At 62.0% G+C, this 57,671-nt stretch carries 43 protein-coding genes and 8 tRNA genes (2 of these 51 running past the window's edge); 28 read left to right on the top strand and 23 right to left on the bottom strand.

The features are described 5' to 3' along the window. On the bottom strand, nt 1-2,357 hold the 5' portion of the coding sequence (gene rnr / locus KUW18_RS08040; RefSeq protein WP_206941382.1) for a ribonuclease R. The gene continues 76 nt to the left of window position 1, outside the view; 2,357 of the gene's 2,433 nt are visible here — the first part of the coding sequence; its start codon is at nt 2,355-2,357; the stop codon falls past the left edge of the window. 240 nt (nt 2,358-2,597) lie between these two features. On the opposite strand from rnr, the gene KUW18_RS08035 reads away from it, so the two are divergent. The 3 genes from KUW18_RS08035 to KUW18_RS08025 all read left to right on the top strand — a co-directional run bounded on the left by KUW18_RS08035 (nt 2,598) and on the right by KUW18_RS08025 (nt 3,008). After that, nucleotides 2,598-2,684: transfer RNA gene (locus KUW18_RS08035), tRNA-Leu, on the top strand. A gap of 74 nt (nt 2,685-2,758) precedes the next feature. Continuing rightward, a tRNA-Leu gene (locus tag KUW18_RS08030) sits at nt 2,759-2,845 on the top strand. Nucleotides 2,846-2,921: 76 nt separating this feature from the next. Further along, nucleotides 2,922-3,008, top strand: a tRNA-Leu gene (locus KUW18_RS08025). Nucleotides 3,009-3,131: 123 nt separating this feature from the next. Here KUW18_RS08025 and KUW18_RS08020 read toward each other — a convergent pair. Together KUW18_RS08020 and KUW18_RS08015 are read right to left on the bottom strand one after the other, a co-directional pair. Next, nucleotides 3,132-4,004, bottom strand: a complete 873-nt coding sequence (locus KUW18_RS08020; RefSeq protein ID WP_315899942.1) for a DNA/RNA non-specific endonuclease — start codon at nt 4,002-4,004, stop codon at nt 3,132-3,134. A gap of 69 nt (nt 4,005-4,073) precedes the next feature. Further along, nucleotides 4,074-4,349 (bottom strand): Lrp/AsnC family transcriptional regulator, encoded by a 276-nt coding sequence (locus KUW18_RS08015; protein WP_206941383.1) that lies wholly within the window; start codon nt 4,347-4,349, stop codon nt 4,074-4,076. A 315-nt stretch (nt 4,350-4,664) separates the two neighbouring features. On the opposite strand from KUW18_RS08015, the gene KUW18_RS08010 reads away from it, so the two are divergent. Beyond that, on the top strand, nt 4,665-4,979 hold the full coding sequence (locus KUW18_RS08010; RefSeq protein ID WP_206941385.1) for a high-potential iron-sulfur protein: 315 nt from the start codon (nt 4,665-4,667) through the stop codon (nt 4,977-4,979). A gap of 120 nt (nt 4,980-5,099) precedes the next feature. Here KUW18_RS08010 and KUW18_RS08005 read toward each other — a convergent pair whose 3' ends face one another. The 10 genes from KUW18_RS08005 to KUW18_RS07960 form a co-directional block, all read right to left on the bottom strand. Beyond that, complete coding sequence (locus KUW18_RS08005) at nt 5,100-6,665, bottom strand: SpoVR family protein (protein ID WP_206941386.1); 1,566 nt, start codon at nt 6,663-6,665, stop codon at nt 5,100-5,102. A 181-nt stretch (nt 6,666-6,846) separates the two neighbouring features. Beyond that, nucleotides 6,847-8,145, bottom strand: a complete 1,299-nt coding sequence (locus KUW18_RS08000) for a YeaH/YhbH family protein (RefSeq protein WP_222162705.1) — start codon at nt 8,143-8,145, stop codon at nt 6,847-6,849. Between the two features lie 63 nt (nt 8,146-8,208). Next, nucleotides 8,209-10,131 carry a PrkA family serine protein kinase gene (locus KUW18_RS07995; protein ID WP_206941388.1) on the bottom strand — a complete coding sequence of 641 codons (1,923 nt, stop codon included), beginning with the start codon at nt 10,129-10,131 and terminating at the stop codon, nt 8,209-8,211. A gap of 412 nt (nt 10,132-10,543) precedes the next feature. Continuing rightward, nucleotides 10,544-12,556, bottom strand: coding sequence for an NADPH-dependent 2,4-dienoyl-CoA reductase (locus KUW18_RS07990; RefSeq protein ID WP_222561140.1), 2,013 nt, complete (start codon nt 12,554-12,556; stop codon nt 10,544-10,546). Nucleotides 12,557-12,878: 322 nt separating this feature from the next. Then, a tRNA-Asp gene (locus KUW18_RS07985) sits at nt 12,879-12,955 on the bottom strand. Nucleotides 12,956-12,958: 3 nt separating this feature from the next. Then, nucleotides 12,959-13,035: transfer RNA gene (locus KUW18_RS07980), tRNA-Val, on the bottom strand. Between the two features lie 64 nt (nt 13,036-13,099). Next, nucleotides 13,100-13,176 (bottom strand) — tRNA-Asp (locus KUW18_RS07975). 28 nt (nt 13,177-13,204) lie between these two features. Next, nucleotides 13,205-13,281: transfer RNA gene (locus KUW18_RS07970), tRNA-Asp, on the bottom strand. A gap of 40 nt (nt 13,282-13,321) precedes the next feature. After that, nucleotides 13,322-13,397, bottom strand: a tRNA-Val gene (locus KUW18_RS07965). 218 nt (nt 13,398-13,615) lie between these two features. Further along, nucleotides 13,616-14,326, bottom strand: a complete 711-nt coding sequence (locus tag KUW18_RS07960) for an alpha/beta family hydrolase (protein WP_222561139.1) — start codon at nt 14,324-14,326, stop codon at nt 13,616-13,618. 165 nt (nt 14,327-14,491) lie between these two features. Between KUW18_RS07960 and ccoN the strand changes: the two genes are divergently transcribed. The 10 genes from ccoN (at nt 14,492) to fnr (ending at nt 24,064) form a co-directional block, all read left to right on the top strand. Beyond that, complete coding sequence (ccoN, locus tag KUW18_RS07955) at nt 14,492-15,916, top strand: cytochrome-c oxidase, cbb3-type subunit I (protein WP_222162702.1); 1,425 nt, start codon at nt 14,492-14,494, stop codon at nt 15,914-15,916. A gap of 23 nt (nt 15,917-15,939) precedes the next feature. Further along, complete coding sequence (gene ccoO, locus KUW18_RS07950; RefSeq protein WP_222162701.1) at nt 15,940-16,557, top strand: cytochrome-c oxidase, cbb3-type subunit II; 618 nt, start codon at nt 15,940-15,942, stop codon at nt 16,555-16,557. A gap of 2 nt (nt 16,558-16,559) precedes the next feature. Beyond that, nucleotides 16,560-16,772: a cbb3-type cytochrome oxidase subunit 3 gene (locus tag KUW18_RS07945; RefSeq protein WP_206941393.1), complete on the top strand. Its 213-nt coding sequence runs from the start codon at nt 16,560-16,562 to the stop codon at nt 16,770-16,772. Continuing rightward, nucleotides 16,769-17,701, top strand: coding sequence for a cytochrome-c oxidase, cbb3-type subunit III (ccoP, locus tag KUW18_RS07940; protein WP_222162700.1), 933 nt, complete (start codon nt 16,769-16,771; stop codon nt 17,699-17,701). The genes KUW18_RS07945 and ccoP overlap by 4 nt, the downstream gene beginning before the upstream one ends. 127 nt (nt 17,702-17,828) lie before the next feature. Then, entirely contained in the window at nt 17,829-19,256 is a 1,428-nt protein-coding gene (gene ccoG, locus KUW18_RS07935; protein WP_261317352.1) for a cytochrome c oxidase accessory protein CcoG, read from the top strand. Continuing rightward, the gene (locus KUW18_RS07930) at nt 19,256-19,780 is read left to right on the top strand and encodes a FixH family protein (RefSeq protein ID WP_206941396.1); all 525 of its coding nucleotides are present in this window, start codon (nt 19,256-19,258) and stop codon (nt 19,778-19,780) included. The genes ccoG and KUW18_RS07930 overlap by 1 nt, the downstream gene beginning before the upstream one ends. Further along, nucleotides 19,780-22,233: a heavy metal translocating P-type ATPase gene (locus tag KUW18_RS07925; protein ID WP_206941398.1), complete on the top strand. Its 2,454-nt coding sequence runs from the start codon at nt 19,780-19,782 to the stop codon at nt 22,231-22,233. Before KUW18_RS07930 ends, KUW18_RS07925 begins: the two co-directional genes overlap by 1 nt. Further along, nucleotides 22,230-22,469: a cbb3-type cytochrome oxidase assembly protein CcoS gene (gene ccoS / locus KUW18_RS07920; RefSeq protein WP_206941400.1), complete on the top strand. Its 240-nt coding sequence runs from the start codon at nt 22,230-22,232 to the stop codon at nt 22,467-22,469. The genes KUW18_RS07925 and ccoS overlap by 4 nt, the downstream gene beginning before the upstream one ends. A gap of 9 nt (nt 22,470-22,478) precedes the next feature. After that, nucleotides 22,479-23,165 (top strand): sulfite exporter TauE/SafE family protein, encoded by a 687-nt coding sequence (locus tag KUW18_RS07915; RefSeq protein WP_206941402.1) that lies wholly within the window; start codon nt 22,479-22,481, stop codon nt 23,163-23,165. Between the two features lie 158 nt (nt 23,166-23,323). After that, on the top strand, nt 23,324-24,064 hold the full coding sequence (gene fnr, locus KUW18_RS07910; protein ID WP_222561138.1) for a fumarate/nitrate reduction transcriptional regulator Fnr: 741 nt from the start codon (nt 23,324-23,326) through the stop codon (nt 24,062-24,064). A gap of 278 nt (nt 24,065-24,342) precedes the next feature. Here the strand turns inward: fnr and ttcA are convergent, their stop codons facing one another. From ttcA to KUW18_RS07880, 6 genes are all read right to left on the bottom strand, one after another. Then, on the bottom strand, nt 24,343-25,266 hold the full coding sequence (gene ttcA, locus KUW18_RS07905; RefSeq protein ID WP_224851979.1) for a tRNA 2-thiocytidine(32) synthetase TtcA: 924 nt from the start codon (nt 25,264-25,266) through the stop codon (nt 24,343-24,345). Nucleotides 25,267-25,435: 169 nt separating this feature from the next. Further along, nucleotides 25,436-25,675 (bottom strand): hypothetical protein, encoded by a 240-nt coding sequence (locus KUW18_RS07900; protein ID WP_224851978.1) that lies wholly within the window; start codon nt 25,673-25,675, stop codon nt 25,436-25,438. 88 nt (nt 25,676-25,763) lie between these two features. Then, nucleotides 25,764-26,387, bottom strand: a complete 624-nt coding sequence (locus KUW18_RS07895) for a 3'-5' exonuclease (protein ID WP_206941407.1) — start codon at nt 26,385-26,387, stop codon at nt 25,764-25,766. Between the two features lie 65 nt (nt 26,388-26,452). Further along, nucleotides 26,453-28,267, bottom strand: a complete 1,815-nt coding sequence (locus tag KUW18_RS07890) for a DUF294 nucleotidyltransferase-like domain-containing protein (RefSeq protein WP_206941408.1) — start codon at nt 28,265-28,267, stop codon at nt 26,453-26,455. An 86-nt stretch (nt 28,268-28,353) separates the two neighbouring features. After that, nucleotides 28,354-30,147 (bottom strand): sodium:solute symporter family protein, encoded by a 1,794-nt coding sequence (locus KUW18_RS07885; protein WP_206941409.1) that lies wholly within the window; start codon nt 30,145-30,147, stop codon nt 28,354-28,356. 38 nt (nt 30,148-30,185) lie between these two features. Then, a complete protein-coding gene (locus KUW18_RS07880) occupies nt 30,186-30,443 on the bottom strand; it encodes a DUF4212 domain-containing protein (RefSeq protein WP_206941410.1) in 258 nt (85 codons plus the stop codon). 382 nt (nt 30,444-30,825) lie between these two features. Here KUW18_RS07880 and KUW18_RS07875 point away from each other — a divergent pair, with 382 nt between their 5' ends. Then, nucleotides 30,826-34,770 carry a NahK/ErcS family hybrid sensor histidine kinase/response regulator gene (locus tag KUW18_RS07875; protein WP_206941411.1) on the top strand — a complete coding sequence of 1,315 codons (3,945 nt, stop codon included), beginning with the start codon at nt 30,826-30,828 and terminating at the stop codon, nt 34,768-34,770. Nucleotides 34,771-34,926: 156 nt separating this feature from the next. Here KUW18_RS07875 and KUW18_RS07870 read toward each other — a convergent pair whose 3' ends face one another. Further along, complete coding sequence (locus tag KUW18_RS07870) at nt 34,927-36,408, bottom strand: protein adenylyltransferase SelO (protein WP_206941412.1); 1,482 nt, start codon at nt 36,406-36,408, stop codon at nt 34,927-34,929. A gap of 147 nt (nt 36,409-36,555) precedes the next feature. Continuing rightward, the gene (locus tag KUW18_RS07865) at nt 36,556-37,230 is read right to left on the bottom strand and encodes a GntR family transcriptional regulator (protein WP_206941413.1); all 675 of its coding nucleotides are present in this window, start codon (nt 37,228-37,230) and stop codon (nt 36,556-36,558) included. A 208-nt stretch (nt 37,231-37,438) separates the two neighbouring features. Between KUW18_RS07865 and dctP the strand changes: the two genes are divergently transcribed. From dctP to KUW18_RS07805, 12 genes are all read left to right on the top strand, one after another. Then, nucleotides 37,439-38,536, top strand: coding sequence for a TRAP transporter substrate-binding protein DctP (gene dctP, locus KUW18_RS07860; RefSeq protein ID WP_206941414.1), 1,098 nt, complete (start codon nt 37,439-37,441; stop codon nt 38,534-38,536). Nucleotides 38,537-38,603: 67 nt separating this feature from the next. Further along, a complete protein-coding gene (locus tag KUW18_RS07855; protein WP_206941415.1) occupies nt 38,604-39,155 on the top strand; it encodes a TRAP transporter small permease in 552 nt (183 codons plus the stop codon). Next, nucleotides 39,155-40,504: a TRAP transporter large permease gene (locus KUW18_RS07850; RefSeq protein ID WP_206941417.1), complete on the top strand. Its 1,350-nt coding sequence runs from the start codon at nt 39,155-39,157 to the stop codon at nt 40,502-40,504. Before KUW18_RS07855 ends, KUW18_RS07850 begins: the two co-directional genes overlap by 1 nt. A 28-nt stretch (nt 40,505-40,532) precedes the next feature. Continuing rightward, nucleotides 40,533-41,888, top strand: coding sequence for a malonyl-CoA decarboxylase (locus tag KUW18_RS07845; RefSeq protein ID WP_206941418.1), 1,356 nt, complete (start codon nt 40,533-40,535; stop codon nt 41,886-41,888). After that, nucleotides 41,885-43,417 (top strand): malonate--CoA ligase, encoded by a 1,533-nt coding sequence (locus KUW18_RS07840; protein ID WP_206941419.1) that lies wholly within the window; start codon nt 41,885-41,887, stop codon nt 43,415-43,417. Before KUW18_RS07845 ends, KUW18_RS07840 begins: the two co-directional genes overlap by 4 nt. A gap of 131 nt (nt 43,418-43,548) precedes the next feature. After that, complete coding sequence (locus KUW18_RS07835) at nt 43,549-44,574, top strand: AraC family transcriptional regulator (RefSeq protein WP_206941420.1); 1,026 nt, start codon at nt 43,549-43,551, stop codon at nt 44,572-44,574. An 83-nt stretch (nt 44,575-44,657) separates the two neighbouring features. Beyond that, entirely contained in the window at nt 44,658-46,481 is a 1,824-nt protein-coding gene (locus tag KUW18_RS07830) for a GMC oxidoreductase (protein WP_242520756.1), read from the top strand. Next, complete coding sequence (locus tag KUW18_RS07825; RefSeq protein WP_206941421.1) at nt 46,478-47,917, top strand: coniferyl aldehyde dehydrogenase; 1,440 nt, start codon at nt 46,478-46,480, stop codon at nt 47,915-47,917. The genes KUW18_RS07830 and KUW18_RS07825 overlap by 4 nt, the downstream gene beginning before the upstream one ends. Before the next feature lie 72 nt (nt 47,918-47,989). Next, nucleotides 47,990-49,945, top strand: a complete 1,956-nt coding sequence (locus tag KUW18_RS07820; RefSeq protein WP_206941422.1) for an acyl-CoA synthetase — start codon at nt 47,990-47,992, stop codon at nt 49,943-49,945. A gap of 59 nt (nt 49,946-50,004) precedes the next feature. Beyond that, entirely contained in the window at nt 50,005-51,894 is a 1,890-nt protein-coding gene (locus tag KUW18_RS07815; RefSeq protein ID WP_206941423.1) for a DUF1302 domain-containing protein, read from the top strand. Nucleotides 51,895-51,961: 67 nt separating this feature from the next. Beyond that, nucleotides 51,962-53,986 carry an alkyl/aryl-sulfatase gene (locus KUW18_RS07810; RefSeq protein ID WP_242520757.1) on the top strand — a complete coding sequence of 675 codons (2,025 nt, stop codon included), beginning with the start codon at nt 51,962-51,964 and terminating at the stop codon, nt 53,984-53,986. Between the two features lie 87 nt (nt 53,987-54,073). Then, nucleotides 54,074-54,937, top strand: a complete 864-nt coding sequence (locus tag KUW18_RS07805) for an SDR family NAD(P)-dependent oxidoreductase (RefSeq protein ID WP_206941425.1) — start codon at nt 54,074-54,076, stop codon at nt 54,935-54,937. Between the two features lie 26 nt (nt 54,938-54,963). Here the strand turns inward: KUW18_RS07805 and KUW18_RS07800 are convergent, their stop codons facing one another. Further along, nucleotides 54,964-56,271: a DUF2252 domain-containing protein gene (locus KUW18_RS07800; RefSeq protein ID WP_206941427.1), complete on the bottom strand. Its 1,308-nt coding sequence runs from the start codon at nt 56,269-56,271 to the stop codon at nt 54,964-54,966. A 448-nt stretch (nt 56,272-56,719) separates the two neighbouring features. Between KUW18_RS07800 and KUW18_RS07795 the strand changes: the two genes are divergently transcribed. Beyond that, nucleotides 56,720-57,268, top strand: a complete 549-nt coding sequence (locus KUW18_RS07795; RefSeq protein WP_206941429.1) for a methylated-DNA--[protein]-cysteine S-methyltransferase — start codon at nt 56,720-56,722, stop codon at nt 57,266-57,268. A 72-nt stretch (nt 57,269-57,340) separates the two neighbouring features. Here the strand turns inward: KUW18_RS07795 and KUW18_RS07790 are convergent, their stop codons facing one another. Next, on the bottom strand, nt 57,341-57,671 hold the 3' portion of the coding sequence (locus tag KUW18_RS07790; RefSeq protein ID WP_206941431.1) for a DUF427 domain-containing protein. Its footprint extends 23 nt past the window's final position; the window shows 331 of its 354 coding nt (coding positions 24-354); its start codon lies beyond the right edge, outside the window; the stop codon is at nt 57,341-57,343.

The following is a 57,671-nucleotide window of genomic DNA, read 5'->3' as shown; positions in this document are numbered from 1 at the left end:
TCGGCCTCGGACGAGGCGCCATCCTTGCCACGCTTGCCGGCCTTGGCTTGACCGGTCTCGCTGGCCTTGCTCGCAGGCTCGCCACGACGCTTGCGCGGCGCACGCCGAGGACGTGGCTTGTCATCGGCCATCTCGAAATCGATCTTGCGCTCATCCAGGTCGACCCGCGCCACCTGAACGGTCACCCCGTCGCCGAGACGGTAGCTGGTTCCCGTGCGCTCGCCCTTGAGGCGATGCTTTTCCGGCTCGTAGTGGTAATAGTCGGAAGGTAATGAGGTGACGTGCACCAACCCCTCGACGTAGACATCATCCAGCCGCACAAAGATACCGAACTGAGTGACGGAGGCGATGGTTCCGTCGTAGACCTCACCGAGCTTGTCGGACATGAACTCACACTTGAGCCAGTCCTCCACGTCGCGAGTGGCGTCATCGGCCCGACGCTCTGTCATCGAGCAATGTTCCCCCAGCTCCAGCATCTGCTCGAAGGTGTAGGGGCACCACTTGGTCGGCGGCTCCACCGGCGCACCCTCGGCCCGCAACACGGTATTGGTCTGGCGCGGACCGCGGATGACCGAGCGAATGGCGCGATGCACCAGCAGGTCGGGGTAGCGGCGAATCGGCGAAGTAAAGTGGGCATAGGCCGGATATGCCAGGCCAAAGTGCCCTTCGTTGTGCGGTGAGTAGACCGCCTGGCTCATGGAGCGCAACATCACTGTCTGAATGATGTCCGCATCGTCACGGCCCTTGATGGCCTCGGCCAGGTCGCGATAGTCCTGAGGCGTGGGCTCATCACCGCCACCTAGCGACATGCCGATCTCGTTCAGGAACAGCCTCAGCTTGTCCAGGCGTTCCGGCGATGGCCGCTCGTGAATCCGGTAAAGCGCTGGCAGGTCGTGCTTGTCCAGGAAGCGCGCGGTGGCCACGTTGGCGGCCAGCATGCATTCCTCGATGATCTTGTGAGCATCGTTGCGCGAGCGCGGCACAATCTTCTCGATCTTGCGTTCGTCGTTGAAGACGATCGCGGTCTCGGTGGTCTCGAAGTCGATGGCGCCCCGCTCGGTGCGCGCTTCTCGCAACAGCTGATACAGGCTGTACAGGTTCTTCAGCGACGGTACCAGCGCCTTGTACTGCTGTCGCAGCGCATCGCCCTCTTCTCCGTCATCCTGGAGAATGGCTGCCACCTTGTTGTAGGTCAGCCTGGCGTGCGAGCGGAAAACGGCCTCATAGAATCGATAGCGACTGATCGCGCCGGTCTTGGAAATGTTCAGCTCGCAGACCAGCGCCAGTCGATCCACGTCAGGGTTCAGCGAGCAGAGCCCATTGGACAGCAGCTCTGGCAGCATCGGCACCACCTGCCCCGGGAAGTACACCGAGTTGCCCCGAGCAATGGCCTCCTGGTCCAGCGGGCTGCCGGGACGCACGTAGTGCGAGACATCGGCAATCGCCACCAGCAGCTTCCAGCTTCCGGAACGCGTCTTGTAGGCACAGACAGCGTCGTCGAAGTCCTTGGCGCTTTCATCGTCGATGGTCACCAGCGGCTTGTCGCGCAGGTCGATGCGATGAAGCTTGTCGTCCTCCGCTACCTCAGCGGACATGCTGGCGATCTGATCGATGACATCCGGCGGAAACTCAGAGGGGATCTCGTAGCTTCGCAGCGCAATATCAATTTCCATCCCGGGGTCCATGCGCTCACCCAGCACCTCGATCACTTCCCCGACAGGCTGGACCCGGGTCTCCGGCTGCTTGACGATACGCGCCGAGATGACCTGCCCGTCCTGCGCTCCAGCGCAAGCACTGTGGGGAATGATGACTTCCTGGGTAATGCGGTTGTTCTCGGGAATCAGCACGCCGAACTCAGGCGTGTTCTCCCGATAGACGCCAACGATCGTCTGGGTGTTGCGCGCGATGACTTCCACCACCGTCGCCTCGTCGCGACCACGACGGTCACGCCCGCTGACCCGCACCAGCACATGGTCACCGTGAAACACTCGGCGCATCTGCCGAGGAGGCATGACCAGGTCAGGCTTCTTGCCATCATCGCGGACCAGAAATCCAAAGCCGTCGCGATGACCCAGCACCTTACCCTTGATCAGGTCCAGCTTATCGATCAGCGCATAGGCGCCCCGACGATTGCGCAATACCTGGCCGTCTCGCTCCATGGCGGAGAGGCGCCGGCGTACCGCTTCTCGAAGGTCTTCATCATCCAGGCCAAGCTGATCGCTCATCGCCTCGTGGGTCGTCGGCGTACCGATTTCCTCGAGTCGATTCAACAGATATTCACGGGAGGGAGCAGGCTTGTCGTACTTATGGGCTTCGCGGCTGGCGTGTTCGTCGGCGTCGAGCGTCCAATGGTTCATGCGGAAGGCATCCTTGACAGGGGCGAGGACGGCAGGAGTGCGCCGCCACCCGGGCGCGAGCGTGCGGTCTTTTCGAAATTGTCTCTTAACATGCGCGCAGTATAGCGCCAGCAGCGCCGTCACCCAACCATAAGCGCCTCCGGATACAGAGCTTGCGCCATCAGTACGACGTTTTTTTCTCCCAGCAGCGACGCAAAAGGCTTGCAATATGCCAAAGTTTCGGTAACATACGCGCCACTTGCCCAGATGGCGGAATTGGTAGACGCGCTAGCTTCAGGTGCTAGTGTCCTTACGGACGTGGAGGTTCAAGTCCTCTTCTGGGCACCAAGATCCTTCGGGATCACGACGATGGAGATCGTCACGCTCTTTGATACATCGTTATCGGCAAAGCGCACGTGTTCGCCCAGGTGGCGGAATTGGTAGACGCGCTAGCTTCAGGTGCTAGTGTCCTTACGGACGTGGAGGTTCAAGTCCTCTCCTGGGCACCAACGATACATGCTGCGGCATGCATCGATGAACACAGGCCGAGCAGATAACGTAGATCACGAGCACACAACATGACATGCCCAGGTGGCGGAATTGGTAGACGCGCTAGCTTCAGGTGCTAGTGTCCTTACGGACGTGGAGGTTCAAGTCCTCTCCTGGGCACCAATGTCATGCAGCAACAGGATCAGACAGATCCAACAAGAATCCGCGCCCCGTCGCGGTTTTTTTGTGCCTGCCGTTCCAGCATCCAGCGTGTTAGCACCCGGTCTTTAGTCCCTAGCCCGTCGCTCAATCGAAACGCGACGGCAACTCAGCCACCTGAGACAGCGCCCAGTCGCCCACCCCCGCACGAGCCTCCCAGGCCGCCTCTTCCTGCGGGCCCAGCCGCGGAAAGAAATTCAGGCCCGTGATCGCTTCCACCTCGTCGATGCTGACAAGATAGCGAGACAGCGATTCATCTCCACGCACGTTCTGGGGCATCACAAAAGCGACTGCCAGAGGAGTCTCTCCGGGCACCACCACCACCTTGTAGAAGCCGATTGGCACCTCCACAAAGCTGACGCGATCCAGCAGTCGATCCAGGGAGAGATCGCTGACTCTGGTTTCTGCATAGACAGGCCCGGTGATGACCTGCAGGCGACCGAAGCGCGGCAGAAAATGGTCCATCACGACTTCTTCCAGGCGCTGCCATAGCTGACGGTTGAGGGCAGGCTTCTGCGGCATCATGTTGCTCATCAGGAAGCTGTCATGCTGAGCCTGCTCCCCCCAGACCTTGGCCATGGCATAGTTGGGAGCCAGGTGCCCACGGTCATATCCACTGCCAGCGTAGCTGGTCGTGCTGACGGGCCACAGCGTTCGCCAATCCTGTTTGAAGCCGGGGCGAGGCCCCACCCGGTGATCCGCCGACTGCCGCAGTTCATAGCTCGCCCACAGCGCACCAACGCGCAGATCAGACCATCCCAGCAGGTACCCTTCATTACGCAGCACACGGGTGAACGCCAGCGTGGACGGTTCCGCCCACTCGGTCACCCCCATCCAGCTCATGCGGTCGCGATAGCCCTGCTCGGTGGAGTACCACAGGACAACCCCCAGCACGGCGATGGCCAGCGAGGCCAGGAAATGCCGCGGCCGAGGTATCAGACGATCAAGCGAGAGATCCACACACTTCCTTGTTGGCAATGGTCAGGACGAACAATGGTCAGGACGAACAATGATCAGCAGGGCCTGCCCTTACCAACCCAACGAAAACATGGTTTCCAGATCGTGGCGCGAGTGCACCTGAAGCGCATTGAGCGTTTCCGTGTCGGCAATGCCTTCTACTGCATTCAGGCGTCCAGTGACCAGCTCCGCCAGACTCTCGAAATCCCGTGTACGGGCAATGGCCACCAGATCATAGCGACCGCAGGTCGAATAGACCTCGCTGATCCCTTCCACCTCGGCCAGACGCTCGGCCACCGCCTTGACCTGCCCTTTCTCGGCATTGATCAGAATCACAGCATTCTGCATGATCACGCTCCTTTCCCATCGCTCCACGCCAACGACTCAGGACGCGGATGTTAAACATGGTGGTTTGGCAACGCAGTATATCAGCGCCTCCTCACCACCTGCACCGCCGACTGCGCGGACCGCTTTTTTCGCGGCGGATTGCCGCACTCACAACGAGACGATTCGCCAAGGCTCAACGGCTTAGCTAATCTTGCAAGGCAGCGCCATCAAGAGCGCAGGAGCAGGCTGCCAAGGCATCCTGACTCACCAAGACCGGCCCATCGCGGGCCTGACCATGACCGTATGACGCTCATCTTCCGACAATGAGGAGTCCCCATGACCAAGCACAGCCGTCGTGCCTTCCTGCGCACCAGTCTGCTGGGCATCGCCGCTCTGCCGCTGGGTGCTGGTGTCCTGTCTCGCACTGCGCTGGCGCAGAGCCTGCCTCGCCTGAGTACCGACAATGCCCAGGCCAAGGCTCTGGGATACGTCGAAAAGGCCAGCGATGCCAGCGGCAATGCCGCCTACGAAGACGGAGAGCTCTGCTCGAACTGCATGTTCTTCAATGCCGAAACCGAGGGCTGCCAGCTATTCCCGCAGAATAGCGTCGCCCCAGGCGGATGGTGCCAATCCTGGACGGCCAAGCCATAAGGCTGCGTGCCGAGGTCCGGTACTAAGCAAGAAGAAAGAAGGCAGGAGGAAAGCAGGCAAGAAAACACGCCGCCGCAAAGCATCACTTTGCGGCGGCGTGTCGGTTATCTGCTGTCGGCGTCAGGCGGATTCTTCGCTGTCCGGCAGCGGCCACTGGTAACGTCGCACCACTTCATCACCATCGAAGGACTCCAGCTTGACCGGAAAGCCCCATAGCTGGTGAAGGTGTCGGATCACAGGGTAGACGCTACGCGCCAACGGACGCCGCTGATCCTGCACGTGCCTGAGTGTCAGCGAACGATCTCCTCGAATATCGGCCTCGAACACCTGAATATTCGGCTCCCTGAGCGACAGGGCGTACTGCGCGGACAGCGCCTCACGGACCCGCCGGTAGCCCCGCTCGTCATGAATCGCTGCCACCTCGAGCATGTCCTCCTGATCATCATCGACCACCTGGAACAGCTTGAGCTGACGAATCACCTTGGGTGATAGAAACTGCTGAATGAAGGACTCGTCCTTGAAGTTGCGCATGGCGAAATTCAGCGTTTCGCGCCAGTCGCTTCCCGCAATGTCCGGAAACCACTCCCGGTCCTCGTCATCCGGAGACTCGCAGAGGCGCTTGAGGTCGGTGAAGATGGCGAAGCCCAGCGCATAGGGGTTGATCCCGTTGTAGTAAGGGCTGTCAAAGGCGGGCTGACTGACGACGGCGGTATGGGACTGCAGAAACTCCAGAATCAGGCCTTCGTCCACGGCCCCTTCATCGAACAGCCGATTCATCAGCGTGTAGTGCCAAAACGTCGCCCACCCTTCATTCATGACCTGGGTCTGCCGCTGAGGATAGAAGTACTGGGCCAGCTTACGCACGATTCGCACGACCTCCCGCTGCCAGGGCGCCAGCAAGGGTGCATTCTTCTCGATGAAGTACAGCAGATTTTCCTGTGGCTCGGGGGGATAACGCCCGCCGCCGTGCAGCCCCAGCGGGTCATCGTCGGAAGACACAGGCGGCACCTCGATGCCGGCGTCACCCATGGGGATTGTCCGCCACAGGGTATTGACCTGAGCCTGGAGATAGTCTTCACGCTCTTTCTGCCGACGAGCCTCCTCTTCCGGCGATACCGGAGACGGCCGCTTGTAGCGATCCACCCCATAGTTCTGCAGCGCGTGACAGGCGTCGAGCAACTGCTCGACGGCCTGCACACCGTGACGCTCCTCGCACTGACTGATGTACTTGCGGGCAAACACCAGGTAGTCGACGATCGAAGAGGCATCGGTCCAGGTCCGAAACAGATAATTGCCCTTGAAGAAGGAATTATGGCCGTAGCAGGCATGCGCCATGACCAGTACCTGCATCATCAGGGTGTTCTCTTCCATCAGATAGGCGATGCAGGGGTCGGAGTTGATCACCAGCTCATAGGCCAGCCCCATCTGCCCACGACGATAGGCCTGCTCGACGGCCAGGAACTGCTTGCCGAACGACCAGTGATGGTAGCCCACAGGCATGCCCACGCTGGCGTAGGCGTCCATCATCTGCTCCGTGGTGATGATCTCGATCTGATTGGGGTAGGTGTCCAGTCGATACTCGTCCGCAAGCCGAGCGATCTCGGCCTCGAACTCGGTCAGGTCGTCGAAGCTCCAGTCCGAGCCGGTCGCAATGGGCTTGGCGTGACGTTTGGTCAAGGCGGTCATGGCAATTCCTCTTCGTCCAAGGCGCTGCTCGTCCAACATGCTTCGCTTGCAAGGGAGTCCGCTTGCAAGACACGGCTGTGGCTAGGGGTTTACCTGGCGAGGTGCTTCAACACACGGCACGCCCTTCACCGTGCTCCCCTTTGCCAGTCCCGCTGCCGCCGTAGGGCAGACCTGCGCCTGCCTACCCCCTTGCCGCACTGTCCGCACGGCGCTTGAACAAGGCCCGGAACACCGGATAGATGTCCCCGGGTTCAACAATCTGACGCATGGCAAAGCGGTCGGGATAGGCGGCCTCGACCCGCTCGTATTCTTCCCATAGTGCCTGGTGAGCGTGAGGCGTGATTTCCACATAGGTGAAGTACTGCAGGCGCCCCATCAGCGATTTGGTCAGCAGCTCCCGACAGTTGACCGAGTCATCGTCCCAGTTATCGCCATCCGATGCCTGGGCCACGTACAGGTTCCACTGGCCGGGGGGATAGCGCTTGTCGATGATCTCGTCGACCAGGGTGAGCGCACTGGAAACGATGGTGCCGCCCGTCTCCCGTGAGTAGAAGAATTCCTCCTCATCGACTTCCTTGGCGGCAGTGTGGTGACGCACAAAGACCAGCTCGACCCGCTCGTAGCTGCGCTCGAGAAACAGGTAGAGCAGCAGGAAAAAGCGCTTGGCGATATCCTTGTGGGCCTGGGTCATCGAGCCCGATACATCCATGACGCAGAACATCACGGCCTTGCTGGACGGCTGAGGCTGGTTGATCAGATGGTTGTAGCGAAGATCATAGGTATCGATGAAGGGAACCGCCTCCAGACGCCGCTCTAGGCGCTCGATCTCGGCCTTCAACTCCTGGATGCGAGCGGGATTCTTGAGCACGGGATCCTTGCGCTCCTCGACTTCCAGCGCTTCCTGAGCTTCCCGCAGCGCGCGACGAATCGGTGCACGCATGGCAATTCGACGGGCCTGAGCTTCTCGCATCGAACGCACAATGTTGATCCGAGCCGGCACGCCATCTCTCGAGACCCCGGCGCGCACGGGGCGCACTTCTTCCACATCCACCAGCGGCTTGCGCTCCAGATGGGGCAACTCGAGGCCATCGAAGACAAACTCGAGGAACTCCTCCCGGGTCAGGGTGAAGGCGAACTCATCCATGCCCTCCCCCTGGTTGGAGGCGCCACCCTCTCCACTGCCATCGCCACCACCGCCCCCGCCGTCTGGGCGACGCAGGCGATCACCTTCCTGAAACTCGCGATTACCGGGTGCGACAATCGAACGTCGCCCACCGCTGCCGTGCTGGAACACTGGCTCGGAGATATCGCGACTGGGGATGGAAACCTTTTCGCCTCGCTCCATATCGGTGATGGAGCGACGGTTGACGGCCTCCTCGACGGAGCGCTTGATATGGGTGCGATAGCGGTCAAGAAAGCGCTGGCGATTGACCGCGCTCTTGTTCTTGGCGTTCGCTCGTCGATCGATGAAGTAGGTCATGGGACCTCCTGGGCGCAGTCGACAAGGGTGTCCGGCGCCGGGCCTGGCCCGGCGCCTTCACGGCTACTGCGACTTGCGCACTCTCAGGTACCACTCCGACAGCAGGCGCACCTGCTTCTCGGTGTAGCCTCGATCCTTCATCCGTGCCACGAAATCCTCGTGCTTCTTGATATCCGCAGAGGACGCCTTGGCATTGAAGGAAATAACGGGCAGCAACTCCTCGGTGTTGGCAAACATCTTGTGCTCGATGACACCACGCAGCTTCTCGTAGGACTGCCACCCCGGGTTCATGCCGTTGTTCTGGGCACGCGCCCGCAGCACGAAGTTGACCACCTCGTGACGGAAGTCCTTGGGATTGGAGATGCCCGCCGGCTTCTCGATCTTTTCCAGCTCATCGTTAAGCGACTGGCGGTCGAACAGCTCGCCGGTCTCGGGATCCCTGTACTCCTGGTCCTGAATCCAGAAATCCGCATAGGTGACATAGCGATCAAAGATGTTCTGACCATACTCGGAGTAGGACTCCAGGTAGGCGGTCTGAATTTCCTTGCCAATGAAGTCCACATAGCGCGGCGCCAGGTACTCCTTGATATAGCGCAGATAGCGCTCGAAGGTCTCCTTGGGCAGCTGCTCCTGCTCAAGGCGCTGCTCGAGCACGTACAACAGGTGCACCGGGTTGGCCGCCACCTCGTGATTGTCGAAGTTGAAGACCTTGGACAGGATCTTGAAGGCAAAGCGCGTGGACAGACCATCCATGCCTTCATCGACGCCGGCGCTGTCGCGATATTCCTGAATCGACTTGGCCTTGGGATCGGTGTCCTTGAGGTTTTCACCGTCATAGACCCGCATCTTCGAGTAGACGCTGGAGTTTTCCGGCTCCTTGAGACGCGACAGCACCGAGAACTGGGCGAGCATGCGCAAGGTATCCGGTGCACAGGGCGCCTCATTGAGCGACGAATGCTCCAGCAGCTTCTTGTAGATGTTGATTTCCTCGGACACCCGCAGGCAATAGGGCACCTTGACGATATAGACGCGGTCGAGGAACGCCTCATTGTTGCGGTTGTTGCGGAACGCCTGCCACTCACTCTCGTTGGAGTGCGCCAGCACGATGCCATCGAAGGGAATCGCGCCCATGCCCTCGGTGGGGTTGTAGTTCCCTTCCTGGGTCGCCGTCAGTAGGGGGTGCAGCACCTTGATGGGCGCCTTGAACATCTCGACGAATTCCATCAAGCCCTGATTGGCCCGGCACAATCCTCCGGAAAAGCTGTAGGCGTCAGGATCATCCTGGGAATACATCTCCAGCTGGCGGATATCGACCTTGCCCACCAGGGACGAGATATCCTGGTTGTTCTCGTCACCCGGCTCGGTCTTGGCGATGGCGATCTGGTTGAGGCGCGAGGGGTACAGCCTGACCACCCGGAACTGCGAGATATCACCGCCGGACTCCTTCAGCCGCTTGGCGGCCCAGGGCGACATCACGCTGCGCAGGTAGCGAGCGGGGATACCATACTCTTTCTCGAGCAGCTCTCCGTCTTCCTCTGGCGAGAACAGCCCGAGCGGAGACTCGTGCACCGGCGACCCCTTGATGGCGTAGAACGGCACACGCTCCATCAGCAGTTTGAGGCGCTCGGCCAGGGATGACTTGCCGCCCCCCACGGGGCCAAGCAGGTAGAGAATCTGCTTTTTCTCCTCCAGCCCTTGGGCGGCGTGACGGAAGTAGGCCACGATCTGCTCGATGGCCTCCTCCATGCCGTGAAACTCACTGAACGCCGGATACCGACGTATCACCTTGTTGGAGAAGATTCGCGCCAGTCTCGGGTCCTTGGCGGTGTCAATCACCTCAGGCTCACCGATGGCCTCCAGCATTCTCTCAGCCGCACTGGCGTAGGCGGAAGGGTCTTGACGGCAGAGTTCCAGATATTCCTGCAGGGACATTTCTTCCTGCTGGACGCGAGCGAAGCGGTTCTGCACGTGGTCGAAGATGCTCATCGATGCCTCCTGTGATGCCCGGGACTCGCTCTTGGCTCTCAGGCCTTTCCCGTCAGCCAGCGCCAGTCACGAGTGGGTACTCTCAGCGTAGAACAGCATTAGCCAAAAACGATGTGCAGGTCTTCAACGCTGAGCGTCCTTACCTATAAGAACTCTTGCCAGCAGAAGCGTTTCGTTGTCCAGACGAAATTCGGCGTAAGAGGGACCATGAACATGATAAGCGAGGTATTCACTAGCCGTGAAAGCGACGCCCGCCGCTTGATCACGGGGCTCGTCACTGTCTACCGCGCCATCTTGCCGCAGCCACCAAAATTGCACACAACGGCACACTTCTTAAGTAATTTTCATCACGCTTGCCTGGGGCGCGAGCCAGATCCTGATGGGCTGGCCCGACGCCACCAGAATGACGGCTCTAGAAGGACGCCGCCAACCTCACCCCCTGGTCAATGGCACGCTTGGCGTCGAGTTCGGCCGCCTCATCGGCACCGCCGATGATGGAGACAGCGACACCCGCCGCCTCGAGGGGCGCCACGAGTTCGCGCACCGATTCTTGACCGGCACACACCACGACCGTATCCACCTCCAACACACGCGGCTCGCCCTCGACGCTCAGGTGCAGCCCTTGATCATCGATATGCCGATACTCGCAGCCAGCCATCGCGGTCACACCTCGATGACGAAGGGATGCCCGGTGCACCCAACCTGAGGTGGTGCCCAACCCCTTGCCCGGCTTGGACGTCTTGCGCTGAAGCAAGTAGACCTGTCGTGGCGACTGCGGCCGGCGGGCCGGCTTCAGCCCCCCTGGCGTGCTGACCTCAAGATCCACCCCCCACTCGTCGCACCAATCCTGCAACGGGTCATCACCAGGAGCCGTATGGGTCAGCAACTCCGCCACATCGAAACCGATACCGCCAGCGCCGATGATGGCCACCCGGCGCCCGACACGCTGAGGAGCATCGATGGCCTCGGCGTAACTCATCACACTAGGATGATCACTGCCGGGCAACGCCAACGGTCTGGGTCTGACGCCGCTGGCCAGCACCACACGATCGAAGGCCAGGAGATCGTTGACACCCGCCTCGCAGGAGAGCCTGACGTCGACTTCCAGCTTGTCCAGCATCACCTGGAAGTAACGCAGCGTTTCGTCAAACTCTTCCTTGCCGGGAATGCGGCGCGCAAAATTGAACTGCCCACCCAGGATTGGCTGACGTTCGAACAGGGTAACCCTGTGCCCACGCTGCGCGGCACTGACTGCCGTGGCGAGCCCTGCAGGACCACCACCCACCACCGCCACGGACACTGGCTGGTCAGCGGGTTCAAGCGTCAGCTCCGTTTCATGACAGGCGCGGGGATTGACCAGACAGGACGTCAGCTTGCCCTGGAACGTATGGTCGAGACAGGCCTGGTTACAGGCGATACAGGTATTGATCTCGGCAGCACGCCCCTCCCTCGCCTTGCTCACCCATGCCGAATCCGCCAGCAGCGGACGCGCCATGGACACCATGTCAGCATGTCCGTCGCGCAGCACCCGCTCGGCCACATCCGGCATGTTGATGCGATTGGTGGTGATCAACGGGATCGAGACGGCGTCTTTCATGCGTCGCGACACCTCGGTGAAAGCGGCTCGCGGGACGCTGGTCACGATGGTCGGGACTCGCGCTTCATGCCAACCGATGCCGGTGTTGATCACGTTGGCACCGGCCGCCTCAACCGCCTGGCCCAGCGCAATGACCTCGTCGTAGGTACTTCCGTCCTCCACAAGGTCGATCATCGACAGTCGGTAGATCAACAGGAAACGCTCTCCCACCGCCGCACGGACGCGGCGCAGAATCTCCAGCGGGAAGCGACAGCGATTGTCGAAGCTGCCCCCCCAGCGATCCTCGCGCACATTGGTTCGGCGGCAAATGAACTGATTGATCAGGTAGCCCTCGGAGCCCATGATCTCGACGCCGTCATAGCCTGCCTGCTGCGCCAGACGCGCGCAGCGCACGTAGTCCTCGATCTGCTGCTCGACCTCATCGTCACTGAGCGCTCGCGGCTGGAAGGGGTTGATGGGAGCCTGCAGCGCCGAAGGGGCTACCAACTCCGGTGAATACGCGTAGCGCCCCGCATGCAGAATCTGCATGCAGATGCGGCCCCCCTGTGCATGTACCGCCTCGACAACACCGCGGTGATCATCGAGCTGCTCAACCGAGGTCAACTGCGACGCCCCCTGAAAAACGGCGCCCTCCGCATTCGGTGCAATGCCACCAGTCACGATCAGCGCCACGCCTTCGCGAGCACGTTCGGCGTAAAAGGCGGCCAGACGGGAAAACCCCTGCGGCGCCTCTTCCAGATTGGTATGCATGGAGCCCATCAACACGCGATTGGGCAATTCCAGGTGCCCCAGTCTCAGTGGGGCCAGCAGGTGGGGATAGGCGGTCACGGCGCGGTCCTTGGCAGCCTTGGCTGCAATCTTGTTGTCGTGAGGTCCGGAACTGGCACTGCATCAGGGCAGCCAGTCTACGGCTATTTTCAAACAACTGTATGATAGCGAGTCAATCCTCGCCACCCCAGAAAGGCAAAAAGCAGCGACACGATGCGAACCCCGCCAGCGCCATGGGCTAGCCCATAGCGTCAGTGTGGTGTAAACGCCTTGAGGGGACCCATAACGAGAAAAGCCCCGCTGCAGAAGCAGCGGGGCTTTTCGGAATAACTGCCGGCAACGTGACCGGACTTTTTTCCAGCGTGTGCTGGGTCGAGCGAAATGGCGGACCGGACGGGACTCGAACCCGCGACCTCCGGCGTGACAGGCCGGCATTCTAACCAACTGAACTACCGGTCCGCGTGGTGGGTGATACCGGATTCGAACCAGTGACCCCCAGCATGTGAGGCTGGTGCTCTAACCAACTGAGCTAATCACCCACATCATTTCACACGGTGCGATGCCTCAAGTTTCCTGGAGCTCATCGACTTTGGCGTGTCATCGTGGCGGACCGGACGGGACTCGAACCCGCGACCTCCGGCGTGACAGGCCGGCATTCTAACCAACTGAACTACCGGTCCACATTGATGACGATTCGAGAAGTGACGTTGGCGGACCGGACGGGACTCGAACCCGCGACCTCCGGCGTGACAGGCCGGCATTCTAACCAACTGAACTACCGGTCCAACGTCTACAACTCTACGTGTCCAGCCATCACCAAGGTGATGGTGGGTGGTACAGGGTTCGAACCTGTGACCCCCAGCTTGTAAGGCTGGTGCTCTCCCAACTGAGCTAACCACCCCTGGTCACGTGGCGCTGCATTCTACAGAACATCGGGGGGATGTCAACGCGGTCAAACCATCTTTCTCGTTTTTTTTGTCGCCTATTTTGCCCGTGCATTCATCGACTTGGGCGGAAACGCAGGCGGCACAAGGGCTCACGAGATTCAGCGGCCCTCCGCAACGAGCCAAAACAGCCGTAAAAAAAATGGCGAGACCCATCCCCCTGACCGTAGCGGCCTCAATTCACCTGCATCAACGTTGCTGCGCATTTTGCCGCGCGCTGCATCAGTTCGTCTCGTGTCACGCCGCTGGCACGCCGGGTCAGCCAGTCGTGATCACCGTCCTCCAGCCATTCGACGGTGGCCACCTCGGGCAAATCATAGCCTTGCACTTGCTCGAGGGTGCCAAACGGATCTCGGGTGCCCTGCAGCACCAGCGTTGGACACTTGAGGCGAGGCCAGTGCGCCAGGCGAAGTCGTTCGGGCTTGCCCTGGGGGTGAAAGGGATAACCCGCTACCACCACTCCAGGTGCCGTCTCCTCGGCCGCCAGCAGGGTCGCCACACGCCCACCCATGGACTTGCCCCCCAGCCATAGGCGGCCAGGCACGCTATGCGACAAAACGTCACGCCAGGTGCGCAGCTCATCGACCAGAACATCGACCTTGGGCGGCGGGCGCCGGCGCCCAAGCGCCTTCATCTGGCGCATGTAGGCGAACTCCACTGACAAGGTCGCCACTCCGGCGTCGGCCAGCGCCTTGCGCCAGGCGACCAGAAAGGGTGAATCGTGCCCAGCGCCTGCACCATGCGTCAAAAGAAGTAGGTCGTCACTGGCAGGGCCCGCCAGGATGCAGGGTCCAATGCCCTCCCATTGCCCGTGATGTTCTCCGTGAAACGGGCTTTGCCGGCGCAATTCCTGACCAAAAATGTCGGATAAAAGATTTTCAGACATGGACAAATTTCCAAAGTTCACTGCCACCAGTGGCTAAGTGCCAGCCCTAGCCGTGCTGGTCTAGAATTCTGAATGGTTGTTGATCTGCATCATTCTGAGACTGCCGCTGGGTAGGCACTATGGCCGGGGGATCGTCCCCTTTACGCGATCGATGGGAACCTGATCATGAGCACAGCATTTGAACATCCGACCTACAACTACAAGGTGGTCCGGCAGTTCTCGATCATGACGGTGGTATGGGGCATCGTGGGCATGGCCCTCGGTGTCATACTTGCTGCCCAACTGGTCTGGCCGGAACTCAACCTTGGCTTGCCCTGGACAAGCTTTGGTCGGCTTCGCCCCCTGCACACCAACGCAGTCATCTTTGCCTTCGGCGGATCCGCGCTGTTCGCGACCTCCTATTATGTGGTCCAACGCACGTGTCAGGTAAGGCTGATCAGCGACAAGCTGGCTGCCTTTACGTTCTGGGGCTACCAGGCCGTCATCCTCTGCGCCGTCGCCACCCTGCCCCTGGGCCTCACCGAGGTCAAGGAATACGCCGAGCTGGAATGGCCCATCGACATTCTGCTCGCCGTCGTCTGGGTATCCTATGCCATCGTGTTCCTCGGCACGGTCAAGATTCGCAAGACCTCGCACATCTACGTGGCCAACTGGTTCTTCGCCGCCTTCATCCTGACGGTGGCGGTGCTGCACATCGTCAACAGCGCGGCCATTCCCGTCACCGCCACCTACTCCATCTCCCTCTACTCCGGGGCCATCGATGCCATGGTGCAGTGGTGGTATGGACACAACGCGGTGGGCTTCTTCCTGACCGCCGGCTTCCTGGGAATGATGTATTACTTCGTGCCCAAGCAAGCCGAGCGCCCGGTCTATTCCTACCGTCTGTCCATCGTCCATTTCTGGGCATTGATCATGGTGTACATGTGGGCCGGCCCGCACCACCTGCACTACACCGCGCTGCCTAACTGGGCCCAATCCCTGGGCATGGTCATGTCCATCATCCTGCTGGCCCCCTCCTGGGGCGGCATGATCAACGGCATGATGACCCTGTCGGGCGCCTGGCATAAGTTGCGTACCGATCCGACGCTGCGCTTTCTGGTGGTCGCCCTGTCCTTCTACGGCATGTCGACCTTCGAAGGGCCGATGATGGCGGTGAAGACCGTCAATGCCCTGTCTCACTACACCGACTGGACCATTGGCCACGTCCACGCGGGAGCGCTGGGCTGGGTGGCAATGATCACCATCGGCTCGATGTATCACCTGATCCCCCGCCTGTTCGGTCAGAACGAGATGTACTCGGTCAAGCTGGTGGCAGTGCACTTCTGGCTGGCCACCATCGGCACCGTGCTGTACATCGCCGCCATGTGGGTCAACGGCATCCTGCAGGGCCTGATGTGGCGCGCCATCAATGCCGACGGCACGCTGATGTACACCTTCGTCGAGACCGTGGAGGCCAGCGGCCCCGGCTACATCGTGCGCCTGATCGGCGGTCTGTTCTGGGTGACCGGCATGCTGATCATGGCCGTCAATGTCGCGATGACCGTCAAGGGTTCCGCCAAGAGCGGTGCTCCCCTGCCACAGACCGCCTGAGTCAATGAAGGACCGAGACTGACATGAGACACGAGATCATAGAAAAGAACGTCGGCCTGATGGCGGTGCTGGTGCTGGTGGTGATCAGCTTTGGCGGCCTGGCCGAGATCGTGCCGCTGTTCTTCCAGAAGCAGACGACCGAGCCGGTGGATGGCCTCAAGCCACTGACAGCGCTGCAACTCGAGGGCCGTGACATCTATCGCCGGGAAGGCTGCGTCGGCTGCCACTCGCAGATGATTCGTCCCTTCCGGGCGGAAACCGAACGCTACGGCCACTACAGCGTGGCAGGCGAATCCGTCTACGAGCACAACTTCATGTGGGGCTCCAAGCGAACCGGTCCGGATCTTGCCCGCGTCGGCGGTCGCTACAGCGACGACTGGCACCGCGCGCACCTGTACAACCCGCGTGACGTGGTGCCTGAGTCGATCATGCCGGCGTATCCCTGGCTGTTCGAGAACACCCTGGATGGCGAACACACCCCAGCCAAGATGCGCACCCTCCAGACCCTGGGCGTGCCCTATACCGACGAACAGATCGCCAGCGCGACCAGCGATGTTCGCGGCGAACGGGAGATCACCGCGCTGGTGGCCTACCTGCAGCAGCTTGGCACCGTACTGCCCAACTCGGCAAAGAGCCCGTAACCATGGATATCGGAACCTTTCGCGGCATTCTCACCGGCATTCTGCTGGTCGCCTTTCTGGGCCTGGTGGCCTGGGCGTATTCCAGCCGTCGCAAGCGCGAGTTCGAACAGGCAGCCAACCTGCCGTTCGCGGATGACGACGAGCAACCGAACCGTGACCGCATGGCCGAGCAACAGGCCGATTCCCGAAAGGACAGGGGAGAAAAGAACACATGAATACACTCTGGGGTGATGCCCTCTCAGGCTTCTGGAGCGCCTGGATCATCGTCATCACGCTCGGCACGATTGGCTTCGCCTTCTGGCTGCTATGGGCCAATCGCAAGACCGACAAGCGCCCTGATGCAGACGGTACTGTCGAGACCACCGGCCATACCGCCGACGGCATTGCGGAATACGATAACCCGCTGCCACGTTGGTGGTTCCAGCTCTACGTTGCCACCGTGATCTTTTCACTTGGCTACCTGGTGCTGTATCCGGGCCTGGGCAATTTCGCCGGCGTGCTGGGCTGGAGTCAGGAAGGCCAGTGGGAGGAAGAAGTGGCCCAGGCCGAACAGCGCTTCACACCGATCTTCGAGAAGTATCAGGAAATCCCGGTGCCGGAGTTGATCAAGGATGCCGAGGCCATGCAGATTGCCGAGCGTATCTTTCTCAACAACTGCGCGATCTGCCACGGCTCGAATGCCAAGGGCGGCTACGGATTCCCCAACCTGACTGACACGGACTGGCTGTACGGGGGCGAGCCCGAGCACATTGTCGCCACCATCGAGAACGGGCGGAACGGACTGATGCCCTCGTGGCAGCAACTCGGCGCCGACAACATCGAGAACCTGACTCAGCATGTGCTGTCGCTGTCCGGCCAGGCCGAAGATGCTGAGCGCGCTGACAAGGGGGGCGCGGTGTTCGGATCGGTGTGTGCGGCGTGTCACTCGCCTGACGGTACTGGCAACCAGGCGCTGGGAGCCCCCAACCTGACCGACGAGACCTGGTTGTACCAGGCACCGGGACAGAGCCTGGCCGACTCGATTCGCCAGACGCTGCGTAACGGCCGCAATGGCCATATGCCTGCCCAGGCCGCCTACATCGGCGAGGAGCGCGTGCATCTGGTGGCGGCCTACGTCTACAGCCTGAGCCAGCCTGCGCAGTAATCCACAAGAGGGGGCCACCCCCGTATCCAGTGCGGCCAAGCGCCGCACTGGCCTCTCACCTACCTGACGATCGCTAGACTGACCGTCGTCACAACGACGAATGATCGGTCAGCGATGCGAGCCTGCCATGAGCGACAAGATACCCACCCAAGATGTGACCGACAGCGCGGTATCCCACCACACACCCGAAGCCCCCTCGTCACACAGCATGTACGAGAGCCGCCGTCATATTTACGTACGCGAGATGAAGGGCGTCTTTCAACGGGCCCGGCGTGCTGCCAACTGGGCGCTGATGCTGGGATTTCTGCTGTTGCCTTGGGTGCCATGGGGAGACCGTCCTGCGGTCTGGTTTGACCTGCCGGGTCGCGAATTCCACATCTTTGCGGCGACCTTCTACCCCCAGGAGTTCGTGCTGCTGTCCTGGCTCTTGATCATCTGCGCCTTTGGCCTGTTCTTCATCACGGTGTTTGCCGGCCGGGTATGGTGTGGCTACACCTGCCCCCAGAGCGTCTGGACGTTTCTGTTCATCTGGGTCGAGCATCGTGTCGAGGGGCCACGCAACCGCCGCATCAAGCTGGACAAGCGCGCCCTTGATGCCGATAAGCTCCTGCGCAAGAGCGCCAAGCACGCGATCTGGCTGATCATCGCCGCCGCCACCGGCATCACCTTTGTCGGCTACTTTACGCCCATCAAGGGCCTGGTCGTCGACCTGGCCACCCTGTCAGCCAACGGCTGGTCCTACTTCTGGGTCGGCTTCTTCATTGTCTTCACCTACCTCAACGCTGGCTGGCTACGGGAGCAAGTGTGTCTGTACATGTGTCCTTATGCCCGCTTCCAGTCGGTGATGTTCGATCGCGATACGCTGATCGTCTCCTACGATTATCATCGAGGTGAGCCCCGTGGCCCCCGCAAGCGCAGTGCCGACCCCACCGAGCAGGGACTCGGCCACTGCATTGACTGCGAACTCTGCGTCCAGGTCTGCCCTACCGGCATCGACATTCGCGATGGCTTGCAGTATCAGTGCATCACCTGCGCCGCCTGCATTGATGCCTGCGACAGCGTCATGGACAAGATGGGCTACCCTCGGGGTCTGGTTCGCTACACCACCGAGCATGCCCTTGACGGCAACAAGACCCATTTGCTCAGGCCACGCCTGATCGGCTACCTGGTGGCGTTGCTGGTGATGATCGGGCTGTTTATCTGGACCCTGGCCGACCGCACCCCGCTGGACGTCGACGTCGAGCGCGATCGGGCGCGGCTGTTTCAGACGCTGAGCGATGGGCGTATCGCCAACTCGTACGCCATCACCGTGCGCAATCTCGACAATCAGGCACACCGCTATCTGATCGAAGTCACCGGCATCGAGGGCCTGCAGAGCGATACCGAGTCACTCGAGGTACCCGCCAACGCGTCCCGGCAGCTGGTGATGACGCTGAGCGTAAATCCTGCTTTGATGGAACAGCGTAGCGCCGACATCAGCGTCCGCCTGCACGCTGAAGACGATCCCTCGGTCGCGGTGGAACGCGAAAGTCGATTCATAGGAGTCACCCCCTGATGTCTTCGTCCGATCCCCAGGTGCCGCCCTGGTACAAGCAGTTCTGGCCCTGGTTTCTGATTGCTTTGCTGCTGTCGTCGGTCACCTTCAGCATGGTCTACCTGGCGCTGTCGATCCGCTATTTCGATGGCTCGGTACCGGACGACTATTACAAGGAGGGGCTGGCGATCAATGTTCAGCTGGAAAAGCAGCAGCGCGCCGAAGCCCTTGGGCTGGCAGCCGATCTGCGGATCGATGCCACCACCGGGGACGTGGTCGTCCAGCTGCTCGGCGAAGAGCGCCCCGAGCGCCTGCAGCTGGAGCTGAAGTTTCCCACCGATGGGGATCGCGACCGCCTGCTGACCCTGAGCCATACCCGTAGTGGGCAATATGTTGGCACCCTGGAGCGCAACCTTCGCTACCGCTGGTACCTGCAGCTCCAGCCATGGATCGAGGACGGCAGCGGCGATGATGCTGCATGGCGCTTGACCGGCGAGGCCGAATTCCCGCGAGACGGCACCATTCACCTGACGCCAGGTCTGTGATGCCGGCTACCGATACTCCGCGGTCCTGCTACCACTGCGGCGCCACGGTGGAAGCAGGAGCCCCCTGGTCGATCACCATCGATCAGCAAGCGCACCCCCTGTGCTGTCCCGGATGCGAAGCCGTGGCTCACGCCATTGTCGACGGTGGCCTCGATAGCTACTACCGCTTTCGCACCGCCATGCCTGAGCGTCCCTCGGCCACGCCCGCGGACGCCGAACGCTACCAGGTCTTCGATGACCCCGGCCTGCAAGCCCGATTCGTGCGCCAGCGCGACGGGCATCAGGTCGCCACCCTGGCGGTGGACGGCATCACCTGCGCCGCCTGCGCCTGGTTGATCGAGCATCGCCTGAACGCTCTCGATGGTCTGGCCAGCAGCGCCGTCAATCTGTCGCAACATCGCCTGCAGGTGAGCTGGGACCCGAGCCAGCTGACGCTGTCACGCATTCTTGCCGAGATGGCGGCCATCGGTTACCCCTCGCAACCCTACGAACCCGACCAGGCTCAACTGCGCCTCAAGCACCAGTCGCGCCAGATGGTTCGCCGCTTGATAGTGGCAGCGGTAGGCATGATGCAGGTGCTGATGTTCTCGATCCCCCACTACGTCGACAGCGGGGACCTCAGCGCCGATTTCGACCAGCTGTTTGCCTGGCTATCACTGGCGCTGACGACGCCTGTCGTGCTGTATGCCGCTCAACCGTTCTTCCTGGGCGCCTTGCGGGACGTACGCTCGCGCATACTCGGCATGGATGTTCCCGTCTCCCTGGCCATCGGTGGCGCCTACCTGGCGAGCTGCTGGTCGGTGGTCAGCCAATCGGGAGATCGCTACTTCGATTCGGTCAGCATGTTCACCTTCTTCCTGCTGTTCGGTCGCTACCTGGAATCCCGCGCCCGCGCCCACTACGGGCGCCAGGGCAACGTTCTGGCCAGCGCCTTGCCCAGCGCTGCAGTGCGCGTCGAGGCCAATGGCGACGAACGGGTCATTCCCGCCAGCAAGCTCGAACCGGGTGATCGCGTGCGCGTCAGTCCTGGCTCACTGATTCCGGCTGACGGCGTCCTGACATCAGGCGTGGCACAGATCGACGAGTCGCTGCTGACCGGTGAGTCGCTGCCCTCACTACGACGACAGGGCGATATCGTTCACGCTGGCACGCTGTGCATCGACAGCCCGGTGGAGCTCGACGTCCTGCGTGTCGGGGACGCGACCCGCGCAGCTGGCATCCTTGACCTTACCGACCGAGCCTTTGCCCATCGCCCGCGTATCGCCAAGGTGGCAGAGCAGGTGTCTCACCGCTTTGTCCTGAATCTGCTGATCATCACCACCCTGGTCGCCATGGCCTGGTGGTGGATCGACCCCAGTCGCAGCCTGTGGGTCACTCTGTCGGTACTTGTCGTCACCTGTCCCTGCGCCTTGGCACTGGCCACGCCTACCGCCTTGACCGTCGCCCACGGGCGTCTGCGTCGCGCCGGCGTGCTGGTCGCTCGCGCCGATGCGCTGGAAACCCTGGCCCGCCTCGACCGCATCATCTTTGACAAGACCGGCACCTTGACTCGAGGTCAGCTGCGCCTGGCCGAGCACCGACGCCTCACGGCAGACTGCCTTGCAGACATCGACCCTCGTCAGCTGGCCGCTGCGTTGGAAGTCGGCTCGGAGCACCCGGTCGCCCATGCCTTCCGGCCCTGGCGCGACGCCCGAGTCACGGCCAGCGACATTCGCAACGTCCCCGGTCAGGGCGTGGAAGGTTACGTGGCTGGGCAGTGTTGGCGCCTTGGACGCCCGGACTTTGCCCTGGCCAGCCAGCCCCCCCTCGACATACCAGGCGACGGCCTGTGGCTGCTGCTGGCATGCGAGGGGCAGGCTGTCGCCTGGTTCCAGCTACACGACCAGCCCCGCACAGACGCCGCCATGACCCTTGCGGCTATCCGCGAAGCGGGTATCGAGATCGAGATCCTGTCCGGCGATCGCCCCGGCAACGTTCAGCCCCTGGCCGATCAGCTGGGGGTAGCGCAGTGGCACGGCAACGCCAGTCCCGAGGACAAGCTCACATTGGTCCGCAAGCGTCAGCAAGCGGGAGAGGTCGTTGCCATGGTGGGAGATGGCATCAACGATGTGCCCGTTCTGGCCGGGGCGGATCTCGCCATTGCCGTTGCTGGCGCCAGTGACCTGACACGCACTCGCGCCGACCTGATCTTGCTCGGCGAGCCGCTGGAGCGTATCGTCCAGGCTATCCATAGCGCACGCCAGACGCGCCGCATCATTCGCCAGAACCTCGCCTGGTCAGTGCTCTACAACGTCGTCGCGCTGCCCGCCGCCGCGTTGGGCTTCGTGCCTCCGTGGCTCGCCGCCATCGGCATGTCGATCAGCTCGCTGCTGGTCATAGGCAATGCCCTTCGCCTGAGACGCGCGGCGCCGCCATCACCCTCACGTCTTGCCGTAGCGGCGCATGCTCAATGAACATTCTCTATCTGTTGATACCGCTGTCGCTGATCCTGTTGAGTCTGGCGGTATGGGCGTTTTTCTGGGCGGTCCGCAACGATCAATTCGACGATCTGGAGGGTCCTGCCTATCGCATCCTGTTCGAGGACGAAGACCCGCCGACATCGAACCCATCCAGAAAGCCGGCAAAAGAGACACCGGTCGATGACACAACAGCCGACGAACATGATTCCACGCCACCCCCTGGATCCTGAGCAGAACGCATGAACCCAGTAGGTCTAGACCTGCCGCCCGCGATGGCGGCTTTTGTCTTCGGGCTGCTTGGCGGAGCACATTGCATCGGCATGTGCGGCGGTATAATGAGCGCCCTGACCTTTGCCATTCCCCCGAGCATGCGCCACCCTGTTCGTGTAGGAATTTTACTACTTGGCTACAACTCGGGACGTCTGTTCAGCTACTGCCTGGCAGGCGCTATGGTCGCAAGCCTAGGCTCTGTGGTGGCGCTGGCACCGGGCATGCGGGACCTGCTGCAGGTGGTTGCCAGCCTGATGCTGATCACGATGGCGCTTTACATTGCCAACCTGTGGAAAGGGCTACGCTGGCTGGAGGCATTGGGCCAGCGCCTGTGGAGGTACCTGGAGCCAGCAGGACGTCGCCTGTTGCCAGTGGTCAAGCTACCTCAGGCGGTTGCACTCGGGGCCATCTGGGGCTGGCTGCCCTGTGGCCTGGTGTATTCCATGCTGGCATGGAGCATGGCCATCGCAGACCCTGCCCGTGGAGCACTACTCATGCTCTGCTTTGGCCTGGGGACGCTACCGGCACTGGTGACAACAGGGATTGCTGCGCGTCAGCTGCAGAGTTTGCTGGCACACCCTGCCACACGATTTATGGCAGCGGGCATGATTGTCGGTTTAGCTGTGTGGAATATCCTACAAATTGTAGGAAATTGACGATTATCATATCGCCGCCAGATTATTGAGGCAAAAGAGGTATATGCTCCTTTGGCCTAATATCTGTGTGTAGAATAGCGACAATAGCATGCAGCAAGGGAAAGCCAGTTTCCTACATGCTTTGCTCATCATAAACCCCAGACCCACAGGAGCTGCGAATGAGTCCATCGGCCCAAGATCGACGGCGCCCCATGCTACACGAGACTCGTTGCGAGTCCTGCAGCTTGAGCTCCCTGTGCCTTCCGTTGTCGCTGGAGACCGCTGACCTCGAGCGCTTCGATTCCATTATCCGCCGTCATCCTCCGATCAAGAAGGGCACTCGCCTGGTCGAGCAGGGAGATCGCTTCACGAGCGTCTTCACGGTTCGCTCCGGTAGCCTCAAGCAGATCACCACCGAAGGTAGTGGCGAAGCGCAGCTGACCAACTTCTTCTTGCCCAGTGAACTGGTCGGCCTGGACGGCATCGACGACGGCAGATACCCCGGCAGCGTGGTGGCACTCGAGACCACGACCGTATGTGAGATTCCCTTCGATCGCCTTGACGCCCTGACCCAAACGCTGCCGGAACTACGCGCGCAACTGTTCCGCACCCTCAGCAAGGAGCTGCGCGAGGATCGCCGCATGATGCAGCTGCTGTCGCGCAAGACCGCTGACCAACGACTGGCCTGCTTCTTCCTCGGACTGTCGGACCGTTTCCGCCGCCGCGGCTACTCGCCGTTCAGCTTCCGCCTGTCCATGTCCCGGGCAGATATCGGCAACCACCTGGGACTAGCCGTCGAAACGGTCAGCCGCATTCTGGGGCGCTTTCAACAGCAGGACCTGGTGGCCGTCTCTGGACGGGAGGTCAATATCCTGGACCTCGCCTCACTGTCGAACCTGGCTGACACCGACGCCAGCTGATCCGCGGCGCTGACAGGGCCTGCGGCCGACAGCGACCGATAGACGTCGTGCCACGCCACGAGCCCAGCCCCCCTAGGTAGGGCGACGATATACCGACTCCATCAACAAAAGAGGCCGCATCCCAGGATGCGGCCTCTTGCTATCTTATCGGGACGAGCGTTCAGACATTGAAGAGGGCCACTGCGTGATGTAGCCCTAGCTCGCTTCGCGCTTCAGCAGTGCCTTTTCAGCAAGGCATGTTCAGCAGGGGCTCTTCAGCTGGGCTTGTTCAGGCGAGCTTAGTCGGCGTCAACGATATCAATACGCCGAGCCTGGCGATGCGCCTGCACGGCCTCCAGACCTTCAAAGTCGAACAGCTCCCGGTCCGCCAGCTGCGAGGGTGCCACGTTGGTCACGGCCTTGAACATGCTCTCCAGGCGCCCTGGGTGCTTGGCCTCCCACTCTGCCAGCATTTCCTTCACCACCTGGCGCTGCAGGTTGGGCTGCGAACCGCAGAGGTTGCAGGGAATGATCGGAAAGGCCATGGCATCGCTGTAGGCCTGGATGTCCGCCTCGCGGCAGTACGCCAGCGGCCGGATGACAATGTTCTTGCCATCATCGGACAGCAGCTTGGGCGGCATGGCCTTGAGACTTCCCCCGAAGAACATGTTGAGGAACAGCGTCTCGAGAATATCCTCGCGGTGGTGTCCCAGGGCAATCTTGGTCGCACCGATCTCTTCCGCAAAACCGTACAGCGACCCTCGGCGCAGTCGCGAGCACAGCGCGCAGGTGGTCTTGCCCTCGGGGGTCTTTTCCTTCACCACCGAGTAGGTGTCACGCTCGAGGATGTGGTAGTCCACGCCAATGCTGTCCAGGTAGTCCGGTAGCACGTGCTCGGGAAAGCCGGGCTGCTTTTGGTCGAGGTTGACCGCCACCAGGGAGAAGTTCACCGGCGCATTGCGCTGCAGGCTGCGGAGAATCTCGAGCATGGTGTAGCTGTCCTTGCCGCCGGACAGGCATACCATGACCTTGTCGCCTTCCTGAATCATGCCGTAATCGATGATGGCGTTGCCGGTCTGACGCCGCAGACGCTTCTGCAGCTTGTTGAACTCGCGCTTGGCCTTGGCCTGGGCGCGCTCGTCGTCAGCTGCCGGGGACGCGGCATCACGACGGTCGAGGACACGGGGATCAAACAGGGAGGCGGAAGCGGGCTGAGCAGACATGGGCAGGGCACATCACGGCTGAAAATGAAGACCCGCTAGTCTATCACTCACGTCCGCCACAGGCGAAGAAGTCAGCAACCACTCACCCCTGCGATTACGCTGGTTCACAACCGCATGTCCTGGGCCAAGGTGCTTTTGATTAGCCGCCCTGTGACAAGACGACCTGTGGCTAGACGACTTGTAGTGCCAGCAGATAGCGCGCCACCACACCAAGCAACAGCAGCAAGATGCCGAAGCGTTGCCAGGCGTGCTCACTCACCGTCAGCGTCAGACGCTTCTCCCAGAACTTGACCATCCCCCACAGGTCACGGGTGCGGCGATAGTACTGGCAGTAAGCCACCATCACAGCCAACAGGCCAAGCGATAGCAACGTCGGCTCAAGCAACATCATCAGACCATGAAGGCTCATGCAAAGATCTCCCCATTACGGTGACTGTTACGGCACCTGACACGCCGCTCGTCCCAGGTCACGCGTGGTGACAGCGGCGTGGATGGCATCATCGAGACGACTCGGCCAGCGCGTCGGCGTCCAGCCGCAAATGCATCAGTGCCGTAGTGACGGCATCACCCAATGCGGTATGCCGTCCCATGATCGGCACTCCCAGGCGCTCTGCCAATTGTTCGAAAGTCGGCTGCAGCTCAAGTTCGGGGTGGCTGCGCCGCATCCGCTTGCGGTACTGCTGCGCCACATCGATGGTGGCGTTAGGCAACGAGAAGCCAAACTCCGCCTTGAGATAGCGATCGAGCATGGCCAGGTCAAAGTCGATGCACCACCCCACCAGCGGACGGTTGCCGATGAATTCCAGCAGCGTCTCGAGGGCATCACGCACCGGCATCCCACCCTCAAGATCGACCCCACGCAGGCGGTGAATCTTGATGGAATCACCATCCAGGCTGGCCGGGGGCTCCAGCCGCAGATCAAGCGACTCGCTGGTCAACACGCGCCCATCGTGGATCCGCACTGCCGCAATCGACACCAGTTCGGCGCGACGCGTATCCAGGCCGGTGGTCTCGCAGTCGATGGACACCAACTCATCACCGGTGTAGGGATTGAAAAGCCAGGCAAAATCGCCATCGGCTTGACGACGGCGGTCGGCCGCACGTCTGATCGCTCGCAGCATGGGGTACTCTCCTAAACGAAACCACTGACGCCAGGTCAGTTTTCCCTGAGGCGATGCCTCGACGCTCATGCATACTCCAGGTGATAACGATGGGACAGACTGCCCTTGAACTCCTTCACTAGATGAAGTGCCTCCCGCAACAGGTCACGCTCCAGGGAGTTGAGGGACTGCACCACCACGTTGTCGCTGGCCAGGAGATCATCGCGCTGGCACCTGAGCTGGGCCTTGAGCCTCAGCTCACTGAATAGTGACAGCGCCTCACCGAGGTCTTCCGCCACCTCTGCATCGAGGCGACCGAGCCTAGCCAGAGCGGACAGGCGATCGTGGGTCGAGGTCTCGCGCAGACCAGCATCCAGCGCCATGGTGCGAACCCCATGAACGATCGGGAAGATGCCCCCTTTCTTGATGTCGATGCCGTGTGCGGGCTTCTTGAGCGAGCCGAACAGCGTCAATGGCGTAGAGAACCGCAGTACCGCGCGGGCCAGATGGGTCAGCAACAGCGCGTTGCCCCTGGTCTCCTCGATCAACACATCACGCAGGCGGTCCACCAACGCCATGTCACCTGCCACGCCAGCGACATCCACCAGAATCGCCAGGCTCATCAAGCTATTGCCATCCGGTTCCGCGACCCATCGCCGAATACGCCCGCGCCACTGCTCCAGCGTTCCTGTCCATTGGGGATTGGACACCATGATATTGCCTGGGCAGCGCGGATAGCCCAGGTCCATCAGCACCTCGGTAAAACGACGACTGTCCGCGGCCAGGTCCGGCCACTCGAGGTCGTCCGGGAGAATCAGCGCGTTGTCCTGATCCGTCTTGAGGATCTGTTCGCCCCTGCCCTCACTTCCCAGCACGACAAGACAGACCCGGTCGCGCTGAGGGGCGGGCATCGAAAACTGCCATGCCTTGCCAATAATGCGACCGTTAAGCGCTGACAGCATGCCCATGGCAAAGCGCATGCGAATTCCCTGCGCCATCAGTGCATCGATCAGCTCAGGCGTGCGCTGGCTGGCCTCGTTCAGTTCCGCCAGGCTGTCAGCCTGCTCCACCTGAAGACTGACCACATAGCTGCGACTGGAGAAATAGCTCAGCACATCGGTCAACTCGACCACGCCTTCCAGCGCGCCTTCGTGATAGACCACCACCCTGGCCACCTTGTGGCGGGTCATCTCGATCAGCGCTTCGAACAGGTACTGGTCCCTGGTGACGCTCACCAGTGCCAGGCCAGCGATACCTTCCAGGGCATCGCCCCCTCCCCGCTCCTGCATCACCAGCGCATCGAGCAGGTCGGTCTTGGTCAGCATTCCGGGGCCTTCCGCGGTATCCACCAACAGACTGTCGGCGCCCTTCTCCTTCAGCGTGAGCACCGCCTGACGAATACTGATGGACGGGTCCACCAGCAGGGGTGGCCGCATGCATTCATGCACCTTGGCCAGCATGAAACCGGCCAGCGTCACGCCGCCATCGGAACGCCGCTCCGCCAGCAGCCGCGTCTTGCTGACCAGACGCTGGTGAAAGTAATCGGAGAAGTCCTCGGACTGTTCGCACAGCGAGAGGAACAACGCCCTGGGCATCAGGTAGCACAGGGTTTCCTGTTCGGCGACAAAACGATAGCGGCTCTGGCCGTTGATGACGCTGATCGCGCCAAACAGATCGCCACTGGTGTAGTGGCCGATACGTCCCCCGGTGGAGGACTCGTTCATGTCCAGTTCGGCGACTTCGCCCTTGTGAATCACAAAGACGAACTCGCCGGCCTGTCCAGCCTCGAGAATCACTTCATCCCGCGCGTAGTACGCCAGATCAAGCCCTGCGCGAATACGCTCGCGTCCGGCATCATCCAGCAGCGCAAAGGGAGGTTCTGTGACATTGATGTCGATCATCGTTCGCTCCGTGCTCAACCCCGGCTGTCCCGGGGCTGAGCAGGTTGGCGAAGAGGAGCCCACGGCGCTGGGCCCCTCGTCTCGTTCTAGTGTGCGTGGGCCACACCAGCACCTCTTGGCACCCGCACGTTCTCGACCAGTTCCTGGATGTGTTCCGGCGGAGCAGCAGTTGCCCGCGACACCACGAACGCCACCACAAAGTGCAGGATCATGCCGAGCGTACCGATACCTTCCGGCGAAATACCAAACCACCAGATCGACGGATCCGTGTTGATGAACTTGGTATAGACGATATAGGTAAAGGTGAAGCTGAGACCCAGCACCATGCCGACGATGGCCCCCTCGCGGTTCATGCGCTTGTCGAAGATGCCAAGCAGAATGGCCGGGAAGAAGGACGACGCCGCCAAGCCGAAGGCAAAGGCCACCACCTGGGCCACAAAGCCCGGAGGATTGATGCCAAAGTAGCCGGCCACCACGACTGCCACCGCGGCAGCGCCACGAGCAGCCAGCAGCTCTCCCTTCTCGCTGAGGTTCGGGTTGATCTGCTTCTTGATCAGGTCATGGGACACAGCCGCCGAGATGACCAGCAACAGCCCGGCCGCGGTCGACAGTGCTGCCGCTACACCACCGGCCGCCATCAGCGCGATCACCCAGGCTGGCAAGCCACCGATCTCGGGGTTGGCCAGCACGATGATATCGCGATCGATATACACCTCGTTGGCGCTGTCGGTGGGTGCATTGGTGACCACCCGCTGACCGTAGCTACCCGTGGAGGCTTCTTCCAGGGGACCGCTCTCGAAGGTGGGCTTGCCCTCGAACGGCGCGCCTGGCCCCATCTGCACCCTGCCATCGTCGTTCTTGTCGAGCCAGCCGATCAGGCCAACCGTCTCCCAGCTCTTGAACCAGCCAGGAACCTCCTCGTAGCTTGTCTCGTTCACGGTCTCGATGATGTTGGTGCGAGCGAATACCCCCACCGCCGGTGCAGTGGTATACAGCAAGGCGATGAACACCAGGGCCCAACCGGCGCTGACCCGCGCATCACGAACCCGCGGCACGGTGAAGAACCGCACGATGACGTGAGGCAGACCCGCCGTACCACACATCAGCGCAGCGGTGATGAAGAACACGTTGATCATCGGCTGACTACCGTCGGTATAGGGCGTGATACCGAGATCTGTCAGCAGGCCATCGAGACGATCAAGGATGTATTGACCGCTATCGTTACCTGCTGCATCAACGAAGGTCGCACCGAGGCCGGTCTGGGGCAGCACGTGACCGGTCATCATGATCGACAGAAACACTGCCGGTACGATGAAGGCGGTGATCAGCACGCAATACTGAGCCACCTGGGTATAGGTAATGCCCTTCATTCCCCCCAGTACCGCATAGAAGAAGACGATGACCATGCCGATGACAACGCCGAGGTTCACATCCACTTCGAGGAAGCGCGCGAAAACGATGCCGACACCTCGCATCTGTCCGGCCACGTAGGTGAACGAGACGAAGATGACGCAGATGACCGCTACGGTCCTCGCGATATTCGAGTAGTAACGGTCGCCGATGAAATCTGGCACCGTGAACTTTCCGAACTTGCGCAGGTAGGGAGCCAGCAGCATCGCCAGCATGACGTAGCCACCGGTCCAGCCCATCAGATAGACGGAAGCGTCATAGCCCAGGTAGGCGATCAACCCTGCCATCGAAATGAACGATGCCGCGGACATCCAGTCAGCTGCGGTCGCCATGCCATTGGCTGCGGGGTGAACACCTCCCCCCGCGACATAGAAGTCCTTGGTGGAGCCGGCCCGCGACCAGATCGCGATACCGATGTAGAGAGCGAATGACGCCCCTACAAAGAGATAGGTAAGCAGTTGTACATCCATGGAATCAATTCCCGTTCATTGACGTTATTTTGCGGGTTTCACTGTTCGTGGACGTCGTACTCTTCATCGAGTCGATTCATCTTCCAGGCGTAGAAAATAATCAGCACGATGAAGGTGTAGATGGATCCCTGCTGTGCAAACCAGAAGCCTAACTTGAAGCCAAAGAAGCGGATGTTATTGAGCACATCCACCAGGAGAATGCCGAAGCCATAGGAGACGACAAACCAGACGGCAAGACAGCCAAGAATGGTTCTAATATTTCGTTTCCAGTAGGCCTGTGCGCTCTTGTCTAGCATAAGGCTACCCTCAAGAAGTGGTTTGTTCGCCAAATGCCCTGTCAGGCAGAGCTAAAAGGCTCGAACAAAAGACTAGTCAAAAGGGCTTTTAGAGGAACGATAACTTTAGTCGAAAATCATAAATGCAGTGCACCATGTTATGAAAAATTTCTTTTAATTCAACAAAATAAAAACATTCAACAAATATTAGCCGTTGGTCTATCACTACAAAGGTGCATTCCACCTTAGTCGCGATTCTCTGCCTTATTTTCCGGTAATCGACGTTGGTCGATACCACAGAAATCCATCGAGTCTGTGATATTCGCCTCAAGAGACAGCCTGCGCCCCCTGCCTGGCGGCCTTCCGATACCCTAGAATGGCAGCTGACATCGAGGAGGTGCCCATGTTTGCCGGTTGGCTGTTGATCGTCGTTTCACTTCTCTACATTGCCGTGCTGTTCGCCATTGCCTGGCGCGGCGACCGGCGTGCCCGGCATCAGGGCGCAAGCCAGCGGCGCCCGCTGGTCTACAGCCTGGCTCTGGCGATCTACTGCACGTCGTGGACGTTCCACGGCGCCGTCGGACAGGCCGCCACCTCAGGCTGGTCGTTTGCCAGCATCTTTGTCGGTCCGGTGCTGACCTTGCTGCTGTTCTGGCCTGTCCTGGCCAAGATGGTGCGCGTGGCCAAGCATCAGAACATCACCTCGATTGCCGACTTTATCGCCTCACGCTATGGCAAGACCCAGTCCCTGGCTGCTTTCGCGAGTCTGGTCGCATTGATCGGCACGCTGCCCTATATCGCTCTTCAGCTGAAGGCGGTGTCGACCTCCTTCGCGGTGCTGACCGACGCATCCGATATCACACGAGCCCCGCTGTTCGGAGACACGGCGTTTTATGTGGCGGTGGTCATGGCGATCTTTGCCATCCTCTTCGGCACTCGCCATACCGATGCCACCGAGCATCATGAGGGCCTGATTCATGCGGTGGCCTTCGAGTCACTGGTCAAGCTGGTAGCCTTTCTGGTACTCGGCGCCTATGTGACCTGGGGGATGTTCGACGGCCTGCAGGACCTGCTCACCCGCGCCGATATACACTTGCAACTCCAACGCCAGCTGGCCCAGCAGGACTTCGGCCAGAGTTTCTGGGCCCAGACCTTGCTGGCGATGCTGGCCATTCTATGCCTGCCTCGACAATTCCATGTCACCGTGGTGGAGAACACCCACCGCGACGACGCCGCCCGCGCTCGCTGGCTGTTCCCGCTGTACCTGGTACTGTTCGCGTTCTTTGTACTGCCGCTGGCGGCGGCTGGCCTGACCACCTTTACCGGCACTGACGTCGCGCCCGATACCTACGTCCTGTCGCTGCCGATGGCAGCGGACCAGGGCTGGCTCACACTGCTGACCTTCATCGGTGGATTCTCGGCCGCCACCGGCATGGTGATCGTCGCGGCGGTCGCCGTCTCCATCATGATATCCAACGAAATCGTGATTCCCGCCCTGTTCCGCATGCGCTGGTTTGACACCAAGCCGCGGGACTACGGACGTCTGGTGCTCAGGGCTCGCCGGATCACCATCGCGGTGATCCTGGCGATGGCCTACGGCTTCTATCAGCTGATCGGTGAGTTCACCTCGCTGGCCTCGATCGGCATGCTCTCCTTTGCTGCTGCGGCGCAGTTCGCGCCGGCACTGATCGGGGGACTCTACTGGAAGCGTGGCAACCGTCTTGGCGTCATCGTCGGCATGAATGCCGGCTTCGCCATCTGGGCTTACACGCTGCTGCTGCCCGCCATGATCAACGCCGGCGTGCTCCCGGCTGACTGGCTCAGTGGCGGGCCGCTGGGGATTGCCTGGCTGTCGCCCACCTCGTTGTTCGGGCTGCATGTGGGCGATAACTTCACCCATGGCGTCATGCTGTCGCTGGGAATCAACCTGGTGGCCTACATCTTCGTGTCCCAGGTCACGCCCCAGCGCGTGGTGGAGCGCATTCAGGCCTCGCTGTTCGTGGACAGCGTCGAAACCCGTCAGACCTCGGTCAATCGTCCCTGGACCGGTGCCACCACGGTGGGCGACCTCAAGGTGCTGTGCCAGCGATTCCTCAGCGCCGGCCAGGTTGACCGTGCCTTCAGCGACTACGCCCGTCGCAACGGCAAGGCACTGGAAGACAGCGCACGAGCGTCCATTGACGTGATCCAGTTCACCGAACGTTTTCTGGCATCCGTACTGGGTGCGTCGTCCGCCCGTATCGTGGTCAATTCCGCCCTGCAGGGACGCGGCATCGGTATTTCCGACGTGATATCCATCGTCGATGAAGCGTCCCAGGTGCTGGAATTCAACCGCGCCCTGCTTCAGGCCACCATCGAGAACATCAACCAGGGCATCAGCGTGGTCGATCAGAACCTGCGCCTGGTGGTCTGGAATCAGCGTTACCTGGAACTGTTTCGCTTCCCGGACCATCTGATTCGTGTCGGCGCGCCCATCGACCGCATCTTTCGCTACAACGCCCATAATGGAGAATACGGCCCAGGTGACCCCGAAGAGCATGTCGAGCTATTGCTCGACAACATTCGCGAGGGACAACCACATCGCTACGTGCGCTACCGCCAGGACGGCAGCGTGCTGGAGGTCCAGGGCAATCCCATGCCCGGTGGAGGCTTCGTCTACACCTATCAGGACATCACCCAGCAGAAACGCACGGAAGAGGCGCTGATCCGTTCCGAGAACAACATCCGTATCTACACGGACAACGTGCCGGCATTGATCGCCTACTTCGACCGTGAGTGCCGCTACCTGTTTACCAACCGGGCCTACGAGCAAGCCTTCAGCATCAACCGCAACGAGGTGATCGGCAAGAAGGTCACCGACGTGATCCCGACCGACATGGCAGAGGAGCGCACGCCCTGGTTCAAGCGCACGCTGGCCGGAGAACGGGTCAGTTTCGAGGTCTCGCTGGACATCAGCGGTGAAGGGCTTCGCTACATGCTGGTGACCTACACCCCCCACTTCGGCGACAGTGGCGCCATCCTCGGTTTCTTCGCCCTGTACCAGGACATCACTGAACGCCGCCGAGCCGAGATTGCCCTGAAGGAAACCAACGAGACGTTGGAAGAGCGCGTGCGCTCCCGTACTCTGGCGCTGTCCGAGGCCAACTCGGCACTGCGCCAGGAAAACCGGGTCAGGGCCGAGGCGGAGCAGGCGCTGCGCCAGGCCAAGCAGGTGGCCGAAGATGCCAATGCCTCCAAGACCCGCTTCCTGGCGGCGGCCAGCCACGACCTGCTGCAGCCGCTCAATGCGGCGCGGCTGTTCACCTCGGCCCTGTCCCAGGACATGGGGGCCGAGGACATGAAGCGCACCATCGGCCACATCGACAGCTCGCTGCAGTCTGCCGAGGAGCTCCTCGGCACCCTGCTGGACATCTCGAAGCTGGATGCCGGGGCGCTGACGCCGCGTCGCAGCCACTTCGCCCTGACCGATATCCTGCGGCCCCTGCAGGCCCAGTTTGCGGTAATGGCCGAGGACCGAGGTCTTGACCTGAAGGTGGTGGGCTCACGCCTGTGGGTCGACAGTGACAGCCAGATGCTCAGGCGCATCATCCAGAATTTTCTGTCGAACGCGATTCGCTACACCCAGGAGGGCCGCGTGCTGCTGGGTATCCGGCGACGGGGCGAACGTCTGTTGATCGAGGTGTGGGACAGCGGCCCTGGTATTCCAGAGGCCAAGCAAGCGGAGATCTTTCAGGAGTTCCGCCGGCTGGACCAGGCTTCCCGACACAAGGAAAGCGAAAAGGGACTGGGACTGGGGCTGTCGATTGCCGACCGCATGAGCCGGGTGCTCGATCATCCCATCCGCGTGCGCTCCTGGGTCGGTATCGGCACCGTGTTCTCGGTCAGCGTGCCGCGGGTCGAGGCCAAGGCCGAGGTCGCCGAGTCGGACAGCAAGCCCTCACGCAAGGTCGCCAGCAAGCTCGATGGCAAGCGCATTCTGTGTATCGACAACGAGTCGCTGATTCTCGAGGGCATGAAGGCGATGCTGTCGGGCTGGGGCTGCGAGGTCTTCACCGCCACCTCCATCGGCGGCGCCAAGTCGGTACTGCGACACCTGGATGGCGATCCTGACGCCATCCTGGCCGACTACCATCTGGACAATGAAGTCACTGGACTGATGGCACTGGATGCCCTGAGCGAGCGCCTCGAAGGAGAAGTGCCCGGCATCGTGATTACAGCAGACCGTACCGAAGAGGTGGCAGAGGAGGTCCGTCGCGGTGGCTTCCAGCTGCTGCTTAAGCCAGTGCGGCCCGCGGCCCTGCGGGCGCTGTTGACGCGGACCCTGCAGGCCAGCCAGGCCCCTTCATGAGGTGCAGCAACGTGCAGGCAGCCTTGCCGCCGACATCCTTTACGGCGTTTGCCTGGACGCACAGCCCCCGCCCATGCGGCGCGGGGGCTGGTCTCACGTACAGATATTACCTACAGCGCCCAGGCACAGATCGCAGGGGCGAGTAGCAGCAAAATGTCAGGTACCACAGAAGGTTCTGAGCACGCGCTCGTCTCGCGTCGGGGGTGCCATCAGCCAGGCCTCGCTTGGCGCCTCATGGGGGCGCGTCACGGCGGCCAGCACTGAGCTAAAGACGCTCAGGTCATCGTCGTCCACCGCAGCCCGAATGGCCTTTTCGACCAGGTGGTTGCGAGGGATCACCAGGGGATTGGCTGCGCTCAGCCGCTGCCTCAGCGTTGGCGCGTCCGCACCCTGTTGCTGCAGCCGCTGGCGCCAACGCGGCAGCCAGTCGTCAAGGCGATGACGTCGCTCGAATCCTTCGGCCAGGGTCTCGTCACCATCTTCCAGCGCGGCCGACAGACGGGCGAAGCCAAGGGTAAAGTCGGCATTGCCCTCCTCCATTGCCTTGAGCAGGTCCTCGCCCAGGGCAAGATCATGGTCACCTGACTGGTCGTCTTGGCTATCGAGCCCCAGCTTGGCGCGTAGCACGGCGGTCCAGGCAGCATCATGCTGTTCGGCAAAGTTCTCGATCGACGCCGTGGCCAGCGCAACCGCACGCTCCTGGTCGTCATCGATCAACGGCAGTAGCGTCTCGGCCAGGCGCGCCAGGTTCCACTGGGCGATGGCGGGCTGATTGTCCCAGGCATAACGGCCTCGCTCGTCGATGGAACTGAACACCCGGTGGGGATGAAAGGCGTCCATGAAGGCGCAGGGCCCGTAGTCGATGGTCTCACCGGAGATCGCGCAGTTGTCGGTGTTCATCACTCCATGGATGAAGCCAAGCCCCTTCCATTGGGCGATCAGACTGGCTTGACGCTCCACCACCGCGTCCAGCAGCGCCAGCGCTCTGCCTCCTCCCGTACTCTCGGACAGATGTGGATAGTGACGCTCAATGCAGAAGTCCACCAACAGAGACAGGGCCTCGGTATCCCGCCGCGCGGCAAAATACTGGAAAGTGCCCACGCGGATGTGGCTGGTTGCCACCCGCGTCAGTACCGCACCCGGCTCCACCATCTGGCGCACCACGGAATCGCCGCTGGCCACCGCTGCCAGTGCGCGTGTGGTAGGAACCCCCAGGGCGGCCATGGCCTCGGATACCAGGTATTCCCGTAGAACCGGCCCCAACGGGGCGCGGCCATCGCCTCCACGGGAGAACGGCGTGCGCCCGGCTCCCTTGAGTTGCACCTCCCGCAGCGTGCCATCCCGGTGCGTGAGCTCGCCCAACAACAGGGCGCGGCCGTCTCCGAGTTGAGGCACGAAGTTACCGAACTGATGTCCAGCATAGGCAGTCGCCACAGGGCGGGCCCCCTCCGGCACCAGGTTGCCTCCCAGCACCTCGGCAAGATGGTGATCATCCAAGGCATCCAGGTTCAGCCCCAACGCCTCGGCCAGGGGGCGATTGAACGCCAGCAAGCGTGGTGACGACACCGGCGTCGGTGCCATCTCGGCTCGCATGCGATCCGGCAAGGACGCATAGTGCGCGGAAAAAGCGGGAAACATGACATACCCTCAGGCTAGCAATGACGCTGGGACCACCCTCGACCCCAGACGCGCCGTCGTCAAGCCTAGGACAGACGCTTCGTGGTGGAGAGGATCAGCAAGACAGGCCGCATTGTGCTTGATCATTGGCCAGGCTCACCAGCAGGATCAGCGATCCGCGGTGGCTTCAAGCTTGCGCACGCTGGATACGAAGTCGCTGAAACGCTCGCCCTGAATCAGCACGTGATCGCGCAAGATGCGCTCAGCGGCCTCCGCATCGCCAGCCGTAAGAGCGTCCAGCACAGCGCGATGCTCCTCCAGAGAACTCTGCATTCTGGAGCGCACCTGCAGCTGCAGCCGACGATAGGGTTTCAGCCTCTGCTTGAGCGACTGAGCCTCCTCGGACAGGAAGGCGTTGTGACTGGCCGCATAGATAATGCTGTGAAAGGACTCGTTCTCATAATAGTAGGCGTCGCTGTCGCCGGTCTCGCTGGCTCTTTGGCAGCCCTCGAAGGCGGCCTGCAGCGCCTCAAGTTCCTCCGGGGTCATGCGCCGGGCAGCAAGACGGCCACACATGCCCTCCAGCTCTGCCATCACCTCGAACATCTCGATCAATCGCTCAAGCCCGAGCCGTGCCACAAAGGTGCCCTTCTTGGGATAGACGGTCACCAGACCACTGGCTACCAGCTGCTGGATGGCTTCTCGCACCGGCGTGCGCGATACCTTGTAGGCCTCGCACAGGGCCTCGGGGTCCAGGCGCTCACCCGGCGCGCGTCGACCGTTGATGATGTCGTCCTCTAGAGAGTCTCTCAAGCGCTGAGCGTTGGAGGTCTTGTTGCTCATGTCATCATCCTCGCCGGCAAGCCTAACTCTGCCAGTTCATCGATTCATCGGCCCAACCGCCACCTTGGTCTAAGCCTGCCGCATTGACAGGAATATACCTGAGGGCTATTGATGTATACATCATAGCAAATGAAACATTTTTTACACCCTTTATCACCCGCCGTCCGCGGCACCCATCGCCACAATAACAACTCCTCAAGGAGACACCATGACACGCCACGCCTCCCCCGCTCATCCCGCTCGCTCGGCTGATTGCGATTGCACGACTCAGGACGCTCCCTCACTCCAGCAGGCTCGACCACGCTCAGGCACCAAAGCGCTGACGGTCGCCGCTTGCGTTGCGCTGTCGGCACTGGCCGTCAGCGCCTCGGCCAGCGCGGAAACCACGCTGCGGGTCTCTCACCAGTTTCCTGGCGGCCAGGGAGATGTCCGCGATGAAATGGTGCAACTGATGGCCAAGGAAGTGGAAGCTGCCGACGTGGACCTGGCCCTGCAGGTCTACCCCGGCCAGTCCCTGTTCAAGGCCAAGGAACAGTGGGGCGCCCTGGTGCGCGGTCGCCTCGACATGACCTCACTGCCGCTGGACTATGCCAGCGGGCGCCATCCTGAGTTCTCCGCCACGCTGATGCCTGGCCTGGTGCGCAATCATGAACGCGCCCAGCGACTCAATGACTCGGCGTTCATGGACATGATCAAGCAGGTCATCCAGGACGCCGGTGCGCGGGTGCTGGCCGATGCCTGGCTGGCCGGTGGATTCGCCTCCAACAAGCAGTGCATCACCTCACCTGACACGGTGGCGGGGCAGACCATGCGCGCAGCAGGCCCGGCCTTCGATGAAATGCTGGCAACCGCGGGTGCTTCCATCGCCTCGATGCCATCGTCAGAGATTTACACTGCCATGCAGACCGGTGTCCTGGACGGTGCCAACACCTCGTCCGGCTCCTTCGTGTCCTACCGCATCTACGAGCAGGTCAGCTGCCTGACAGCACCGGGGGAAAACGCCCTGTGGTTCATGTACGAGCCGATCCTGATCTCGGAGCAAAGCTGGAGTCGACTCGATGAGGCCCAGCAGCAGGCGTTGCTCGAGGCCGGTGAAAAGGCCGAGGCCTACTTTGCGGAACAGGCCGCCCAGCTGGATCAGACCATGGTGGACGTGTTCGAGGAAAATGGCGTGGACGTCGTGCAGATGTCCCAGGCGGACTACGATGCCTGGCTCGAGGTGGCCAAGGAGAGCGCCTACAAGAGCTTTGCCGAGAACGTGGACAACGGTCAGGCGCTGATCGACGCCGCCCTGGCCGTGGAATGAACCGAGGAAGGCGCGGCGTGATGCCGCGCCTTGCTGCTCGTTGTCGTCATGTCACCTCGGAGGCTCCATGTCCCATACTCACTCTCCCCCCCACGTCGAGGCCGCGACTGCTGCCTTATCACGCCGCCACAGCGCCGGACCCATCGGCGCGTTCTGTCGTGGCATGGACAGGCTCTCCATCGCCTTCGCCGTTGTCGCGGCGGCTGCACTGCTGCTGGGCGTGCTGGCCGTCTGTCATATGATCTTCGTGCGCTATCTGCTTGGCGAAAGCACCACCTGGCAGACCGAATTCGCCATCTTTTCGATCACCGGCGCCATGCTGCTGGGTTCCCCCTATGTGCTGCTCACCGGTGGCCAGGTGGCAGTCACCGTGCTGCCCGACGCCCTCAAGGGAGGCCTGAAGAGTGCCATGAACCTGGTCGCTGCACTGTGCGGCCTGGGGTTCTGTATCGCCCTGGCTTACGGCTCGTGGCTGTATCTGCTTGAGGCGTTCCACGGCGGCTGGACCACCGGCACGGTATGGAATCCTCCGCTGTGGCCAGCGCTCGTTCCGCTGGCCCTTGGCTCGACCCTGCTGGCAATCCAGTATCTGGCAGACATTCTGGGAGGAGCGCGCTGATGGACCCCGTCACCAGCGGTATCCTTATTGTCACCGCACTATTCGTGCTGATGGCCATCGGCACCCCCATCGCCTTCGCCCTGGGCGGGGTCTCATTGGCCGCCCTGGTGCTTGATCAAGGCATGGGCGAGCTGACCTACTTCGGCGAGACCTTCTTCGGCAGCCTGGCCTCATTCGGCTTCGTCGCGATACCCATGTTCATCCTGATGGGGGCGGCCGTGGCATCGTCCCCCACCGGACGAGACCTCTACCGTTCACTGGATCTGTGGCTCGGCAAGGTGCCCGGTGGGCTGGCCATCTCCAATATCGGCGCCTGCTCGATCTTCGCAGCGCTATCAGGTTCGTCTCCGGCCACCAGCGCAGCCATCGGCAAGCTGGGCATTCCCGAGATGCGCAAGCGCGGCTATCCGGATGGCGTCGCCGCGGGGTGCGTTGCGGCAGGGGGCACCCTGGGCATCCTGATTCCGCCTTCGGTCACCATGATCGTCTACGGGATTTCCACCGAGACGTCGATCGGCCGCCTGTTCATCGCCGGCGCCTTGCCCGGTGTCATGCTGGCGCTGCTGTTCATGGCCTGGACCCTTATCGCCTGCAAGCTGGCCGGTGGCTATCACGCCCCCAACCCAGTAGCGGAAGCCGCTCGCGAGCTCAAGGACAAGGTCGCCAGTAACGTCGAGCACAACCTCAAGGCACTGGTGCGGGTGCTACCCTTCCTGGTCGTGGTCAGCGGCATCCTGTTCGCCCTCTACGGTGGTGTCGCCACGCCCTCAGAGGCCGCCGGAGCGGGTGCCTTCCTGTGCCTGGCTCTGGCCATCGTGGTCTACCGCATGTGGCAGGTGAAGCCGCTCACCACCATCATGCGTGACGCGCTGCGGGAAAGCGTCATGATCATGCTGATCATTGCCTGCGCCGAGATCTTTGCCTATGCGCTGTCGTCGCTGTTCATTACCCAGACCGTGGCCGAGGCCATCGCCAGTCTTGAGGTCAATCGATGGGTGCTGATGGGCATCATCAACGTCTTTTTGCTGGTGGCCGGCTTCTTTCTGCCTCCAGTGGCAGTCATCGTCATGACGGCGCCGATTCTGCTGCCCATCATTCTGGCGGCCAACTTTGATCCCTACTGGTTCGCGGTCATTCTGACCATCAACCTGGAGATTGGCCTGATCACCCCGCCGGTAGGCCTCAACCTGTTCATCATCAAAGGGATAGCCCCAGATATCGCGCTCAAGGACATTCTGCTCGGTAGCCTGCCCTACGCTCTGTGCATGGTGCTGGGCATCATCCTTCTATGCATCTTTCCGGGCATTGCCACCTGGCTGCCGGACCTGATCATGGAAACCGCCGGCTGATCGGCTCGGCCCCAACGAGGTGTTTCTGATGAACTTCAGCTTTCTGCAGGAACTGTTGTCCAACATCACCCAGCGCGACGCCCTGCTGCGCAGGCGTAGCGATGGCCCACCGCTGGACCATTCCCAGGTCATCGACGCCTGTCATCGACTGCTGGCAAGCGACGGCGAAGCATCGAGCATTACCCTCGCCTGCCAGGCCCTGGATGCCTATGGGCGCCTGGGCGACGAAGAGAAGACCCGCTTCTTCCTGACCCTGACAGAGGAGTTCACCGCAGACCCCGACGCCGTGGATCGCGCCTACCAAGACTACCGTGTCGAGCGCGGCAACATGGCACTTCAGCGTTTGTTCGAGGCCTGCGAGCCCAGACGGCAGGAGCTGCTGCGTCGCCTCAACCTCACCACCGGCGGAACCCATGATCTGGTGCGCATGCGCGAGGATCTGCTGCCCAGGCTCAAGGACAACCCGGATCTCAGGGCGCTCGATGATGACTTTGCCCACCTGTTTGCCTCCTGGTTCAACCGGGGTTTTCTGGTCCTCAAGCGCATCGACTGGAACACCCCGGCGGCAGTGCTGGAGAAAATCATTCGCTACGAAGCGGTACACGAGATCTGCGACTGGAATGATCTGCGCCGCCGCCTGGATGCTCGAGACCGACGCTGCTTTGCCTTCTTTCACCCGGCCATCGGCGACGAGCCGCTGATCTTCGTCGAGGTCGCCTTGACCAAGGGTATGCCAGAACGCATCCAGCCGATTCTCGATGCCAACCACGAGGCCATCGAGGCGGAAGATGCCGATAGTGCCGCCTTCTTTGGCATCAGCAACTGTCAGGTGGGACTGCGCGGCATCTCCTTCGGTAACTTCTTGATCAAGCAGGTGGTGCAGGAGCTGAAGGCCGAGCTGCCCAGGCTCAAGCATTTCGTCACCCTCTCTCCCGTGCCTGGATTTCGCGCCTGGCTGGACGCCGAGCGCCAGCGGGAAGATGGCCGGCTGGACGATGACACCCAGACGCTGCTCAAGGAGCTCGATAGCGAAGGGTGGGAGGCAGACCCGGAGCGCGCCAAGACCCTGGGCGAGGCCATTCGCCCCCTAGCGGCCCACTACCTCACGAAAGAGCGCAACCCCAAGGGGCTGCCCCTCAACTCGGTCGCTCGCTTTCATCTCGGCAATGGCGCCGAGCTTCACCGCATCAACTGGCTAGGCGACACCTCTCGCCGCGGCCTGGCCCAGTTCGGCGGCCTGATGGTCAATTACCTTTACGTCCTCGATGACATCGAGGGCAATCACGAACGCTACTCCAGCGAAGGCAAGGTCGCCTGCTCTTCCCAGGTCAAGGACCTGCGTCGGCGAGCACGCAAGCATCTCAAGGGAGATCCCGTCACATGAACCACAACCTCTTTGCCACCTTTGAAAAACGCATGCACGAGCGTGGCGATGCCCCCTTCATCACCACCCGGGAAGGTCGGGATTACCGTTATTCGGACGCCCTCGACATGGTGGCACGGCTGGCTGGCGCGCTGGTCGAGCTTGGCGTCGGCCCGGGGGACAGAGTCGCCGTACAGGTCGACAAGAGCCCCGAGGCCATTTTGCTCTACCTGGCCAGCCTCAAGGTCGGCGCCGTCTACCTGCCGCTCAACACCGGCTATACCAGCGAGGAAATACGCTATTTTCTCGGCGACGCCGAGCCCGCGCTGTTCGTGTGCCGTCCGGCCTCACTCGACGCCGCCACTCAGGTTGCGTCATCCTGCGGCGACGTGCGTGTGGTGTCGCTGGGCACTGCCGCCGACGGCGGACTGATGGACGTGGTCGCCGCGGCCTCCCCCGTCACCGACTGCCTTGAGCGCGACGCCAACGATCTGGCCGCCATCCTGTATACCTCCGGCACCACGGGTCGTTCAAAGGGTGCCATGCTCAGCCACGGCAACCTTGGGTCGAATGCCGAGGCGCTGGTGTCTGCCTGGCGCTTTAGCGCAGACGACCGCCTCATCCATGCCCTGCCGATCTTCCACACCCACGGCCTGTTCGTGGCCTGCAACGTGATCCTGATGGCCGGTGCCAGCATGCGCTTCCTGCCCAAGTTCGATGCGGATGTGGTGTTCGAGGAAATGGCACAGGGCACCACCATGATGGGGGTGCCGACCTTCTATACGCGCCTGCTGAAGGACCCTCGACTCACCCGTGAAGCCACCGCCAATATGCGCCTGTTCACCTCTGGCTCGGCGCCGCTGACCGCCGACACCCATGAGGCCTTCGAGGCGGCCACGGGCCATGCCATTCTCGAACGCTACGGCATGACCGAAACCAACATGAATACCTCGAACCCTTATGACGGCCAGCGCATCGCCGGCACCGTCGGGATGCCCTTGCCGGGGGTCGAGGTACGCATTACCGATCGCGAAGGCAAGCATCATGACGCGCTGCCCCAGGGCGAGATTGGCATGCTCGAGGTGCGTGGCCCCAACGTGTTTCAGGGATACTGGCGGATGCCGGAGAAGACCGCGGAGGAGCTGTTGGACGATGGCTTCTTCATCACCGGCGACCTGGCGTTGATCGACGAGCGAGGCTATGTGCAGATCGTCGGACGGGACAAGGACCTGGTGATCTCCGGGGGCTACAACGTCTACCCCAAGGAGGTCGAGGGCCATATCGACGAGCTCGGCGGCGTGCTCGAATCAGCGGTCATCGGGCTACCCCACCCGGATCTGGGCGAGGGCGTCACCGCCGTGGTCGTCCCGGCAGAAGGCGCCACACCGCAGGAAACCGAGATCATTGCCGCGCTGGCCGACAAGCTTGCGCGCTACAAGCAGCCGAAGCGGGTGTTCTTTGTCGACAGCCTGCCACGCAACACCATGGGCAAGGTGCAGAAGAACCAACTCAGAGAGCGCTTCAAGGATACCTACGCGGCCAGCTCATAGGCGCCATCTGTTCCCCTATGCTCGTTCATTCATAACACCCCACAACGGCGCCCCATTGGGCGCCGTTGAGCGTTCGCGGGAGTCTCGGCGCCCATATATACTCACACCCACCAACGTTGTGGAGACCCTCCATGCAGCCTATGGTGCGTGCTGCTGCTCTGACCGGCTATCCGACCCTGCTCAGCGAGTTGGGAGGCAGTGCCCATCAGGCGCTGGCTCGCCTGTCCTTGCCTGGCGACTACCTTGACCGCCCCGACCGCCTTATTCCGGTGGCGACCAAGATCGACTTGCTCGAGCTGGGCGCTCAGCTCAGCGGCTGTCGCCATTTCGGCCTGCTGCTGGGACGCCACCAGAACATTTCCATGCTGGGCATGGTGGGTCTGCTGATTCAGCAGTGCGACACCCTGCGTGAGGCCATGGTCACCATTGCCGATCAGATCGGTCGGCATGTACAGGGCCTTGAGGTCAGACTGGAAGAGCGCGACGACCAGGCCCACTATCACTTCACCTATCGGGTTCCCGGCTACATCAGGCCATCACGCCAGCATAACGACAACACCCTGATGGGGGCCTACAACATCCTCACCTTCCTGTATGGCGAACCGATCAAGCTGCGCGCCGTCTACCTGTGTGGCGAAGAGCCCAAGGACCTGGAACCCTACACCCAGCAATTCCATGCCGCCCTGCGCTTCAACCATCCGGAGAACACCCTGGTCTTCGACCGGCATTGCCTTGACCACGCGATTGCCGGGGGCAGCCCCGCGCTGCGCAGACTGATCAACTCCTTGCTGCATCGTCACCGCTGGGACGATATCGAAAGCAAGGTGGAGTGGATCATCACCAACCTGCTGCCGCTGGATCAGGTCAGCCTGGAGGCGGTGGCCACGGCGCTGGATGTCCCACCGCGCACGCTGCAGGACCGGCTGCTCAAGCGAGGCCTCAGCTTTCAGCACTTGCTGGACCGGGTCCGCATGCGCAGCGCTCAGGTGTATATGCTGGACACCCACCTTAGCCTCACCGAGATCGCCGACCTGCTGGGCTATAGCCAGCTCAGCGCATTGACTCGCAGTTTCAAGCGCGTCATGGGCGAGAGTCCTGCCCAATGGCGACGAAAGCATAAGGCTGAAACGGCCAATATTGCGTCATTTGTCAAGTAACACGCGCCTTCGGTCAATCTGTGGCCTCCCGCCTTCACTATGCTCGGGCATGACAATAACGAGACGAGCAGGGGGACCCGGCCATGTCTGCCAGCGAGCAAGCGCACTTCGACTTCGACCAGATCATCATCGGCACCGGCTTCGGTGGTTCCGTCAGCGCCCTGCGCCTGTCGGAGCAGGGACATCGGGTCTTGATGCTGGAAAAAGGACGGCGCTGGAAGGACCAGGAGTTCTCGGATAACTCCTGGAATCTCAAGAAGTTTCTGTGGGCTCCCAAGCTTGGGCTGACAGGCAACCTGCAGATCAGCCTGACCCGCAAGATCACCGCCCTGCATGGCGTCGGGGTGGGCGGCGGCTCACTGGTCTACGCCAATGTCCATCTGATTCCCAAGGATGAGGTCTTTGCCGCCGAATCCTGGACCCGGGTGCATCACGACTGGAAAGATCGCCTGATGCCCTACTACGGGCTGGCCCAGCGCATGCTCGGGGTCACCAAGAGCCACTACGAGAATGCCGCGGATCACGCCCTCAAGGAAACCGCCAGGCGCATGGGCCGTGAGGCCACCTACCAGACCGTCAACACGGGTGTGTTGTTCCCTGAAGACCCCGCCGATGGCAGCGGTGCCGGACGTGGCGATCCCTACTTCTCCGGGGACGGCCCCACACGTAACAGCTGTCGCTATTGCGGTGGCTGCACCATGGGCTGTCGCCACAACGCCAAGAACACGCTGGTCAAGAACTACCTGTGGTTTGCCGAGCGTAACGGCGTCGAGATTCGTGCCGAGAGCGAAGTCACCCGTATCGAGCCGCTGGCCACCGATCGCGGAGAGCGTGATGGCAGTGCCGGCTACGAGATCACCGTACAATCCTCGACCGCCCGCTTCGCCAAGAAGCCCTATCGACTGAGGTGCCGAGGGCTGGTGCTATCCGCCGGGGTGTTCGGCACCATCCCCCTGCTGCTCAAGGCCAGGGATCAGGACAAGACTCTCCCCCGGCTATCGTCGCGGCTGGGACGGGAGGTGCGCACCAATTCCGAGACCCTTATCGTCAACACCGCCCGGTTTGCCGATGGGCAGGGCCAGCCCCAGGAAATCTGCCATGGCCCGACCATCACCTCGATGTTCGACCCTGACGACGAGACCCGCATCGAGATCAACCGCTTTCCTCGCTACGGTGACGCGACCTTTGCCCTGCAGAGCGCCGTGCCGCTGACCGACGCCCAAGGCCAGGTGCCACGCTCTGTCAGCATGTTGATCAACATCCTGCGCCAGCCGCTCAAGACGCTGCGCATGCTCAACCCGGTGGGCAAGTCCCGCCACTCGATCATCTTTCTGGTGATGCAGACGCGGGATACCTACGTCCACCTGAAAAGCCATCGTCCCTGGTATAGCGCCTTTGCCCCAGGCTGGTCGGTCTACCAGGACAAGGGCGATCGGGCCCTGACCAACTACTTTCCCATCGCCCACAAGGCCGCTCGGCACTATGTCGCCGCCGCTGGCGGCGGCGATGCCGGCAATGTGGCTACCGAGGTCCTGTCCGGTGCTCCCAGCACGGCTCACCTGATGGGCGGCGTCGCCATCGGTACCGATGCCGACAACGGGGTGGTCGATGACCGTGGCCACGTCTTTGGCTATCACAACCTGCGCGTCATCGACGGCTCGCTGATTCCCGGCAACCTGGGGGTCAACCCGTCGCTGACCATCCTCGCCCTGGCCGAGTACGCCTGGGCCAACGCCCCTGTGTTTGATCAGGCGCGGGCCGCCAGCGTTCGGCGCGTCCATTTTTCAGCTCCCCTGCCGGGTTCCAGCTCATCCCTGGACGGTAGCGGGGACCTGCACGACCTCATCGCCAGCGACGGCGCCAGCCCTTCCCCTACGACGAGCGAACACGCCGGAGCCGACCTATGAACGCGCCACTCGCCTCCCACGACGATGCGACCCAGGATGACCTGAACGCGGCCTTCACCCTGCAGCGGCAGGCCTATTTGGCAGACCCTGTGCCCGACTATCAGGCACGCGTGCAGCACCTGCGCGCCCTGGCCAGGATGATCCAGGACCACCAGGAGGCCATTGTCCAGGCGATCAGCGACGATTTCGGCAATCGCGCTCGGGAAGAAACCCTGTTCTGCGAATTTGTGGTGGTACTCAGCGACATCAAGGATGCCATCAAGCATCTCAAGTCATGGATGCGGCCCCAGCGTCGACGGGTCGATCACAGTCTCTACTTTGGCGCCCGCAACAGGGTCATCCCTCAGCCGCTGGGGGTGGTCGGCGTGCTGGTACCCTGGAACTTCCCGCTCAACCTGAGCCTGGCCCCGCTGATCGGCATCTTTGCCGCCGGCAATCGCGCGCTGGTCAAGATGTCGGATCGCTCGCCTCGCCTGACCCAGCTGCTGATCGATATCTGCCCAAGCTACTTTGCCGCGGACAAGCTCAGATTCTTCGCCGATGATGGCATGCTTGGGCCACATTTTAGCCGGCTGCCCTTCGATCACCTGGTCTTCACCGGCTCCACCGCCACCGGACGCAAGGTGATGGCCAACGCCGCCGAGAACCTGACACCTGTCACCCTGGAGCTGGGGGGCAAGGCTCCGGCGATACTCGCCCCGGATTTTCCATTGGAAGAGGCTGCCAGACGGCTGCTGTTCGTCAAACTGCTCAACGCAGGTCAAATCTGCACCACGGTGGACTACCTGTTTGTGCCTGAAGGGACGCTGGATGCCCTGGTGGATGCTGCCAAGGCCATCGTTCACCAGCGTTACCCCGACCTGGCAAGCCCGGACTACACCTCGATCATCGACGAGACCTCCTATCAGCGTCTTCAGGCCACCCTGGACGATGCCGAGGCCAAGGGCGCGCGAGTCATTCGACTGTCACAACAGGGCAGTGATCCGGCCACGCGCAAGTTCGCCCCCCACCTGGTGCTGGACGTGGCCGATGACATGCAGATCATGCAGCGCGAGATCTTCGGCCCGCTGCTGCCCGTGATGACCTACCGCGAGCCACAGGAGGTCATCGACTACATCAATGCTCGGCCTCGCCCTCTTGCGCTCTATCCCTTCTCCCGGGACACGGCTCTGGTGGATCGCTATATCGAGCGAATCCAGTCGGGAGGGGTCTCGGTCAATCATGCCTTGCTGCACGTCGGCCAGCATGACCTTCCCTTTGGCGGCATCGGCGACAGCGGCATGGGCCACTATCACGGGCGCGATGGCTTCATCACCTTTTCGAAACTGCGCCCGATGTATCGCCAGGGGCCCTTCGACAGCATGAAACCGCTGATACCGCCCTACACCAAGACCACCCACAAGGTCCTCAAGCTGATGCAATGGCTGGCGCGCTAGGGATGACCCCATGCAGCGCAGGCTTGTGATGACGGTATTACCTGCCCCGTCGAAACGATCTGGAGCCCCGACATGACCACCGCTGGCATCCCTGAGCTGCCCTCCTACCTCGCTCACATCCAGGGCTTCCCGTTGATCCGGGACCGAGGCGACATCGAGGTCATCGAGCAGACGCCCTGGGAATCCCTGGGCCTGCCCGAAAGCACGCTAGATGTGATTGCCGACAGCGCTCGCCGAATGCCCGACGCTGTCGCCCTTCGCTTCGTCATGACGCCCGATGACGACAGCAGCCACTGCTATCGCTACCGCGACTTTCTCGCCCGCACCCTGCAGGCGGCCAATGCCTTTCATGCCCTTGGCATCGACCGGGACACGGTCGTCTCGTTCCTGCTGCCAAGCCTGCCGCAGACCCACTTCACCCTGTGGGGGGCGGAAGCCGCAGGAGTGGTCAATCCGATCAACCCGATGCTCGAGCCCGAGCACATTGCCGGCATCATGAAGGCCGCGGGCACCCGCGTTCTGGTTGCCCTGGCCCCCTTTCCCGGCAGCGACATCTGGGCCAAGGTCGAGGCCATCAGGGACCAGGTCCCTACCCTCACCAAGGTCCTGTATGTGGACGCGGCGCAGTTTCTGCCCGAGGCAGAGGCCGTCGCCTTGCGTCAGACGCTGCCACTCCCCGATGAGGACTGGTGTGCCGACTTCGACGCCTGCCTCGAGCGTGCCCCTGATGACCACCTGGTCAGCGGACGCCGGATTCGTGCCAGCGACCGTGCCTCGTTGTTCCATACCGGGGGCACCACCGGGCTGCCCAAGCTGGCGCCTCACAGCCACGCCAACGAGGTGGCCAACGCCGCCATGATGCAGATGCTGTTCCGCCATGCCGATGATGCGGTGATCCTGTGCGGGCTGCCGCTGTTTCATGTCAACGCGGTGCTGATCACCGGGCTAGGCCCGCTGATGATCGGCGCTGAGGTGCTGTTGGCAACGCCGGCAGGCTTCCGCACGCCAGGGCTGGCCGAGGGCTTCTGGTCACTGGTGGAGCGTTACCAGGTCACCTTCTTCAGCGCGGTCCCGGCGATCTACTCACGACTGCTTGAGGTGCCCTTTGGTGACGCCGATGTGTCCAGTCTCACCAGCGCACTCAGCGGTGGTGCGCCCTTGCCCCGAGCGGTTCACGGGCACTTCGAGGAGTTGACGGGGATCGTCCTGATCGAGGGCTTCGGCATGACCGAGGGCACCTGCGGCAGCATGGCCAACCCCCTGGCAGGCGAGCGCCGCACCGGGTCCGTCGGCCTGGCCCTGCCCTACACCGGCGCCAGGGTGGTCACGCTGGACGACCACGGCCGCTACCTGCGTGACTGTGAGGTCGACGACATCGGCACCCTGGTGATCCGAGGCCCCAACGTCTTCGCTGGCTATCGCCAGCCTGAACAGAACCGTGGCATCTGGGTCGAGGAGGGCTGGTTCAACACCGGTGACCTGGCCCGCCAGGATCGGGATGGCTACATCTGGATCACCGGCCGCGCCAAGGACTTGATCATCCGAGGCGGCCACAACATCGACCCACAGCTGATCGAAGATGTCCTCTACCGTCACCCCTCGGTACAGATGGCTGCCGCAGTGGGCAAGCCCTGCGACCGGGTCGGTGAACTCCCGGTGGCCTATGTCAGCCTGCAGCCAGGTCGAGAGGTCGGCGAAGAGGCCTTGCTCAGTCACTGCCAGGCGCACCTGGCAGAGAAGGCCGCGATCCCCAAGAACATCTGGTTCATGGACACGATCCCGCTGACCGCCGTGGGCAAGGTGTTCAAGCCTGCGCTGCGCCAGGATGCGGTCGCACGGGTCTACCAGTCGGTCGCCGATACTCTGCTCGGCGCGGGGGTGGCCCGGATCAGCGCTCGCCAGGACGCCGCCCTTGGGCTGGTCGCCGATGTCCAGCTGCCCGACAACGTTGACGCCAGCGAGCTTGAACAGCGACTGGCAGCCTACCCGATTCCCTGCCTGTGGCGTCGCTATCCTGCCCGGGAATAGCCACGACATGACGGTATCGCAGCTCCCATAACGATAACGACAAGACCAAGAGGCGAACCATGCCACTCACTTCTGCAGCGCATGCCAGCGGCATGCGCCGGACGGCCCTGTGCCTGTCCTTGGCCACCCTGCCGGGCCTCCTGTGCGTCCCTGACGCTGACGCCCTGGAGGGCGACGTCGGCGAGATTCACGCCAAGCTTTCCGGCTCGCTCAGTGTCGGCGCCATCTGGCGTGCCGAATCTTCCGACCAGGACTTTCTGTTCCAGGGTAACGCCGAGGCAGCCGACCCTGGCGCCACTGGCTACAACCCCACGGGGGCACGCAACATCGATGATGGTCGTGCCAACTATGCCGATCGCGAGCTGGCCTCCACACCGGTGATCCTGGCGACCCAGCTGGATCTCGACTATCGCAACGTCGGGGCTCGGATTGCCGGCAAGGCCTGGTATGACATCCACCAGCAGCACCACAGCGTTCCGTTCGGCAGTCTGGCCAATGGCTACGAGCGCAACGAACCCCTCGATGACCACCGCTTTCATCGCCTGTCACGCTTCAAGGGCACGACGTTCACCGAAGCCTACGTCTACGGGGACTTCGCCCCTGCGGGCCACGATCTCCACCTGACCCTCGGCGATCAGTACCTGCCCTGGGGAGAGAGCAAGTTCTTCATCAACGGGGTCAATACCATCAATCCCTACCGCCCGGCGGCGCTGCGCATGCCGGGCGACAACCTGCGCCTGGCGACCACGCTGCTATCGGCAGAGCTGGCCCTGACACCACGCTGGGAGCTGGGGGCCTTCTACCAGCTCGACTGGGACAAGTCGGTGCTCGATGGCTGCGGCACCGCCTTCAGTTCTTACGACTACATCGCCGATGGCTGTGGTGGTGCGGTCCCCCGGGGGCCCAATGACCGGGCAGGCTACCAGGGAGATTTGTATGTCGACCGAGGCCCGGACGACACGCCGGAGGATGAAGGCCAGTTCGGCCTGCGCCTGAGCTACTCGCCCAGTGCGGATACCACCTTCTCCGGCTACGCCATGAACATCCACTCCCGCCGCCCCTACGCCAGCGTCATCTCCGACAGCTACACCGGCACCGATGACAACGGCCTGTCGCCGGGCTGGCGTCCGCCGACCGACTCAAGCTATGACCGCTCACGCAACATGCAGTACTTCGCTGACTACCCAGAGGATATCCAGGTCTTCGGGTTGGGCTTTCACACCAAGTTCGGTCAAGCCACGCGAGTGTTCGGCGAGTACAGCTTTCGTCATGACCAGCCGTTGCAGCTGGCCACCGCAGACCTGATCGCGGCCTTCATCGCCGATCCTGAATTCCTGTCCGGCGCCATTGGCCAGGACATCACCCTGGCTCAGGCCGCCCGCGACACCGCAGCAGGCGATGTCTTTCGAGGTTTTGACCGCTACGACGTGTCCCAACTGACCCTGGGCGCTATCCAGCCGGTACCGGACGTGTTGGGTGCCAAGGCGCTGGTGCTGGTGGGCGAAGCCGGCATGAAGTATGTCCACGACCTGCCAAGCCTGGACGAGCGTCGCTATGCCAAGGGCGATTTGTTTGGCACCGACCTGGCCCAGGGCAGCGAAGCGGGTTGCACCATCGCGACCGCCAACCCTGCCTACAAGGGTCGCGGCTGCTCCGGGGACGGCTACGCCAGCGATTTTTCGTGGGGCTATCGTCTGCGCGGTCAGCTGATTTACCCCAATGTGCTGCCGGGGCTGACGCTGACGCCCTACGCCCTGTTTGGCCATGACGTTTCCGGCTGGTCCTATGACCTCAACTTCGTCGAAGACCGGCTGTTCGGCAGCCTTGGCCTGCAAGCGGACTTCCAGGAGCGCTACCACGCCGAGGTGAGCTGGAGCGGCAGCGGCAACACCCCCTATGCAGATACCGACTTTGACTATCTGACGGCGAGCCTCAGGGTCGACTTCTGACCGTTGGCGCCAGCACTCAGGACCACGACAACCATCACCCTACACACGACCAAAAGAGGATATCGTCATGATGTCTCGCTCCCTGCGCCGCACCCTGCTGGCCTCAGCCGTTGCCTTCGCCAGCTACATGCCCTGCGTTTACGCGGCGGACGCCATTGCACCCAAGCCCGCCAGTGATGACACCATCGCCGCCCATCAGGCCGTGCTGGACTCTCTCGATTTCTCTGACCGGGCCGACTTCGACGATGCCGGACGCGGACTGATCAAGGCCACGCCGGATCTCAAGATCCAGGCTGACGACGGTCACGTGGTCTGGGACGTCGCGGTCTACCAGGAATTCCTCAACGGCGAGGCGCCCCACAGCGTCAACCCGAGCCTGTGGCGCCAGGCGCAGCTCAACAATACCCCCGGTCTCTACGAAGTGGTCGATGGCATCTACCAGGTGCGCGGCTTCGATCTCACCACCATGAGCGTGATTCGTGGCGACACCGGCTGGATCGTGATCGATCCGATGACCATGACAGAGCCCGCAGAGGCCGCCATGGCACTGGTCAATCAGGAGCTTGGCCAACGACCTGTCACTGCCGTGATCTACACCCACTCTCATCCCGACCACTTCGGCGGGGTCAAGGGGGTGATCAGCCAGCAGCAGGTGGATGCGGGGGAAGTAAGGGTCATCGCCCCCGAACATTTCACCGAACACGTCGCCAGTGAGATGGTGCTGCTGGGCAACACCATGAGCCGACGTTCTCAGTACATGCACGCCATGGGCCTGCCGAGAGGGCCTCGTCAGCAGGTCGACAACGGCCTTGGCAAGGGCGTCGCCAGGGGCACCTTCACCCTGATCGAGCCCACCGAGGAGATTACCGCCAGCGGCCAGACGCTGACCGTCGATGGTGTCGAGATCGAGTTCCAGCTGACGCCCTCCACCGAAGCCGATGCCGAGATGATGTTCTACTTTCCCCAGCACCGCGCGCTGATGGCGGCAGAGAACCTCAACGCCTCGATGCACAATATGCTGACACCACGCGGCGCCAAGGTGCGCGATGCCCTGGCCTGGGCCGGTGCCCTGGACGACACCCTCAGCCTGTTCGGGAATCGCTCGGATGTGGTGTTCACCTCCCACTACTGGCCGCGCTGGGGCCAGGACAATGTTCGCAACTACATCGAGAAGCAGCGCGATGCGATCAAGTACCTGCACGACCAGACCCTTCGGCTGGCCAACCTGGGCTACAAACGCGATGAAATTGCCGAGGCAATCCAGCTGCCGGATAGCCTGGCGCAGGAGTGGTTCAATCGCGGCTACTACGGCACCGTCACCCATAACGTGAAGGGCATCTACCAACGTTACCTGGGCTTCTGGAGCGGCAATCCCGCCACACTGAACCCGCTGCCTCCGGTGCCGGCGGGACAGCGCTATGTCGAGGCATTGGGTGGCGCCGACGCCGTGCTGGCCCTTGGCCAGTCCGCCGTTGAGCAAGGCGACTACCGCTGGGCGGCGATGCTGCTCGATCATCTGGTGCAGGCCCAACCGCAACTTGCCGAGGCCCGTGAGCTACAGGCGGACGTCTTCGAACAGCTCGGCTACCAGACCGAGTCGGGCCCCTGGCGCAACATCTACCTGACCGGAGCCCGGGAACTGCGCAACGGCATCGACACCGCCAATGCGGTCACCACCGCCTCCCCGGACATGATCGCTGCGCTGCCGATCGAGCAGGTCTTCGACCTGCTGGCGGTTCGTCTCAATGGTCCCCGCGCAGCCGCCACGCGCCTCGCTATCGACTGGCACTTCAGTGACAGCGATCGCCACTACCGGTTGAGCCTGGCCAACGGCGTCCTGCGTCACCGTCGCGACGCCACCGGTGATGACGCCGATCTGAGCCTCACCCTGTCCCGAGATGTGCTGAACCGTGTGTTGCTGCAGCAGACGTCCCTGGGCGATGAAATCGCCGCAGGGCGTGTGACCCCACAGGGTGACCTGCAAACATTGCAGACCCTCTTTGCCCTGATGGATACCTTCAGCCCCACCTTCCCGATTGCCACTTCCGCCACCCCCGCCAACGCCTCGGAGGCTGCTTCTGCCAGCCACTAGCAGCGTAATGACAACGCAATAACAGTCACGAGGTGCGAACGCCCGGGCGGTCACCCGGGCCTTCATTTGGCAAGCAGGAGAGAGAGCATGTTCAAGCAACGTCATATCGTCATCACCGGAGGCTCCTCCGGGCTTGGGCTGGCACTGGCCGGCAGACTGCTGGATAAAGGCGCCCGCGTCACTCTGGTGGCGCGCCAACGGGCGCGTCTGGAAAGCGCCCAGCGTTCACTCATCGCCGCACGGCCCTCCGCCGTGGTCGAGATTGAGGCTCTGGACGTGACCGATGCGGCCGCTACACGCAGCGGCATGGACGCCATTGCCGCCAGAACAGAGGGCATCGATGGCCTGATCAACTGCGCCGGCATCCTGCGCGAGGGCTACTTCGAGACCTTGACCGACAACGACTTTCGCGAGGTCATGGAGGTCAACTACTTCGGACCGCTCAACGCCACCCGGGCGGCATTGCCCCATCTGGTCGCCGGCAGCAACAACGACACCAGCACCGGCGCGCCCACGGCCTGGCTGATCAATATCGCCTCGGTGGCTGGCCTCACGGGCGTCTTTGGCTATACCCCCTACTGCGCCAGCAAACACGCCCTGGTGGGTTTGACCGAATCGCTCTACTACGAACTCTCGCCGCGTGGCATTCGCGTCCAACTGGCCTGCCCCGGCGAATTCGACTCCCCGATGGTGGATCAGCTCGAACAGGGCCGCACCCCGGAAAACCGCGCCCAGACGCTGTCCATTCCCAAGGCCAGCGTCGACGCCATCGCCGACGACATCATGGCTGGGCTGGCCCAGGGCGACTTCCTGATCGTGCCGACCCGCAAGGCGCGCCTGGCGACCCTGGGCATGCGACTGCTGCCGAGCCTGTCGCGCAGGCTGATGAGGCGCACCGTCGAACGGGTCTATCAGGGCCCCGACGACGGCCTGCAGCGACAGATCGGTTAGGTCGTGCGCCTCAACGCTGGCGAGGGTCAGGTGGCTGCGGCCTGTGCTTCCACAAAGGTCTGATGGTCCTGAGCCACGCAGCGGGCATAGCTCAGGGACAGGGTACTCACCATTTCCACGACGCTGTCCAGCTGACCGTCAACCTGGCGACCGACCGCACGGGCAAAGCGCCCAGGGTCGTCAGGCGTGAGCGCCGCTGCTCCGCGTAGATGCTCCCGAGCCAGAATCGCTCCCCACTGCTTCACCAGCTGCCGATACGCCTTGCCGCTGTCGAGCTTGTGGGTCGGAAAGTCCTCTTTGTAGGGAGACCGCTCACGCACCGAGAACACCTTGTCGCCCAGGTGCAGCCACCCCAGATAGATGTCGGGGTGTTCGGCAATGGCTCGAAAGGCGGCGGCGTGACGGGCGCCTTCGTGGGGAAAGGTGGCTTTCCAGGCTCGCTTGCCCGCGCTGCTCATGAGTACTAGCCCCGCTGGCCCCGGCTGCTCCTTGACGTCGAGAATGACATCGTCGTGCTCGTGATCCTTGCCTCCCTCGATCAATACGTAGAAGCGCTCGAGGCCCAGCGACCCGGTACCGGCATCGATCCGCCTGGCGGTATCCTTGACGGAAAAGTGCGCGTCCTCCGCGTCACTCAGCTCACCTTTCAGGGTACTGCGGTACTCTTCATTGATGGCCTTGCGCAGCTGACTATCCAGATGGGCAGGCAAGTTGATCAGCTTGCCTTCACGCTGCAGCCTGCGCCCGGTTTCCTCCTGCACGGTCCACTTGTCGAGCATCTTGGCCCGACTTTTCTTGCGTTCCACCTTCTGCATGAAGGGCTTGAGCGGCCCCTTGGCGGTATCGACACTGACATGCCCCGGCGACTCTCCCGCGCGATACGTCGCCAGGGTCTTGTGGTAGCTGAGCACCAGATGCTTGAGACCACGCCTCAATGTCTTGCGCGAGACGCCATTCTCCTCGGCATCCAGCACCAGGCTGATGGACAGGCGCCACAGGTCATACTGATAGTCCCCGATCAGCGCATCGTCGAAGTCGTCCATGCCATATCGCACGCGATCGTCATGGTGGCCATAGGCGCCGAAGTTGTAGGCGTGGGCATCGCCCTGCAACCATGTCTGCGTGTCCACCTGGCCACCGAAGAGAGAGAAGCGCCAGTCGTGCCAGACATCCGCCCAGTAAAGATGATTGGTGCCCCGAAAGAAGGCGTAGGGAGACGCCGCGATCTTGGCGTACTTGGTGCGCTGGTCATCCGCATCAAGGTGCGCGTTGGCCGTGTGGATGGCCTCCATGACCTGGCGCGGTCGATGGTGGCGAGTCAGGGGAAGTGACATGCCAGTCTCCTCGGCAGCTGACAGACGTCATCGGCAGACGATGCCGTCCAGTGAGTTTTCAGAGAGTGCCGCTTTTGGCCAGTCCTGGCCTCAAGGCGCGAATAGACGCGTCATCAAGCATACCTTTCGGGAGCCGGACATGCCGTCTCACCAGCCAACGCCGACCAGGCGCCGGGGCGACACGCTCGACAACCCCATCGTCAATGGTTGGCGGCACCTGCCCGCAGAGGACAGAGGCACAACGCACCGCGCTCGCCCATGGCTGGCGTAACGTGGTAATGATGAGGAGACGGCGGACGTCGAGGGGCAGGCGGTCTTCGTAGAAAGCGCGATCCCGAGGTATGGCGGGCCAGTAACGGTCATACCGGGCGGCCTGGGCATTACCTCAATGGGGATGACACCCGCCCCTGACACCGTCATCTTTTACGGCCACTGTGGAGACTCGATCATGCCAAGGCGCGCAACGCCCATCCAGGCTGACCCGCAAACCCGTTACGCCGGCTTTGCTGGCATCGACGTCTATCATCCTCCCGCCAGCAGCGCTCTGGGCGCTGTCGTCATCGCGGCAAGCGCCCGGGGCATCGCCAGAATTGACTTTATGGAGAACGCCGCGGCAGCGACGAGCACGCCCCGCGCCACGCCCTTGACGGAGGTCTGCCGTGAACAGCTGACAGAGTTCTTTGCCGGACAGCGTCAGCAGTTTGATCTACCGCTCGAGCCGCAGGGCACCGAGTTTCAGCGCCAGGTGTGGCAGGCACTGGCCGCCATTCCCTTCGGCGAAACGCGAAGCTACGGACAACTTGCCGAAGGCCTGGGACGCAAGGGTGCCCAGCGAGCGGTGGGGGCGGCCAACGGGCGCAATCCGATTTCGATCGTGATTCCCTGCCATCGGGTCATTGGCAGCGACGGCAGCCTGACCGGCTATGCTGGTGGGATGGGGCGCAAGCAGTGGCTGCTCGCCTTCGAAGCGCAGGAAGTGCCGCTGACGCTGTGCTGAGGGCAGCTAGCATAGACTCCGCCAGCCCGCCGCTCAGCGGACAGATATCACCTTGCCGGACGGAGAAAGGTCTCAGGACTCGACATTGGCAGACGCGATTCGCGGATCGAAGACCAGGTGCGCACGAATAGCCTGGACGTCATCCAGCGGGTGCTCGTAGCTCCACACAGCATCCTCATAGCGTTGCCCATCGACATCGACATGGAAGTAGCTGGCATCCCCCTTGAAGGGACAGTGCGTGCGCGTCTCGCTGGGCGTCAATCGTGTCATGTCCACATCAGCCCGAGGAAGATAAAGCCTCGTTGGATAGCCAGGTTCGTTCAACTCGAGCGCGTGCAGGGTGTCGGCGACCACCTCGCCATCAATATCCACTCGCACGCGAGTAGTCAGGGGATAGATCGCA

The organism is Halomonas sp. DP5Y7-2 (genome assembly GCF_019802025.1).
In the GTDB taxonomy this organism is placed as follows: domain Bacteria; phylum Pseudomonadota; class Gammaproteobacteria; order Pseudomonadales; family Halomonadaceae; genus Halomonas; species Halomonas litopenaei_A.
Note: the sequence above shows the minus strand (reverse complement) of the source record. Positions and strands in the feature narration are given on the sequence as shown.

Bases quoted from the DNA above. Each gene is read 5' to 3' on its own strand.
- KUW18_RS08015 (WP_206941383.1), bottom strand. From the start codon at position 4,349: ATGCAGAATGCTGTGATTCTGATCAATGCCGAGAAAGGGCAGGTCAAG.
- KUW18_RS08010 (WP_206941385.1), top strand. From the start codon at position 4,665: ATGACCAAGCACAGCCGTCGTGCCTTCCTGCGCACCAGTCTGCTGGGC.
- KUW18_RS08005 (WP_206941386.1), bottom strand. From the start codon at position 6,665: ATGACCGCCTTGACCAAACGTCACGCCAAGCCCATTGCGACCGGCTCG.
- KUW18_RS08000 (WP_222162705.1), bottom strand. From the start codon at position 8,145: ATGACCTACTTCATCGATCGACGAGCGAACGCCAAGAACAAGAGCGCG.
- KUW18_RS07995 (WP_206941388.1), bottom strand. From the start codon at position 10,131: ATGAGCATCTTCGACCACGTGCAGAACCGCTTCGCTCGCGTCCAGCAG.
- KUW18_RS07960 (WP_222561139.1), bottom strand. From the start codon at position 14,326: ATGTCTGAAAATCTTTTATCCGACATTTTTGGTCAGGAATTGCGCCGG.
- ccoN (WP_222162702.1), top strand. From the start codon at position 14,492: ATGAGCACAGCATTTGAACATCCGACCTACAACTACAAGGTGGTCCGG.
- ccoO (WP_222162701.1), top strand. From the start codon at position 15,940: ATGAGACACGAGATCATAGAAAAGAACGTCGGCCTGATGGCGGTGCTG.
- KUW18_RS07945 (WP_206941393.1), top strand. From the start codon at position 16,560: ATGGATATCGGAACCTTTCGCGGCATTCTCACCGGCATTCTGCTGGTC.
- ccoP (WP_222162700.1), top strand. From the start codon at position 16,769: ATGAATACACTCTGGGGTGATGCCCTCTCAGGCTTCTGGAGCGCCTGG.
- ccoG (WP_261317352.1), top strand. From the start codon at position 17,829: ATGAGCGACAAGATACCCACCCAAGATGTGACCGACAGCGCGGTATCC.
- KUW18_RS07930 (WP_206941396.1), top strand. From the start codon at position 19,256: ATGTCTTCGTCCGATCCCCAGGTGCCGCCCTGGTACAAGCAGTTCTGG.
- KUW18_RS07925 (WP_206941398.1), top strand. From the start codon at position 19,780: ATGCCGGCTACCGATACTCCGCGGTCCTGCTACCACTGCGGCGCCACG.
- ccoS (WP_206941400.1), top strand. From the start codon at position 22,230: ATGAACATTCTCTATCTGTTGATACCGCTGTCGCTGATCCTGTTGAGT.
- KUW18_RS07915 (WP_206941402.1), top strand. From the start codon at position 22,479: ATGAACCCAGTAGGTCTAGACCTGCCGCCCGCGATGGCGGCTTTTGTC.
- fnr (WP_222561138.1), top strand. From the start codon at position 23,324: ATGAGTCCATCGGCCCAAGATCGACGGCGCCCCATGCTACACGAGACT.
- ttcA (WP_224851979.1), bottom strand. From the start codon at position 25,266: ATGTCTGCTCAGCCCGCTTCCGCCTCCCTGTTTGATCCCCGTGTCCTC.
- KUW18_RS07900 (WP_224851978.1), bottom strand. From the start codon at position 25,675: ATGAGCCTTCATGGTCTGATGATGTTGCTTGAGCCGACGTTGCTATCG.
- KUW18_RS07895 (WP_206941407.1), bottom strand. From the start codon at position 26,387: ATGCTGCGAGCGATCAGACGTGCGGCCGACCGCCGTCGTCAAGCCGAT.
- KUW18_RS07890 (WP_206941408.1), bottom strand. From the start codon at position 28,267: ATGATCGACATCAATGTCACAGAACCTCCCTTTGCGCTGCTGGATGAT.
- KUW18_RS07885 (WP_206941409.1), bottom strand. From the start codon at position 30,147: ATGGATGTACAACTGCTTACCTATCTCTTTGTAGGGGCGTCATTCGCT.
- KUW18_RS07880 (WP_206941410.1), bottom strand. From the start codon at position 30,443: ATGCTAGACAAGAGCGCACAGGCCTACTGGAAACGAAATATTAGAACC.
- KUW18_RS07875 (WP_206941411.1), top strand. From the start codon at position 30,826: ATGTTTGCCGGTTGGCTGTTGATCGTCGTTTCACTTCTCTACATTGCC.
- KUW18_RS07870 (WP_206941412.1), bottom strand. From the start codon at position 36,408: ATGTTTCCCGCTTTTTCCGCGCACTATGCGTCCTTGCCGGATCGCATG.
- KUW18_RS07865 (WP_206941413.1), bottom strand. From the start codon at position 37,230: ATGAGCAACAAGACCTCCAACGCTCAGCGCTTGAGAGACTCTCTAGAG.
- dctP (WP_206941414.1), top strand. From the start codon at position 37,439: ATGACACGCCACGCCTCCCCCGCTCATCCCGCTCGCTCGGCTGATTGC.
- KUW18_RS07855 (WP_206941415.1), top strand. From the start codon at position 38,604: ATGTCCCATACTCACTCTCCCCCCCACGTCGAGGCCGCGACTGCTGCC.
- KUW18_RS07850 (WP_206941417.1), top strand. From the start codon at position 39,155: ATGGACCCCGTCACCAGCGGTATCCTTATTGTCACCGCACTATTCGTG.
- KUW18_RS07845 (WP_206941418.1), top strand. From the start codon at position 40,533: ATGAACTTCAGCTTTCTGCAGGAACTGTTGTCCAACATCACCCAGCGC.
- KUW18_RS07840 (WP_206941419.1), top strand. From the start codon at position 41,885: ATGAACCACAACCTCTTTGCCACCTTTGAAAAACGCATGCACGAGCGT.
- KUW18_RS07835 (WP_206941420.1), top strand. From the start codon at position 43,549: ATGCAGCCTATGGTGCGTGCTGCTGCTCTGACCGGCTATCCGACCCTG.
- KUW18_RS07830 (WP_242520756.1), top strand. From the start codon at position 44,658: ATGTCTGCCAGCGAGCAAGCGCACTTCGACTTCGACCAGATCATCATC.
- KUW18_RS07825 (WP_206941421.1), top strand. From the start codon at position 46,478: ATGAACGCGCCACTCGCCTCCCACGACGATGCGACCCAGGATGACCTG.
- KUW18_RS07820 (WP_206941422.1), top strand. From the start codon at position 47,990: ATGACCACCGCTGGCATCCCTGAGCTGCCCTCCTACCTCGCTCACATC.
- KUW18_RS07815 (WP_206941423.1), top strand. From the start codon at position 50,005: ATGCCACTCACTTCTGCAGCGCATGCCAGCGGCATGCGCCGGACGGCC.
- KUW18_RS07810 (WP_242520757.1), top strand. From the start codon at position 51,962: ATGATGTCTCGCTCCCTGCGCCGCACCCTGCTGGCCTCAGCCGTTGCC.
- KUW18_RS07805 (WP_206941425.1), top strand. From the start codon at position 54,074: ATGTTCAAGCAACGTCATATCGTCATCACCGGAGGCTCCTCCGGGCTT.
- KUW18_RS07800 (WP_206941427.1), bottom strand. From the start codon at position 56,271: ATGTCACTTCCCCTGACTCGCCACCATCGACCGCGCCAGGTCATGGAG.
- KUW18_RS07795 (WP_206941429.1), top strand. From the start codon at position 56,720: ATGCCAAGGCGCGCAACGCCCATCCAGGCTGACCCGCAAACCCGTTAC.